This window comes from Sutterella megalosphaeroides (genome assembly GCF_003609995.1).
In the GTDB taxonomy this organism is placed as follows: Bacteria; Pseudomonadota; Gammaproteobacteria; order Burkholderiales; family Burkholderiaceae_F; genus Sutterella; species Sutterella megalosphaeroides.
Genome location: NZ_AP018786.1, coordinates 1,609,779 through 1,667,449 on the forward strand (window position 1 = coordinate 1,609,779; position 57,671 = coordinate 1,667,449).

The 57,671-nt window shown below is 62.5% G+C and carries 42 protein-coding genes (1 of these 42 only partly in view); 23 read left to right on the forward strand and 19 right to left on the reverse strand.

Features of this window, described 5'->3' with window-relative positions; all coding sequences use genetic code 11:
- Nucleotides 1–595: the end of a rubrerythrin gene (gene rbr, locus S6FBBBH3_RS06600; protein WP_120176994.1), read on the forward strand. 1,475 nt of this gene lie to the left of the window's left edge; 595 of the gene's 2,070 nt are visible here — the last part of the coding sequence; the start codon falls outside the window, past its left edge; it ends in the stop codon at nt 593–595.
- Nucleotides 596–959: 364 nt separating this feature from the next.
- On the opposite strand, the gene S6FBBBH3_RS06605 is transcribed toward rbr, so the two are convergent.
- Nucleotides 960–4,382 (reverse strand): autotransporter domain-containing protein, encoded by a 3,423-nt coding sequence (locus S6FBBBH3_RS06605; protein ID WP_120176995.1) that lies wholly within the window; start codon nt 4,380–4,382, stop codon nt 960–962.
- A 303-nt stretch (nt 4,383–4,685) separates the two neighbouring features.
- Between S6FBBBH3_RS06605 and S6FBBBH3_RS06610 the strand changes: the two genes are divergently transcribed.
- The 7 genes from S6FBBBH3_RS06610 (at nt 4,686) to S6FBBBH3_RS06640 (ending at nt 14,159) form a co-directional block, all read left to right on the forward strand.
- Nucleotides 4,686–6,434, forward strand: coding sequence for an ApeP family dehydratase (locus S6FBBBH3_RS06610; protein ID WP_120176996.1), 1,749 nt, complete (start codon nt 4,686–4,688; stop codon nt 6,432–6,434).
- 213 nt (nt 6,435–6,647) lie between these two features.
- Nucleotides 6,648–7,454, forward strand: coding sequence for a 3-oxoacyl-ACP reductase FabG (gene fabG / locus S6FBBBH3_RS06615; RefSeq protein ID WP_120176997.1), 807 nt, complete (start codon nt 6,648–6,650; stop codon nt 7,452–7,454).
- Nucleotides 7,455–7,529: 75 nt separating this feature from the next.
- Complete coding sequence (locus tag S6FBBBH3_RS06620) at nt 7,530–8,849, forward strand: beta-ketoacyl-ACP synthase (RefSeq protein ID WP_120176998.1); 1,320 nt, start codon at nt 7,530–7,532, stop codon at nt 8,847–8,849.
- Nucleotides 8,850–8,866: 17 nt separating this feature from the next.
- Nucleotides 8,867–9,910 carry a 4'-phosphopantetheinyl transferase family protein gene (locus S6FBBBH3_RS06625; RefSeq protein ID WP_120176999.1) on the forward strand — a complete coding sequence of 348 codons (1,044 nt, stop codon included), beginning with the start codon at nt 8,867–8,869 and terminating at the stop codon, nt 9,908–9,910.
- 74 nt (nt 9,911–9,984) lie between these two features.
- Nucleotides 9,985–11,112, forward strand: a complete 1,128-nt coding sequence (locus S6FBBBH3_RS06630; protein ID WP_120177000.1) for a methyltransferase — start codon at nt 9,985–9,987, stop codon at nt 11,110–11,112.
- 573 nt (nt 11,113–11,685) lie between these two features.
- Nucleotides 11,686–13,161 (forward strand): aldehyde dehydrogenase family protein, encoded by a 1,476-nt coding sequence (locus S6FBBBH3_RS06635; protein ID WP_120177001.1) that lies wholly within the window; start codon nt 11,686–11,688, stop codon nt 13,159–13,161.
- 353 nt (nt 13,162–13,514) lie between these two features.
- Nucleotides 13,515–14,159, forward strand: a complete 645-nt coding sequence (locus S6FBBBH3_RS06640; RefSeq protein ID WP_123957657.1) for a YczE/YyaS/YitT family protein — start codon at nt 13,515–13,517, stop codon at nt 14,157–14,159.
- Between the two features lie 131 nt (nt 14,160–14,290).
- Here the strand turns inward: S6FBBBH3_RS06640 and S6FBBBH3_RS06645 are convergent, their stop codons facing one another.
- Together S6FBBBH3_RS06645 and S6FBBBH3_RS06650 are read right to left on the reverse strand one after the other, a co-directional pair.
- Nucleotides 14,291–14,887: a flavin reductase family protein gene (locus tag S6FBBBH3_RS06645; RefSeq protein ID WP_120177003.1), complete on the reverse strand. Its 597-nt coding sequence runs from the start codon at nt 14,885–14,887 to the stop codon at nt 14,291–14,293.
- Between the two features lie 418 nt (nt 14,888–15,305).
- Complete coding sequence (locus S6FBBBH3_RS06650) at nt 15,306–16,268, reverse strand: LysR substrate-binding domain-containing protein (protein ID WP_232008746.1); 963 nt, start codon at nt 16,266–16,268, stop codon at nt 15,306–15,308.
- Nucleotides 16,269–16,593: 325 nt separating this feature from the next.
- Between S6FBBBH3_RS06650 and S6FBBBH3_RS06655 the strand changes: the two genes are divergently transcribed.
- Complete coding sequence (locus tag S6FBBBH3_RS06655) at nt 16,594–17,556, forward strand: TDT family transporter (protein ID WP_120177004.1); 963 nt, start codon at nt 16,594–16,596, stop codon at nt 17,554–17,556.
- 156 nt (nt 17,557–17,712) lie between these two features.
- Here S6FBBBH3_RS06655 and S6FBBBH3_RS06660 read toward each other — a convergent pair whose 3' ends face one another.
- The 7 genes from S6FBBBH3_RS06660 to S6FBBBH3_RS06690 form a co-directional block, all read right to left on the reverse strand.
- On the reverse strand, nt 17,713–19,881 hold the full coding sequence (locus S6FBBBH3_RS06660; RefSeq protein ID WP_170143856.1) for an FAD-dependent oxidoreductase: 2,169 nt from the start codon (nt 19,879–19,881) through the stop codon (nt 17,713–17,715).
- Between the two features lie 615 nt (nt 19,882–20,496).
- Entirely contained in the window at nt 20,497–22,038 is a 1,542-nt protein-coding gene (locus tag S6FBBBH3_RS06665) for an FAD-dependent oxidoreductase (protein ID WP_120177006.1), read from the reverse strand.
- 4 nt (nt 22,039–22,042) lie between these two features.
- Nucleotides 22,043–22,390, reverse strand: a complete 348-nt coding sequence (locus tag S6FBBBH3_RS06670; protein WP_232008747.1) for a cytochrome c3 family protein — start codon at nt 22,388–22,390, stop codon at nt 22,043–22,045.
- Nucleotides 22,391–22,492: 102 nt separating this feature from the next.
- A complete protein-coding gene (locus S6FBBBH3_RS06675) occupies nt 22,493–23,431 on the reverse strand; it encodes a sugar phosphate isomerase/epimerase family protein (RefSeq protein WP_120177007.1) in 939 nt (312 codons plus the stop codon).
- A gap of 348 nt (nt 23,432–23,779) precedes the next feature.
- Nucleotides 23,780–25,408 (reverse strand): FAD-dependent oxidoreductase, encoded by a 1,629-nt coding sequence (locus tag S6FBBBH3_RS06680; RefSeq protein WP_120177008.1) that lies wholly within the window; start codon nt 25,406–25,408, stop codon nt 23,780–23,782.
- Entirely contained in the window at nt 25,405–26,052 is a 648-nt protein-coding gene (locus S6FBBBH3_RS06685; protein ID WP_120177009.1) for a response regulator transcription factor, read from the reverse strand. Before S6FBBBH3_RS06685 ends, S6FBBBH3_RS06680 begins: the two co-directional genes overlap by 4 nt.
- Nucleotides 26,049–28,082, reverse strand: a complete 2,034-nt coding sequence (locus tag S6FBBBH3_RS06690) for a sensor histidine kinase (RefSeq protein WP_170143857.1) — start codon at nt 28,080–28,082, stop codon at nt 26,049–26,051. The genes S6FBBBH3_RS06685 and S6FBBBH3_RS06690 overlap by 4 nt, the downstream gene beginning before the upstream one ends.
- A gap of 640 nt (nt 28,083–28,722) precedes the next feature.
- Between S6FBBBH3_RS06690 and S6FBBBH3_RS06695 the strand changes: the two genes are divergently transcribed.
- The 7 genes from S6FBBBH3_RS06695 (at nt 28,723) to S6FBBBH3_RS06725 (ending at nt 37,750) form a co-directional block, all read left to right on the forward strand.
- A complete protein-coding gene (locus S6FBBBH3_RS06695; protein ID WP_232008748.1) occupies nt 28,723–29,706 on the forward strand; it encodes a porin in 984 nt (327 codons plus the stop codon).
- 353 nt (nt 29,707–30,059) lie between these two features.
- Complete coding sequence (locus S6FBBBH3_RS06700) at nt 30,060–30,329, forward strand: porin family protein (protein WP_120177011.1); 270 nt, start codon at nt 30,060–30,062, stop codon at nt 30,327–30,329.
- Nucleotides 30,330–30,631: 302 nt separating this feature from the next.
- A complete protein-coding gene (locus S6FBBBH3_RS06705; protein WP_120177012.1) occupies nt 30,632–31,786 on the forward strand; it encodes a porin in 1,155 nt (384 codons plus the stop codon).
- Between the two features lie 338 nt (nt 31,787–32,124).
- Nucleotides 32,125–33,261 carry a porin gene (locus S6FBBBH3_RS06710; protein ID WP_120177013.1) on the forward strand — a complete coding sequence of 379 codons (1,137 nt, stop codon included), beginning with the start codon at nt 32,125–32,127 and terminating at the stop codon, nt 33,259–33,261.
- A 220-nt stretch (nt 33,262–33,481) separates the two neighbouring features.
- Nucleotides 33,482–34,933 (forward strand): RNA-guided endonuclease InsQ/TnpB family protein, encoded by a 1,452-nt coding sequence (locus tag S6FBBBH3_RS06715; protein WP_120177014.1) that lies wholly within the window; start codon nt 33,482–33,484, stop codon nt 34,931–34,933.
- A 383-nt stretch (nt 34,934–35,316) separates the two neighbouring features.
- Nucleotides 35,317–36,522: a porin gene (locus S6FBBBH3_RS06720; RefSeq protein WP_120177015.1), complete on the forward strand. Its 1,206-nt coding sequence runs from the start codon at nt 35,317–35,319 to the stop codon at nt 36,520–36,522.
- A gap of 67 nt (nt 36,523–36,589) precedes the next feature.
- Entirely contained in the window at nt 36,590–37,750 is a 1,161-nt protein-coding gene (locus S6FBBBH3_RS06725; protein ID WP_120177016.1) for a porin, read from the forward strand.
- Nucleotides 37,751–37,917: 167 nt separating this feature from the next.
- Here the strand turns inward: S6FBBBH3_RS06725 and S6FBBBH3_RS06730 are convergent, their stop codons facing one another.
- The 5 genes from S6FBBBH3_RS06730 to S6FBBBH3_RS06750 all read right to left on the reverse strand — a co-directional run bounded on the left by S6FBBBH3_RS06730 (nt 37,918) and on the right by S6FBBBH3_RS06750 (nt 44,446).
- Complete coding sequence (locus S6FBBBH3_RS06730; protein ID WP_120177853.1) at nt 37,918–39,414, reverse strand: FAD-dependent oxidoreductase; 1,497 nt, start codon at nt 39,412–39,414, stop codon at nt 37,918–37,920.
- A 330-nt stretch (nt 39,415–39,744) separates the two neighbouring features.
- Complete coding sequence (gene trhA, locus S6FBBBH3_RS06735) at nt 39,745–40,506, reverse strand: PAQR family membrane homeostasis protein TrhA (RefSeq protein WP_120177017.1); 762 nt, start codon at nt 40,504–40,506, stop codon at nt 39,745–39,747.
- 205 nt (nt 40,507–40,711) lie between these two features.
- On the reverse strand, nt 40,712–41,431 hold the full coding sequence (locus S6FBBBH3_RS06740; protein ID WP_120177018.1) for a response regulator transcription factor: 720 nt from the start codon (nt 41,429–41,431) through the stop codon (nt 40,712–40,714).
- 121 nt (nt 41,432–41,552) lie between these two features.
- Nucleotides 41,553–43,625 (reverse strand): PhnD/SsuA/transferrin family substrate-binding protein, encoded by a 2,073-nt coding sequence (locus S6FBBBH3_RS06745; RefSeq protein WP_120177019.1) that lies wholly within the window; start codon nt 43,623–43,625, stop codon nt 41,553–41,555.
- Between the two features lie 29 nt (nt 43,626–43,654).
- Nucleotides 43,655–44,446, reverse strand: a complete 792-nt coding sequence (locus S6FBBBH3_RS06750) for a DUF4261 domain-containing protein (RefSeq protein WP_120177020.1) — start codon at nt 44,444–44,446, stop codon at nt 43,655–43,657.
- A 683-nt stretch (nt 44,447–45,129) separates the two neighbouring features.
- Between S6FBBBH3_RS06750 and S6FBBBH3_RS06755 the strand changes: the two genes are divergently transcribed.
- From S6FBBBH3_RS06755 to S6FBBBH3_RS06770, 4 genes are all read left to right on the forward strand, one after another.
- A complete protein-coding gene (locus tag S6FBBBH3_RS06755) occupies nt 45,130–45,804 on the forward strand; it encodes a response regulator (RefSeq protein ID WP_120177021.1) in 675 nt (224 codons plus the stop codon).
- A 22-nt stretch (nt 45,805–45,826) separates the two neighbouring features.
- Nucleotides 45,827–47,623 carry a sensor histidine kinase gene (locus tag S6FBBBH3_RS06760; protein ID WP_170143858.1) on the forward strand — a complete coding sequence of 599 codons (1,797 nt, stop codon included), beginning with the start codon at nt 45,827–45,829 and terminating at the stop codon, nt 47,621–47,623.
- 244 nt (nt 47,624–47,867) lie between these two features.
- Nucleotides 47,868–48,341 (forward strand): Hsp20/alpha crystallin family protein, encoded by a 474-nt coding sequence (locus S6FBBBH3_RS06765; protein WP_120177023.1) that lies wholly within the window; start codon nt 47,868–47,870, stop codon nt 48,339–48,341.
- 215 nt (nt 48,342–48,556) lie between these two features.
- A complete protein-coding gene (locus S6FBBBH3_RS06770) occupies nt 48,557–49,141 on the forward strand; it encodes an NAD(P)H-dependent oxidoreductase (protein WP_120177024.1) in 585 nt (194 codons plus the stop codon).
- A 150-nt stretch (nt 49,142–49,291) separates the two neighbouring features.
- Here S6FBBBH3_RS06770 and S6FBBBH3_RS06775 read toward each other — a convergent pair whose 3' ends face one another.
- Together S6FBBBH3_RS06775 and S6FBBBH3_RS06780 are read right to left on the reverse strand one after the other, a co-directional pair.
- Nucleotides 49,292–51,556, reverse strand: a complete 2,265-nt coding sequence (locus S6FBBBH3_RS06775) for an autotransporter family protein (RefSeq protein WP_120177025.1) — start codon at nt 51,554–51,556, stop codon at nt 49,292–49,294.
- Nucleotides 51,444–52,550: a hypothetical protein gene (locus S6FBBBH3_RS06780; protein ID WP_123957658.1), complete on the reverse strand. Its 1,107-nt coding sequence runs from the start codon at nt 52,548–52,550 to the stop codon at nt 51,444–51,446. Before S6FBBBH3_RS06780 ends, S6FBBBH3_RS06775 begins: the two co-directional genes overlap by 113 nt.
- A 455-nt stretch (nt 52,551–53,005) precedes the next feature.
- Here S6FBBBH3_RS06780 and S6FBBBH3_RS06790 point away from each other — a divergent pair, with 455 nt between their 5' ends.
- The 3 genes from S6FBBBH3_RS06790 (at nt 53,006) to queF (ending at nt 55,723) form a co-directional block, all read left to right on the forward strand.
- Complete coding sequence (locus tag S6FBBBH3_RS06790) at nt 53,006–53,458, forward strand: hypothetical protein (protein ID WP_120177028.1); 453 nt, start codon at nt 53,006–53,008, stop codon at nt 53,456–53,458.
- A gap of 543 nt (nt 53,459–54,001) precedes the next feature.
- On the forward strand, nt 54,002–54,733 hold the full coding sequence (locus tag S6FBBBH3_RS06795; protein ID WP_123957659.1) for a TetR/AcrR family transcriptional regulator: 732 nt from the start codon (nt 54,002–54,004) through the stop codon (nt 54,731–54,733).
- Nucleotides 54,734–54,883: 150 nt separating this feature from the next.
- The gene (gene queF, locus S6FBBBH3_RS06800; protein ID WP_232008749.1) at nt 54,884–55,723 is read left to right on the forward strand and encodes an NADPH-dependent 7-cyano-7-deazaguanine reductase QueF; all 840 of its coding nucleotides are present in this window, start codon (nt 54,884–54,886) and stop codon (nt 55,721–55,723) included.
- A gap of 120 nt (nt 55,724–55,843) precedes the next feature.
- Here queF and S6FBBBH3_RS06805 read toward each other — a convergent pair whose 3' ends face one another.
- Both S6FBBBH3_RS06805 and S6FBBBH3_RS06810 read right to left on the reverse strand, forming a co-directional pair.
- Nucleotides 55,844–56,551: an amino acid ABC transporter permease gene (locus S6FBBBH3_RS06805; protein WP_120177030.1), complete on the reverse strand. Its 708-nt coding sequence runs from the start codon at nt 56,549–56,551 to the stop codon at nt 55,844–55,846.
- 136 nt (nt 56,552–56,687) lie between these two features.
- Complete coding sequence (locus S6FBBBH3_RS06810) at nt 56,688–57,491, reverse strand: transporter substrate-binding domain-containing protein (RefSeq protein WP_120177031.1); 804 nt, start codon at nt 57,489–57,491, stop codon at nt 56,688–56,690.
- Between the last annotated feature and the right edge of the window lie 180 nt (nt 57,492–57,671).

Sequence of the window (57,671 nt, forward strand, 5' to 3'; positions counted from 1 at the left end):
CGAAAAGATCGAAGCCGCTCCCGCCGCCAAGCAGACCGCCCCGCAGTGCGCGGGCGGCAAGAAGAGCCTCGCCGGCACGAAGACCGAAGCGAACCTGAAGGCCGCCTTCGCGGGCGAATCCCAGGCTCGCAACAAGTACACGTACTTCGCCGAAGTGGCGAAGCGCGAAGGGTACGAGCAGCTCGCCGAAATCTTCCTGAAGACCGCCCGCAACGAACAGGAACACGCCCGCCTCTGGTTCGAGGCCTTGGGCGGCATCGGTGACACGGCCCAGAACCTCAAGGCCGCCGCCGAAGGCGAAAACTACGAATGGACCGACATGTACAAGACGTTCGCCGAAGAAGCGGAAGCCGAAGGCTTCCCCGAACTCGCCGCGCGTTTCCGTGCGGTCGGCGACATCGAACGCGCCCACGAAGAACGTTACCTCAAGCTCTTGAAGAACGTCGAAATGAACAAGGTCTTCGAAAAGGCCGGTCAGTACATGTGGGAATGCCGCGTTTGCGGTCACCTCGTGGTCGGCAACAAGGCCCCCGAAATCTGCCCCGTCTGCGGCTACAGCAAGGCCTACTTCGAAGTTCGCGCCGAAAACTACTGATCGGCGTGAGCGCTTGAACGGTTGAAGCGCTTCCGGGCGAAACGTCCTCGGGCATTGCACGGACCGAAGGATTTTTCCCCGGGTTGCACGAGGCGCTCCCAACCCGACAACGACAGAGAAACCCTTCCTTCTTCCTCGTTTGCACGGCGAGAGGACGGAAGGGTTTCGTCGTTTTCGGGGGTGCCCGCACGGACGCCCCAACGAAAAGGCGCTCCGTGGAACATGCCGCGAAGCGCCCGGGGGACCATACCCGGGGCCTCAAGACGAGGCCCGAAAAAGAATGAATCGTGCGATTTCAGCGTGAGCCCCTCGGATCAAACATTCGAAAGATCCGAGAGAGCTCATGCGTTGCGAACTCCTTCGATCAGAAGGCGTAGCGGACATTGACGCCGACCCCGTGCGAGGTCACGTCGCTACCGTAAGCGCCCGTGTAGGAGAGACCGAAGGTCGTGCTTTCGCCCATCTTCGCTTCGATACCGAGACCGACGCCGAAGAGGTTGTCAAGCTCTTCGCCCTTGAGGGCGGCCGGGGCCGCGTCACCGATACGCACCGTGCCTTCGGCGGCCGTGTCGCCGAAGAAGTGCATCCAGTTCACGTCACCCTTCACCTTCATGTCGACGGTCGCAAGCTTGAAGGGCATCGCTCCGCGAACACCGAGGGTCGTCACCTCGATGTTCTGATTGTCGAATTCGGAGGTGACGGCGGTCGTCCCCGCCGTTTCGGTGAAGCCGTCCGCCTTCGCGTGCACCCACGTGAAGCCGACATAGGGTTCGACCGAATACGCGTCGGTGTTGAGGCCCGTATAGGCCACTTCACCGAAGAGCTGCATCAGGTCGGCGTCCGCGCTCGTCGTGCCGTAACCGACGGAATCCATGAAGGAAATGCCGCGGGTGAGTTCGCGATCCTGCTGCGTCCAGGCAAAGCCGTAAGCCAAGGAGACCGGGCCCGTCGCCGTTTCGCCGTAAATACCAGCGTGGATGTCGTCGCTGTCGATCTTGCCGTCGACGCCGCCCTTGAAGTCGGTCGAGCCCGCACCGAAGAAGACGCCCAACTTCGTCGCGGAGCAAACCTGCATTTCAACGCCGACGAGACCCGCATAGAAGTCCGCGTCGAGGTCGGTCGAAGCGCCGCCCGCATCCGAATTGCTCCAAGCACCGATGCCGGTCGCCCAAACTTCGGCGCCGTTACCGAGCTTCGCCGTATTGGCCGTGCCGTAACCCGTCGACTGATCTTTCACCGCGCGCGAGAGCGTGAGGGAATTGACGATCGAGAGGTTCTGAGCCGTGAAGTTGATGTCGCTGCCGAGCGAATCGAACGTACGGGCCGCCTGATCCTTCGTCGCACCGAGGAACGCCGCGAAGGTTTCGCCCTCGGGGTTCGCCTCGATCGCGGCACCGATCGCACGACCGTTTTCGGTTGTCGCGGCCGCGGCCATGCCGCCGTCGCGCTTCTTGAGCGAGGCCTTCACGGTATTGGCGGTCGACGTGTCGATTTCGTTCGAGAAGAACGCATAGTCGGTACCGGCCGTCAGGTTCTCGGCACCGGTCAGCGACTTCGTCGTGAGCGTCACGTCGTAGGCTTTCGTCGGATCTTTCCAGAGATCGGTGAGCATCGTTTCGTCGATGCCGCCCACCTTGAAGATCGCTCCCTCTTCGACCGTGACGTTGCCGAGCGAAACGCCCGATTCGGCGACGGAGAGCGCGCCGCCCTTCTTCACGACGACGTTCGCGTCGTCGGTCGTCTCGGCACTGGCGGCGTAGTTGTCTTCCACCCAATCGTCTTTATCCGCCTTTTTAAGGCTGAACTGCGTGTGGAATTCGACCGTACCGCCCGCATTCACGACGACGTCACCCGAACCGAAGGAGTCCGAGAGGCCGGCCACCGTACCGCCGTTGACGATCGTGCCGCCCGAATAGGTGTTGTGACCCGTGAGCGTGAGCGTACCGTTGCCGTCCTTGATAAGGCGCCCGACGTAACCCTGCTTGGCACGCAGATCGCGCGCTTCGTCGCGGGCAGTCTTGTATTCGTACTCCCAGGTTTCTTCCTTCGTGAGGGGCCCCGCGGCCTTCTTTTCGTCGAGAACGGCCTTGCGTTTGACCCAGGCCGCATCTTCCTCTTCGTCCTCAACCTTGCGGGCCTTGATGGCGACATCCGAAATGTCGTTGCGCCACGTATCGTCAACGTCGTTCATCGTCACGGCGAAGTCGCCCAAGAACTGACCCGGACCGTAAATGGCCTTGCCGAGGTCGAGCACGCCCCAACCGTAATCGTTGTCGGGAACACCCGTCGCGGAATCCCACTCTTCAAGCAATCCCTCCTGACCGTCCGTGTTCGAAGCGGTCGTGAACATGACGTCGCGCACTTGCGTCGGAGTCAAGTAGGTGTAGCGGCCCATCAAGACGCCCATGGCGCCCGCGATGTGCGGAGCGGCATTGCTCGTGCCGCCTGCGGTGCCCCAGCCGTGGTTGTCTTTGGAATCTGTTGCCGCATTACCGTCGCCGTCGATCGCGCCCGTAGCGGGATCGATGCTCGCACCCCAAACGTTCGTCGGAGCCGTGATCGTCCACCATTTCGCAACGCCCGCGCGGTTGTAACCGCCTCCGCCGTGATCGTCATCCGTACCGGCATGCGTACCGTTTTCGTTCCCCATGATGACCATGCGGCCGTCCGCCGTAATGTCGACACCGCCAGCGGCGATCCAGTACTGTTCCGCGTCGGGCGTAAAGTACGGATACATCGCGCGATAGTACGGGTTCTGGAAGTTGCGGTTCCCGTTCGTGAAGATCTGAATGAGGCCGTGCTTCTTCGCGACCTCGTAGGCGGCGTCCATGAAGTTCTTGCCGCCCGCCTTATCGGCGTCTTCGCGGAAGAGGTAGTATTCTTTTTCGACCCCGTTCTGGCCCGTCGTGAAGTCGAATTCGGAGCCCACCTGGCCGACGTCGTAGTGCCACCCCGAATCAACGACGCCCTGGTCGTTTTCGACGCGGATGTTCGTGCCCCAAGAGTTGTTGATGACCTTCGCACCCGTGTTTCCGACCGCGTCCCAGACCGCGTAGAAGTAGTTGTAGTCCTGATACGGGCCGTAATTCATGTTGTCCGTGCCGCCCGTATTGCCGACCGCCACGTCGGATTCAAATGCAACGCCGTGCGAGCCGATACCGTTGCGGTTCCCCGCCGCGACCGACGTCACGTGCGTGCCGTGCGCGTCGTTGATGCCGAGGATCCAGTCGCCGTTCGTTTCGAACGCTTCGCCCTTCGAATATTCACCCGTCTTGTCGTCCGCCTGACCGCCCGCGAATTGGTCGAACGGATACCGGTCGCCGTCGTGGTAGTACGTGCCCGAAGCCGTCACGCCGAAAATGCGCCCGCCCGAGAGGTCGGTATGCGCAAGCTCTGCACCCGAGTCGACGACGCCGATGAGAACGCCCTTGCCGGTGTAGCCTTCGGCGTACGCCTGCGACGCGTTGATGAGCGTCAACGCGTGGGATTTCGTGTATTCGTCGGTTTCCCAGGATTTGGTGCTCCCAAGCTTGCCGGTTTCGACGTAGGCGGGATCTGCGGTCGTCCGAGCGGTCGCATCCGAGGCGGACGTACCCGAGAATTCGGGAGAGGCGGCGCCCGCGAGCGGCGTCACGTACGCGGCTTGAGCTACGCCGAGACCGAGCCCCGCCGCCGCAACGGCTGCCGCGACGAGCGTCTTCTTGCGATCGGTCGTGCGATGGTTTTCGTCGGTGACGACGTATTGACGACGAGCCTGACTCCACTTGGTTTTGAAGAAGCGATTCATGATCCAATCCTTGTCCTTTGAAACATGGGGATACTTCAGGAGGCGTTGCGCCCGATGAATCGTCGATTACGTTAGTGCATAACGAAAAACACCGACATTGGTGTTGGTACCAACCTACGAACTAGGCAGATAGTTCGTCCATAGGGTCGATGAAATCTTCTCGTTTATCGTTCGGAAGCGAACCGCCAGTAAAACCTCGGCGGTCAACACCGGGCCCCGTTCGTGTCGCCCGGTAGGCCCCCTCGGTATAATCGACTCTCCTCGAATTTTCCTTCGCGACGCCCTCTTTTCGGAGTTTTCGCCATGTCCGCCCCCATCACCGTCGAAGACCTTCTGCGCGATCCCGAACCCGCACTGTTGCCCGTCTATGTTCACGACGCTGCCGTTCTTTCGGCGTTGGGAAACGATCTGACGACGCTCCTTCGGCGCCTCGCGGACCCGACGCCTTTTTCGGACGCGGATGACGACGGCGCGGAAGTACCGCTCGGCGCCTTCCCTCTCGACCCCGAAGTCGAGGCCCGCAAGGACTTCGAAGCGTTCGCAGGGGACTGGTCCCACGAAGACCGCCTCATTGCTTCAACGCGCTCCTGGCGCTCGGCGTACGGGATGCTGAAACCCCTGGCGGCGCAATTGACGAAGAAGGAAAAGCTCGAAGCGGGGCTCGTTTTCGGGTGCTCGACCTCCGGGGTCGGTGAAACGATCGACCGACTCGGGGAATTCACCCCCTGGCCCGCCGTCGCGACTCTGGACCCGGGCCGCCCCGCGCGGCTCCTCGCTGACGCGCTCGGTCTCTCGGGCCCCGCCTACGTGGTCTCGACCGCCTGCACGTCGGGCGCCAAAGCCGTCGCTGAAGCGGCGCGCCTCCTTCAGATCGGTCGCACGACCGTGATGTTGGCCGGGGGGCTCGACACCCTCAACCCCCTCACCCGCGAAGGGTTCTCCGCGTTGGGGGCTCGGTCCGCAAAACGCGCCCGCCCCTTTGAAGCGGCCCGCGAAGGTCTTCATCTCGGCGAGGGCGGAGCCTTTTTCCTCATGTCCTCGAACCCGAAGCGATGCGTTGCGAGCTCCGGAGACGCCGCGCCGCCTGACGAGCAGTGGGCCTCCGTCCGTCTTTCGGGCTGGGGGGAGACTTCCGACGCGCACCATATTTCGGCGCCCCACCCCGAAGGCGAAGGCGCGAAGCGCGCGATGCTGCGAGCGCTCGAAACGGCGGGCGTCACGGCCGACGACATCGATTACATTCATCTACACGGCACCGCCACGCGTCAGAACGACTCCGCGGAAGCGAAGGCCGTGCGGGATGCGGGTCTTCAAAACGCTCCCGCTTCGAGCATCAAACGCGCGGTGGGGCATACGCTCGCGGGCGCCGGGGCGCTCGGGGCGGCGGTTGCCTACGGGCTCCTGCGCGACCCCGCGATGCCGCTCCCGCTTGCGTTTCGAGGCGACGAAGCGCCGGACCCCGACATCACGCAGCTCAACTGGGTGCGCGAACCCGTCGCTCGCGCGCGCCGGAACGTCCTTGTGAACGCGTTCGCCTTCGGCGGCAGCAACGCGTCCCTCCTTTTCTCGCACACGTATCTCACGGCCCCGTGCGACGCCCGGGGGCTTCTGCCGCAATCGGGCCCCATGCGTCTCATCGACGAAGGGGTGAGCTACTCGGAGGCCGGTGCCGAAAGTCTCATGACGGTGGAAAGCGACAATTTGCTTTTGGATCTCGACACGGGGCGCTTCCCGGCCTCGGGCCTCATGGAAGTGATGGCTCAGACGATCGGGATCTTTGCGGGAATCAACGCGCGGCGTGCGGGACTCGAGCCGAAGATCGGCCTTCTTTTGGGCTCGCGCAGGATCACGCTTCGGGCCTCCGACTACCCCGTCGAGACGAAGTTCAAGACGACGGCGGAAAAGTCCTTCGTCTCGGACGAGGGCTTGTGGCAGTTCGCGTGCCGCTCGGAAGCGCTTCTGCCGGGAGAAACCGAGTACCGCCCCGCTGCGGACGCGGTTCTGACGGTGTTCGACGCGCCCGAGGGGTATTTCGAAGGCTTTCGCCGCTGAGACGTGTCGAAAAAGGATCGTACGAACGCGAAACCCGAGCGTATCGCGCGTGAAATCCCGCCTTTCGGGCGGGTTTTCCGAACCCGATCGGCGCATAATTGGCGTCGGGCCCGGAACATTCGATCCGTTCGGCTCATATACAAAAACCTCCGCGACGAACCGGCTCTTTCCGACAACCATTCGACCCGAACACTCCCTCCCGAAGGTGCACCCATGACCGAAGCGACCACCTCCCGCGATACCGTTTCCGCTCCCTCCGATGCCGCCGCGGCCCTCTCCGTCAAAAGTACGGGACCGGGTGCCGGGCGGCGCGTTCTCGTCACCGGGGGCTCCCGCGGGATCGGCTTTGCCGTCGCGAAGCGCTTGGCCGAAGAGGGCTACGTCGTCGCCGTCAACGGCCGCAACGCCGAACGCGCGCGGGAGGCCGTCGAAAACCTGCGCGCGCTCGGGCACGAAGCCTATGCCCTTCCCTTCGACGTCACCGATCGAAAGACCGCGGCCGAGGTGCTCGCGGAGGATGTCGCCCTTCGCGGCCCCTTCTGGGGCGTGGTACTGAACGCCGGCATCAACCGCGACATGCCCCTGGCTGCCATGTCGGACGACGACTGGGACGACGTCGTCAACACCGACCTCGGGGGCTTTTACAACGTCCTGCGGCCGCTCGTCATGACGATGGCGCGCGCCCGGAAAGGGCGCATTGTCGTCGTGTCCTCCGTTTCGGGCATGGTGGGTACGCGCGGGCAGACGAATTACTCCGCGGCCAAGGCGGGTTTGATCGGCGCCGCGAAGGCCCTTGCCATGGAACTCGCGAGCCGATCGATCACGGTGAACGTCATCGCCCCGGGCCTTATCGAAACCGACATGGTGACGGAAGAAAACCGCGAACGGATTCTGCCGCTTATTCCGATGCGCCGTCTCGGGAATCCCGAAGAGGTCGCGCACGTCGCCGCGTTTCTGCTTTCGGACGGCGCCGCGTACGTCACGCGCGCCGTGATTCCGGTCGCGGGCGGTCTCGTATGAATTCGCACCGAAGCCGCAACGAGGCCCGGGAATGCCACCCTTGCAACGAACAAACTCTTTGACCCTCACCTGACTATGACCGACCACTCCTCTTCGCCCGCACCCGTCACCGATTCGCCGCGCCCCTGGCGCCGAGTCGTCGTGACCGGCATGGGCTGGATTTCGCCGATCGGCAACACCTGGGCGGACGTCAAAACGTCGCTCGAAACGAATACGAGCGGCGTCGTGCGCATGACCGACTGGGAGTCGATCGAAGACTTGAACACCCGAGTGGCCGCGCCCGCACGCCCTTTCGACATCGATCCCGTGAAGTTTTCCCGCAAGCGCGTGCGCGCGATGGGGCGCGTGGCTCTGATGGCCGTCAAAACCACGGCGGACGCGCTTGAAGACGCGGGCCTCTCGGAGAGTCCCGAAATCGCATCCAACGCAACAGGCGTGGCGTACGGGTCGTCCGCGGGGCAGCCTGCGGCCGTAGCCGAACTCGCGCACCTCATTCTCACGAACTCCTGCCGCGGTATTACGGCGACGACCTACGTGCGCATGATGGCCCACACGGCGCCCGTCAATATCGGGGTTTTCTTCGGTTGCAAGGGTCGGATTCTGACGACCTCGTCCGCGTGCACCTCGGGCTCCTGGGGTATCGGCGGCGCCTACGAAGCGATCGCGTCGGGGAAAAACGACATCATGATCGCGGGGGGCTCCGAGGAACTCCACGCGACGGACGCCGCGATCTTCGACACGCTTTTTGCGACGTCGACCCGCTACAACCATGCGCCCTCCGAAACGCCTCGCCCCTTTTCGTCCGACCGCGACGGTCTCGTGGTAGGCGAAGGCGCGGGAACGCTCATTCTGGAGTCGCTTGACCATGCGCTTGCGCGCGGCGCCCGCATTTATGCGGAAATCGTGGGGTTCGGGTCGAATTCCGACGGCGAGCACATCACCTCGCCCGCTTCGGCTCAGATGGCCGAAGCCATGCGCGAGGCCCTCAAGGACGCGGGCCTCACTGCGGATCGCATCGACTACGTGAACGGGCACGGCACCGCCACCGACCGCGGCGACGTCGCGGAAAGTCACGCAACGCACGCGGTCTTCGGCTCCCGCGTGCCGTTTTCGACCTACAAAGGCCACATGGGTCACACGCTCGGCGCCTGCGGGGCACTCGAAGCGATCTTTGCCGTTCGCGGGATGCGGGAAGGGTTCGTGCCTCCGACGCTGCATCTCGAAGCCGCCCGGATCGATCCCGACTGCGCCGAGCTCGACTACGTGACGGGCGGCATCCGCCCCCTCGAGCAGACCTACGTCATGACGAACAACTTCGCCTTCGGCGGGATCAATACGAGCCTCATCTTCCGCAAGTGGCGTGACGGGGACGAATTCCGTCCGAAGAACGCCTGATACCGAATCCACGCACCATGTCGACCCATTACACCTACGGCGTACCGCGCTATTTTCCCATCAGCTTCCGAACGATTCCCGACACGAAACGCGGGGTGAATGCCGAACGCTATCTCGATCGGGCGCTTCGGGAGCTCTTTCTTGACGAACGTCCGAGACGCCCCTGGGAAGAGCCCACCGATGAGGCACCGCGCCTCGTTCGCGCTTCCGTTGCGTTCATTCTGCCGCTCGAGGCCGTCGCCGACGCCGCCGACCTCACGGAAGCGCTCCTTCCCGAGGCCGCGCTCGAGCGCTTGAACGAAATCCGTCATCCCGAACGCCGGCGCCAGAGTCGTGCGGCTCGGATCGTCGTCGCGGCGCTCCTCGCGCGCTTGAAAGCGCTCTTTCCCGAGATGACCTTCGACTACGCGGAAGAACCTCCGTACGGACCGAAGATTCGGTACGCGTTACAGAGCGAATCGAACGCCGACTCGGAAGCGAATTCGGAGGCCTCGCTCGCGCACGTACTCTACTGCACGCTCTCCCATACGAAGGGTGCCGCTGCGGTCGTCCTTTCCCGCACGCCCGCGGGGATCGACATCGAAGCGGACCGCCCCGTCGAACGCCTTCAACGCGTCGCCGCACAAGCCTTCGGCGAAGACGCGGGTCGCGACGTCGTCGAGAACCTCGCGAAAACGGGCTCGCAGGACCTCTTCTTCGCCCTCTGGGGGTTGTCGGAATCCGTCATCAAGATGAACCGCGGGGCGCCGTCCGACGAGGAATTCGCGTCGCTGCGCTTTGAGAGGGGTGCTTCCGCGCATTCCGCGGGCACGGACGTCACCGTGACGGTCGTGAGCCGCACCCCCGGAACGAAGGATGCGAAACCCCGCCTGCACCCGGCGAACTTTGTGGTGATCCGTCGGCCCGGCGTCGGGCTTCTTCGCGCCACGATCGTCTCGGAAGACGAGAAGGCGCCCGTCGTTCTTGAGGCGGACGCCCAACTTCTGCGACAGATGTTCGGATTCGTGAAGAAAAAATCGCCGTCCGACGACCCCGAATCCGAATCCGAATCCGAATCCTGAGACCGATAACGAAGCCCGATACGGCAGAACGACAGCGTCTTCCCGTTTTCAACCGCTTTTCCCGAAACCGAGCCATGCCCACACCCGTCCGGAAAAACCGTCCCCGCATTCTTGAGAATCTCCTCGAAGCACAGAAGATCGCCTTTGCGCCCTTCATCTTCGAGGCGTGCGCTTCGGCCCTCTCGTCGGGCCTCATCGAAGCACTCGCGCGCAAGCCCGAAGGTCTCTCGGAAGAAGCGCTTCGGACGGAAACGAAGCTCTCTCCCTACGCCGTGCGCGTCCTTCTGGACCTCCTTGCGCCTGCGGGGGTCGTCGAGCGTGTCGAGCGCAATGACGAAGCCGACGCCCGATCGTCCGAAGCGCCGCTCCTCTGGCGCTCGACGCCCGTGGCGGACCTGCTTCTTTTCGATGACATGACCCGTGCGAACTTCTTCTTTACGAAGGACGTCAATTACGAAGCACTCGCAAAGCTCGACGCGAGCCTCACGGAAGGGCGCCCGGCAGGCTTGTCCGCATTCGACCCCTCCTGGAAGACCATCTACCCGCACCTTCCGGAGCTTCCCGAAGCGGCGCGCAAGGCGTGGTTCGGGTTCGACCACTTCCACAGCGACCGCGCCTATGAAGCGGCGCTCGGGGTCCTTGCGCTTGCGCGCGACTTCAAGCACTTGGTTGACATCGGAGGGAACACGGGCCGCTTCACGCACCGGTTCCTCATCAAGAACCCGCAGGCGCGCGCGACGGTGGTGGACCTCCCCGTCCAGACGGAAGCGATCCCTACGCGGGAAGAATTGCAGGACGTGGTCGATCGGATCGACACGTTCGCGATCGACTGGCTGACGGACACGGAACTTCACGTCTCACCCGACGCGGACCTCTTCTGGATGAGCCAGTTCCTCGACTGCTTCTCCGAAGACGAAGCCGTGTCGATTCTCGTCCGGACGAAGGCCGCCATGAAGGCTTCCGGCAAGAACCCCGTTCTCGCGGTCTTGGAGCCCGTCGTCGACGAGCAGCGCCATGCGGCGGCGGAACTCTCGCTTGCCGCCACGAGCCTTTACTTCACGGCGGTCGCGAACGGCAACAGCGCGTTCTTCCGCGGGAACATGCTCCGGAACATCTTCAAGCGCGCGGGCTTTGCGATCCGGTCCGAAGTTCCGAACCTCGGGATCAGCCACACGCTCTTCCTTCTTGAGCCCGCCGACTGACGGGCGTTGAGGGGGCCGCCGAGCTTCTCAGACCGCCGCCGACACCCAACGAACGCCCCTATGAGGCCGTGCGACGTCGTTCGCGCGGCCTCTCTGCTTTACGGTCGTTTTCCGACCTCTTTCCGGACTTCCCTGCCCGACGCTCGCCCGACGAAAGTTGTTTTCTATAGCATACGATCCTCGATAGTTTTTGCCCTCTTTCCGATTGAAATGAACATTCGGTAACGCGAACCGTCGGTTTACGACCTCGAAGTCTTCCTTTAAGCGTAGGACTACGTCCAACGACCGACGAAAAAACCGCCGAAGGGAGAATGTCGCCGATTCCGCTCCGTCCTATTCTCAATTCAACGCGAAACGAAACGGGGTGCGCACCGAAGCGCAAACCGCAAAACGGACCGCAACATCGACCGCGCCCCACCCTCGTTTCCCTCTTCATTTTGGACCGCCGTCCGGGCGCCGGCGCCCGCGGCCTCTCCCGCGATTTACGGGGATTTCGCGACCAACGGAATCTTCGACGACCTGCGGGGCGGCTCGGGGTGCCACCATGCGCACGGCGACGAAAGGAGTTGAAAAATGTTTGCAATACCGAAGGAACAGTACGGCCTCTTGATCGGCGGCGAATGGGTGGAAGCCGAATCGGGCGCGCTCTTTGAAACGTACAACCCCGCGACGGGCGAACTCATCACGCGTTGTGCCAATGCCTCGCCCGCCGACGTCGACCGCGCCGTCAAGGCGGCCGAAGCCGCCTTCGAAGGTTGGAGCCGCACGTCCGCGGCCGAACGGGCCGCGCTCCTTCTGAAGGCCGCAGACCTGATCGATCAAAACGCCGAAACGCTCGCCGCTTACGAAACGATGGACAACGGCAAGCCCCTTCGCGAAACGACGCTCGTTGACGTGCCGCTTTCGAGCGACCACTTCCGCTACTTCGCCGGGTGCCTGCGTGCGGACGAAGGCACCGCCGTCATGATCGATGAGAACACCCTCTCGATGAATCTGCGCGAACCCATCGGTGTCGTGGGGCAGATCATCCCCTGGAACTTCCCGCTTCTGATGGGTGCGTGGAAGATCGCCCCGGCGCTTGCCGCGGGGAACACGCTTGTGATCAAGTCGTCGTCGACCACCCCCTTGTCGCTCCTTCTCTTGGGCGAACTCTTGAATTCGATCCTCCCTGCGGGGGTCGTCAACATCATCACGGGTAAGGGCGCTACGACGGGTCAGGCCATGCTCGACCACCCGGGCTTTGCGAAGCTTGCCTTTACGGGTTCGACCGAGGTCGGGTACTCCGTTGCCGAAGCGGCCGCCAAGCGCCTCATCCCCGCGACCCTCGAATTGGGCGGGAAGAGCGCCAACATCGTCTTCGACGACGCGCAGATGGATAAGGCCATCGAAGGCGCCCAGATCGGGATCCTCTTCAACCAGGGTCAGGTCTGCTGCGCGGGCTCGCGCATTTTCGTCCAGGAAGGGATTTACGACGAGTTCGTGGCGAAACTCACCGAAGCCTTCCGGAAGGTGAAGGTCGGCAACCCCATGGACATGTCGACCCAGATGGGGTCCCAAATCAACGAACGACAGCTTGAAAAGATCCTCAAGTACGTCGAAATCGGGAAGGAAGAAGGGGCCGTCGTTTTGACGGGCGGCAAGCGCGCCGTCGTCCCCGGCCTCGAAAAGGGCGCCTTCATGGAGCCGACGCTCCTTGCGAACGTCACGAATGACATGCGCGTCGCTCAGGAAGAAATCTTCGGGCCGGTTGCTGTCGTGATCAAGTTCAAGACCGAAGACGAGGTCGTGCGCTTGGCGAACGAATCCGAATACGGCTTGGGCGGCGCCGTGTGGACCCGCGACATCAACCGCGCGATGCGCGTCGCGCGCGGCGTTCGCACCGGTCGCATGTGGATCAACACTTACAACGAACTTCCCGCGCACGCCCCCTTCGGCGGCTACAAGAAGTCCGGCATCGGTCGTGAAACCCACAAGATGATGCTCGCCCACTACAGCCAGACGAAGAACATCTACATGTCGCTTTCCGAAACGACGCGCGGGTTCTTCTGACGGGCAATCGTCGTCAACCTCGTACCGATCGCTTCGTCCCCACCCCCGGACCGGGCCCCGGGGGCTCACCGAGGACCGAAGCGATCACCCCGAAAAGCCGGCGGCTCAGCTTCCGGCTTTTTTCTTTGTTGATCCGAGCCGTACGTGAGAAAACGCGAATTCGAGGGACGCACCCGCTCGGCTGCGCCCCCTCGATCGACTTAGCCGAACATTGTCTACGTCAAAATTTCAGTCCTCCGAACGCCGATGCCGCTCCAAAATCGGTTAGGATCGGGTTTTCCCCCATTTTGTCGGAAAAGACCGTAAGGTCGGTCTTTTTCGACCTCCGAAAAACCCGACGAAAGGAACCCCTCTTGCTCAAGCGCATTTTCATCTTCGCACTCGGTCTCACGAGTCTCTCCCTCGGCATCGCCCTCATCACCAACGCCCACCTCGGTACGAGCTCCATTTCGTCCTTCGCCTACGTCCTCTCGATGGGGACGGGCCTCACGATGGGCCTCTTCGTCTTTCTCACAAACGTCTTTTTCTTCTGCGTGCAGACGGCGATCGACCCGACGCAGGTTCTGCTCAAAGCCGTGAAGCAGCTGCCGATCTGCGCCCTCTTCGGCCTTGTGATCGACGTCGCGATGAAGCTCACGACGGGACTCTCGGCGATGGCGGCGGGCTCCTGGTTTGCCAGGGCCGCGATGGTGCTTTGCGGATGCGTTTTCGTGGGCTTCGGCATTTCGGGGATGGTCTTTTCGCGCTTGGCCTACCTCCCGCCCGAAGGGGCGGTGCTTGCCGTCATGAAGCGCTGGGGCGGCTCCTTCGGGACGTTGCGCCTCGGCGTTGACGTCTTCATCGTGCTTTCCGCCGTTATCGCATCGCTGCTCTTTTTCGGCGAGATCCGCGGGCTTCGCGAAGGGACCGTCGCGGCCGCCCTCATTTCGGGCCCCACGGCGAAATTCTTCCTCCACGGGTGGGGGCGCTGGATGCCGCATCACGGCGTGATCGACTGAACGATCGAGCGCAGAAGCAGAGCTCGCCGACCTGCGGTTCTCGGCCTCCGTTCGAGAGCCGAAATTAAAAAAGGGACCCCGCAAGGTCCCTTTTTTCTATTCCGGAGCAAGAGAAGCGGCCCCGCAACCGGTTATCCGTCGTACCCCGGCACGTCGAGCGCTTCGCCCAACACGCGGAAGTGACCCGCACCGAGGTAGTGAATCGTGCGCAGTTCCTTCGGGGCCTTGTCGTAGTCGACCCGCCCTTCGGACATCACGCGCTCGTCCGCCCAGACGCCGAGGCATTCGCCGAGGATGAGGTCATAGGGTTCCGAAACGGACGGCGCGGGCAGAACCTTGAAGAAGGCGTACGCAGCGCACCCGTCGACGAGCGGGACGGATTCGAACCCCGGAATCGTGAAGATCTCGGCACCGCTCTTTTCGAGCTTCTGCGGCTCGTCCGCCATCGAAACGGTCCCGAGCTTCATGACAACGTCCGCCAACTGGACCGTCGGTACGGAGAGCGCGAAGACGCCGCTCTTTTCAATGAGTTCGCGCGTGAAGTGCGGACCGTCCACGACGGCCGTCATGCGAAAGGGCGCGATGTTGAGCGGGCACACCCAGCTCGCGGGCATGACGTCCCCCTTACCTTCGTGGGCGGACGAAACGAAGGCCGTGCCCCCGAGGTTGAAGATGACATAACCCTTTTCGTCGGGGAGCTTTTTGAGGTTCGCTTCCGTCGAAATCATGTTTTTTCCTCCACTCTGCAAGGTGCGCTCTTCGACGCGTCGAAATGCGCGTTCGTCGCACCCGCCGCCCGAGGAAGCGCGATTCGGTGCGAACACGCACGATCGGAATCCGCTCTCGGGCACGTATTTTCAGATGGCTTCAAGGATACGACCAAAGTTTCCCGCCGTGAGCCCCTCTTTTTGTCACGATGTTACCGTTCTTTTGCTCGAATCCGCCGTTTCGCTCCAAAATCCCCGAAAAGGAGCGCTTTTGGAGTGAAAACACTTCCGGGGCACAACGCTGCGGGTTTGAGGACTCCGGTTGAGAGTATTTCTCAATAGGCTTCATAGCTCGCCAAACGCAAAAACCCGGGCAACTCCCCCGCGTTCGACACGCGGACGGGCTCCCCGGGTTTCAAGCGTCTCACGAGGACGACGCTCAGTACATCGCACGCGACGCGCGGTTTGCGTACGCGCGGCAGTGGTCCATCCAGAGGCGCACTTCTTCGCAGAGGTACTTGTCGCGGTGGTGGCAGAAGGTGAGCTGACGCATGAAGCGGTCGGGCAATTCGAGGCGCGTGACGTACCGCCCGTAATAGGGGTCGGAAAGGACGCGGCTCGAAATGTAGGTGAGGCCGAGCCCCATCAGCACAGAGCGAAGGATAGCGTCAAAACTGTCAAGCTCCGTACTCACGCGCACCGAGGTGAGCTTCTGGCGAAGCTGCGTATCGAAGAAATTCCGCGAGGACGACCCCTCTTCGCGCAGAATCCAGCGCGCGTTCGAGAGTTCTTCGTAGGAGACGGGGCGGCCGGAAAGGGGATGCTCCTTCGGGGCGATCACGACCATTTCGTCTTCCATCCAGGATTCGGTCACGAGCTCGGAATGGCGAACGGGCCCTTCGACAAGCGCCGTATCGAGCTCAAAGCGCACGAGCTTTTCGGCAATGCGCTGCGTGTTGGCGATTTCGACGCTCGGAATCCAGCCGAGGCGGTCTTCGAAGCCGCGCAGGAGTTCCGCAATCATGAAGGTTCCGACCGTGCGGGTGCAGCCCACGCGGAACGAGGTCAAGCGTTTGCGATTCGAGAAGAGCGACGAGATGTCCTTCGCGCGCGCCACCATTTCGTCCGCCTGGGGCATGAGACGCCGCCCTTCGGCCGTGAGGAAGATGCGGCCGCGGTTGCGGTCGAAAAGGTGCACGCCCAGGCGCGCTTCCAATTCGCCGAGCGCCTGAGAGACGGCGCTCTTGCTCATGCTGAGGTCGCGCGAGGCGTTGCCGATGTTTTCCGCCTTGGCAATCGCAAGGAAGACCTGAAGTTGCCGAAGGGTGACGGAGAGTTGCGTGTCGTCGGCGCCGAGTGTGGTCATGGTGGTTCCGGGGTCGTTGTGTTGAGGGTCGAACATGGGTTTCCTTTTTTCCGAGCCCGCTCGTCGGAGCGTCGCACGTCGAACGCCGTACGCGGCCGTCGCGGGCCCGTCCCTTGGAAAACATGATACCCGTTTGGTTTTCACGGATAGGGAGGAATTTCCCGAGTAGCTTTCCCGAACGTGCCGCCATTTCGTCCGTTCGAATCGTCGGACGTGCACGGTGTGTTCGGTTTTTCAGGACGAGTATTTTAGACTCAATCGACCTATTCGAACACAAACTCGGTAAAAACGATTAGAATCGCCCCTTCGTTTCGTTCAATACGGTGGTGCCCCGCCCGAGGCCCGCCTCTTCGAGGAACCCATGCTTCGTACGTTTCATCATCGTTTCCGCGGTCTTCCCACCCCGATGGGCGGGCTCGCGCTCGGCATCGGCAGTCTCGGCTGGTGTATGGAAAACGCTCTGCCTTTGCACGGTTGGGGCCAGTTGACGGGGGCCTTCCTCGCGACCTTCCTCCTCGTACTTCTCGCCGGGCGCTTTCTTCTGCACGTCGACACGCTCTGGCGCGACCTGCAGCATCCCGTCGCGGGCTCCATCGTCCCGACCTTCGCAATGGCCTTGATGGTGATTTCGCGCGCGACCTTGGACGCCTTCCCCGTGTTTGCGGAAACGCTCTGGTGCGTCGCGGTGGTGCTTCATCTCGCGGCCCTCGTCTTCTTCCTCTGGTTCCGCTCGCAGGAAAACATCATGGGGAACATGGTCCCCTCGTGGTTCATTCCGCCCGTGGGGATCATCGTGGCGGACGTGACGTTCCCGGGAGTGCCCGAGCTCCGGGGCATGGCGACCGTGCTCCTGACGATCGGCATGGCGAGCTACGCCGTGATGCTCCCCGTCATGATGTACCGCCTCATTTTCCACCCCGAGGTCCCCAACGCCGCGAAGCCCACGATCGCGATCATGGCGGCTCCGGCGTCCCTTTCGTTGGCGGGCTACCTCACGGTCGTGAAAGAGCCCAATCTCCTGCTTGTTGCAGTTCTCCTCGGGATTGCGATTCTCATGACGGTGGCGATCTACTTCGCGTTCTGGCGGCTCTTGCGCCTTCAGTTTTCGCCGGGGTATGCGGCCTTCACCTTCCCGATGGCCATCGGTGCGACGGCGCTTTACAAAACCGCAAACCTCGTCGCGACCTACCCCGGGACGGAAAACTACGTCACGCAACTCCGTTTTCTCGCACACGTGGAGCTTGCGGTGGCGACCGTCGTGATCCTTTACGTCTTCGTTCTCTACATGAAGAACCTCAAGGCCTTCATGGCGCCTCCGGCGTAAGAAGTACGACCTCCGACTTCCGGAAAAGGCTTCCCCGCATTGCGGGGAAAGTCATGAAGCAGGAAAGGCCGACGGGTGACCGTCGGCCTTTTCACTCATTGAGCTGTACGACCTCGGAAGATCCGCGCTTCGCCGTACGACCTCGGCGGAAGTCCTTCAGCGCGAGCCGTCCAAAGCCGCATCCCGCGCGCTCGGCCCTTCGGCAGGGTTTGCGTCGTGCCGATCGAGCGCGCTCGCGGGGGTCGGCCCCGTCACGGGCAGCGGTTCCGATTCGGGGAGCTTCACGGAATTCGCAGGTGCGGAAGGAGCTTCCGTATCGGCCGTATCGGCGCCCGAGGCCGCATTCGCACCGCCCGTCGTTACGGCCGCCGTGTTCTTCGCCGCTTCGCGCTTCAAGGTATCCGCAATCACGGCTCCCGCCGTGAGACCGCTCGTCGCGGCCCAGCCGAGGTTCGTGCCCGGCACGGCCGCCTGCCCCAACGCACCGCGCGCGACTTCACCCGCAACCCACAAGCCTTCGATCGGGGCCCCTTCGGGCGTGATGGCTTGCAGTCGCCCGTTCGCGATGAGCCCCCCTTGCGTCGTGGCGTAGCGGGGCTTTTCTTCGAGAATGTAGACCAAACCCGACAAACTCAAGGGGCTCGTCATGGCGGACGCGGGCCGACCGAAGTCATCGTCCTTTCCGTTCAGAACAAAGCCGTTGTAACGCGCGGCCGTTTCGGCGAGCGTCTCCGGGTCGACACCCGCACGGCGGGCGGCCTCTTCGAGCGTCGTGCCGCGCACGATGAGGGGCGCAAAGGCGGACTCGGAGACCGCGGGAGCGGCTTCGGTCGCCGTCGGAGCAGTAGCAGTTGCAACAGAACCGGCAACGCCATTCGAAGCTCCCTCTTCCGAAATCGTCGACTCGGCGTTCGATGGCGCGGTTTTGGCTTCGTTCGCGCGAATCCAGCCGTCGAGCGTCTCGCGCGTAAGACCTCGACCCTTCAGAGCCGCCGCAAACGACCCGAACGCCCCTTCGTCCATCACGAGAAAGAGCGACCCGCCCGCACGGTGCTGCGCGGCAAGGATCGCATCGTCGGGCCCCGCTTCGTTCACGACACGCTCGCCCTCGCGGTTGACGAGAATCGACCCGAGGGGGAGCACCGCTTGGTTCGCGCGCTTAAGCGACGCCCCCGTACCCGGAAGCACCTCAAGACCGTCCCAACGAACCGTCGCGGCGTTTCCCAAATCCCGCGCGGCACCCGCTTCGGCGCCGAGCACGAGACCGTCCCCGTCCGCCGAAACGACACCGCCGTAAAGCGCCGCAGAGAGCAATTCCTCGTTGGGATGCTTTCCGTTCTTGTCAATCGAGGCCGCAACCGCTTCTTCAATTGTCGCCCGATTCGCACCGTACCCGCCCGTCGCGAGCAGCACGGCTCGGGCGGAAACTTCGTACTCGACCCCGCGGCGGCCGTTCTTCGCCGTAACGCCCGCGACACGCCCGTTCTCGATCCGAAGGCCCTCGACCTTGGTGCCCGTCAAAATCTCCGCACCGCTCTCTCCCGTCAGCGTTCTCAGCCGCTGCGCGTACTCGGGACAACCTCCGCGAAGTGTCAGTTCTCGAGGTGTTTCGCTTCCCTGCGGGCGCACGAGGCCCGACTGAGTATCGAATCGCACGCCGTGCGCGATCAGCCAGTCGACGGCAAGCCCCGCATTTTCCGAGTAGAGCTTGACGGTGACGGGATCCGTCGATGCTCCGCCCCAGGTCAAGAGATCGCGCTCGAACTTTTCGGGCGTATCGTCGAGAATCCCGAGTTCGCGCTGCACGTGGGAGTCCGGCACCAGAAAGGCCCCCGTACACACGCCCGAAGCGCCCCCTGAAAAGTCCGCCTTTTCAAGGACCAGGACGGAAAGCCCCGCTTCGCGCGCCGCGACGGCTGCAATCATGCCGGCACTTCCCGCACCCACGACAACGAGGTCGACCGTTCGGGTTTCCTTGCGAATCTCAGTCGGAATCGGTACGGTCCTGCGCCACGCCTTGGGGTCCTCGCCCGCAGCCGTGAGGGCTTTTTCCACGGCCGCTACGACGGCGCGGGACGTCAGCGTTGCGCCCGAAACGAGGTCCACGGCGGTCGACTGCTCTTCCACCATGCGCGAAGCCGTCATCGGCGCCGCTACGGCGCCCACCCCCGGGGTTTCGCGGTTGGGACCGACCGAAATCATCGTGATTTCGCGGTCGGTAACGGTGACCGTCACGGGGACGGGTCCCATCATGCCTTGAGCTTCGGCCGTGTAGGTGCCGGGAACCAGGGCCTCGACACGCCCCGTAAGAAGCGCCAGACTCATAGCAATGCTCACCGCGAGCGTTGAGAGCGCGTGGGCACTCCCTCGGTCGGATACGCTCGCCCTCGGGCGCTTGAAGCGATTGAAACGTGTGAGGGGATCGAGATCGGGAGCGGTATCGGTATCGGGCAAGGGGCGGGAAACGGCGGAAACGGAGCGCTTCCGTTCGGGTTGTCGGCTGAACATGGTCGATGATGAGGTCTTGGGTCGCATGCGGGTGCCCGCCCTCAAGCGCCGATACGTGTCAAGCCGTATGTCGGGCACCGAGAGCGGTCCGAGCAACCCGTCGAAATTGTTGCTGTGTCGACCTATTCTGCGCCGCGCTCCCTTAAAAGTCCATTATTGCGAAAACGACCGCACGCAGACCTCTCGACGACCGTCCGACGACCGGCCGGAAAGGTTGCCTCCGACGATTCCTCCGAAGGGTCGCCCGACAACGACGAAGCCCCGCCCGACCGCAGAACTTGTCGGACGAGGCTTCGCGACCCCAAGGAATTCAGGTTGATTTCGGGCGCTGTTTCGGGCCTTGACGCGCGACTTCGTTCGAGATTCACCCGCCGTGTCGATCGGCCGATCGGGCGGTCGACGAACGGAGTCGTGCGCTTCAACCCTCTGCGATCAGGCTTCCTTGTAACCCGTCGCGTACTTGCCGGCCATGAAGCCCGAGGTGTGCGCAAAGCCGCAGGCGTTGCCGCCGCAGTAGAAGGCGCCGTGAACGCCCGCCACCGTTTCGCCCGCCGCGTAGAAGCCCCCGACGGGCTTCAGATCCCAGCCGAGCACTTCGAACTTTTCCGTGACGCGCACGCCGCCGCAGGAGAGGTTGTTCCACGGGAACATGCGGATCATGTACCAGGGGCCTTCGGTGAGCTTCCACTGCTGGTCCTTGCGACCGAACTGGAGGTCGTTCTTCGTGTCGACCGCTTCGTTCCAGACGGCGATCTGCTTTTTGAGTCCGTTCAAATCGACGCCGCTCTTTTCGCAGAGTTCTTCAAGCGTGTCGCATTTCCAGAGGTTTTCGCCCTTCGCGAATTCGGCTTCGACGCGCTCGGCCGTCCAGGAGGGAAGACCCACGAGGGCGCCCAGCTGAATCTTCTGCAACGTACGGTCCCAGGTCGCCTTGTCGGCCAAGACGTAGTGGCAGCCGTCGGGATTGGCGGCAAGCTTGGGCGTCACATGGCAGATCCCTTCGAGTTCGGTGACGAAGCGTTCGCCCTTCTTGTTGACGAGGATGCCGCCCTGACCGGTGATGAACCACCAACGGCAGTAGGGGCCGTTGCGACCGTTGACGACGATCCCGCAGGGATAGCTCGCAATGTACTGCATGTGCGAGAGCGGCACGCCCGCGTCGCGCACGGCAATCCGGAGCGCTTCGCCGTCGTTCGAAGGGCCGCCGATCGCGACCCCCTTCCCTGCGACGCTCGGAACCCAGAAGTCGAGCGATTCGGGGGTTCCGGTGATGCCGCCCGTCGCGAGAATGACGGCCTTCTTCGCACGGCACGTGACCACCTTGTCGCCCTTGCCGCAAGCGACACCGACGATGCGATTCGCCTTTTCGTCGTAGTAGATCTTCGAGAGACCCATGCCGTGATGAATTTTGAGACCGCGCTTTTCAAGAGCGGCGACGAGCACTTCGATGTAGTCGCGCCCCTTGAAGGACTCCTGTCGGTGGGCGCGCAGCTGACTGTGACCCGCGTACTTTTCGAGGTGATGGGGCTTCAAGCCGTTGTCTTCGAGCCAGTCAAAGGCTTCGCCCGAATGCTTCGCGAAGGCGTAGACGGGTTCCTTCAAAGACATGTGTTCGCCGTAAGCGATGATGTCGTTCGCAAAGGTTTCCCAGGTGTCCTTGCTGCCTTCCGGGTCGGCCTTCTGCATGCGGGAGCCCCAGGCGGTGAAAAGGCCGCCGCAGAGGTTCGTGGCGGTATGGAAGGGACTCATGCCTTTGTCGAAGATTTCAACCTTCGCACCCGCGTCGTGCGCCTGGCAGGCGGCCATCATACCGGCGCCCCCGCAGCCCAAAACGACAACATCCGTTTCCATGTCCCACTTTGCGGGAAGTTCCGCCGAAGAGGACGCCGCACGCGCCGCGGGAACCGTCAGAGCGGCCGCGCCCGTCACCGCGGCCCCGAGGAAATGACGACGGGAAAGTTCGGTCTTGCTCATTTTGTTATTCCCCCTTCATCTTGATGTCGAACGTGTGGCAGTCGTTGCATTCGAAGCGAGGCTTCGCGTGCATGCTGTGACAGTCGGAGCAGTCGGGTTCGCCGCGGTGCGAGAAGTGAGGATTCGGATTCATCTTTTCGGTGCGCTTCGCGACCGCCGCATAGGATTCGTGGCAGGTAAGGCACGTTTCCTTCGCCGGAGCCTTCATTTCACCGCCCTTGTGGCACGTGTCGCACGGAAGGCTCGCGTGGGGGCCGGCGGCCTTCATTTCCGCGGCCGACGCAGGAGCCGTCGCACCGACGGCAAGGAGTGCCGAAAGCGCCAGAGCGCCGAGAATGGACTTTTTCATCATGGCTGGATTCCTGGGATGGGTTGAGGGGCCCGGAGTCGGGGTACGACGGGGTACGTTGAGGTACAGAGAGGTACGGTCTCCGAGCCCTTGGGGAAAAAGGGGTCAGTGTTCGCCCGCGGCGTTCAAGACGGCCACCATGTCTTCGAGGTACATGCGGGCGCGGTCGAGCGGGCTCATCGTGAGCGCGAGGTCGGCGTTGCAGGCTTCGATCGAAATCGGGAGTCCCGGGAGGTGCTTCAAAAGACCCGTCAGGTCCGCGGCGCCCGTGCCGGGCGAGAGGCGGTAGTTGCGGGCCTGGTAGAGGATCCCGTCCATGTCCTTCGGCACTTCTTTGGTGATGTCGCACATCTGGCAGTACTTGAGACATTCCTTCGGAAGGTTGTCGATGTCTTCGAACGAATTCTTCGCGCGGAAGAAGTGGATCGGATCGACGAGAACGCCCGCGTTCGGACGGTTGACGCTCTTCATGATTTCGCCCGCACCCTTCACGGTGCTCACGTCGCACCAGGGCATCGGTTCGATCGAAAGCGAAAGCCCGTAGGGGTGTGCGATTTCGCAGAGTTCCGCGAAGTTGTCGGTCAAACGGTTGATGTCGGGGTCGTTGCCCGCGCAAAGGACGTCCGTCGCGCCGAGTCGGGCACCCGTTTCGAAGAAGGCCTTCCAGTTGACGGCGCGCGTGTCGGGCTTGATGCGGAGAATTTCAATGTCGAGCACCTTGACGCCCGTCGCCTTGAGGTTCGCTTCGACTTCGCGGATCATGGGCGTGTCGCCGATCATGTCCCACTGCGTTTCGGTGGGCGTTGCGGGAACGAGGCGAATCCCGACGTGACTGTAGCCCGCCTTGGCGGCGCAGAGAACTTGGTTCGCGGGCGAGACGTCGAGCACCGTGAGGGCCGCGAGCGAAATCGGACGCGGGAGTTTCAGGGGCTCGAACGAGCGCGACTTGAGGTCGACGGGAACGACCTTGGCGTTGGCGGCGGAGGAAAGGCCGAGGGCGGCGGCGCCGAGCGCGGCGGAGCCGAGGAAATGACGACGATTCATTGTCTTCTCCTTTGACATCGTGTCGGGGACGATCGGTGGTCGATCGCGGGTCGGTGGTCTTGGGTCGGGCGTTCGCGGCACGTTCAATTTTTTCGAACGCGCGTTTGCTCCGAACACTTTGCATGCTACCGACCCGCCTCTCGAACCCAATACCTACCGCGGTAGGTATCCGAAGGATGTGGCGGGAATCGCGGAGTTCCTTATCTTCTTCGTAATTCAGGTCTTTTTGTATGTTTTTCTTGAACTTCCCGTGTACGACGACGGGCGGGAAGACGGGCACCCGCAAGCACCCTCTTCCCGCCCGTTACGCGGATACGCATGTTCTTCGTGCGGTCTTCGCCGGTTTCTTTATCCCGCCTCCTTCAGTGAAGCCTTCACCGAAGCAGTCTCCGCCGCACTCGTCCCCGCAATCCGCCCGAAGACGAAGGTTTCCGTGAGGCCGTTTCCGCCCAGGCGGTCGCGACCGTGCAGGCCCCCGGTCGTTTCTCCCGCGGCGTAGAGCCCGAGGATCGGGCGCCCGCGCGTTGAAAGCACCCTCGCCTTCCCGTCGATCGCGATCCCGCCGCACGTAAAGTGCACGGACCACGTCTCCCGCCCGTAGAAAAACGGGGGCGACGTGAGAGGAACGCCTGAAAGCGGCCGCTCGAACGTGGAATCCCATCCCTTTCGGGCGTCCCAGTTCCAGCGTTCGATGGTGGCGGAAAGGTTCGAAAGCGGCACGCCGATGGCGGCCGCCAGAGCTTCGATGCTCTGGGCTTCCCGAACGATCCCTTCCGCGAGCTTCACGCCCAAGGTGGCGCTCTTTTGGGTGCTCGCGTCCGAAATCGCCCAGAAGCTCCGACCTTCCGTCACGTGCAGCGCGTCGGCGAGCTCCCCGAAGGGAACGCCCTCGGAAACAAAGCGCTTCCCTTCGTCGTTCACCCAGATTTCGCCCCCGACGAAGTCGAGCAGTCGCCCGCCCGAATAGGGAATCACCTGGATGTGCCGCATGCCGACTTCTTTCGCTCCGACCGCGCGCGCCATGCGAATGCCGTCGCCGGTCGCGCCGTCAAAGAGAAACCCTCGGGGGTTGGCGGTCGTGGGATAGCGCGCGTCGAGCCTCGCGTCGTAGGTCATGCGCATGGCGACGTTCGCGGAAAAGCCGCCCGTCGCGAGCACCACGGCGGGAGCGACGAAGTCGACCGTCCGGGCGCCCTCTTTCGCGCTCTTCCTACGGGCGCGAACGCCCGTGACCTTGATGTCGGACGACGCCTTTTCCCCGCTGCGTGTGAGGAGTTCCAGGGCTTCGGTCGAATGAAAGAACCGCACGCCCAGGGTTTTGGCGCGCCCCGCAAGCGCCGTCACATAGTCGTAGCCCGCCGCGGGCGTACCCGTCGAAATGTTGCGGCTCGTCACCGCACCCACGGCGCGGTATAGGAGCGGCCTCCACTCGACCCCCATGCCCGCAAGCCACCGCACGGCCGATTCGCTCTCCTCCGCGAGAATCCGCGCGAGTTCGGGGTTCGATTCGCCCGCGCCCGCTTCGAGAATCTCCCGCACCATACGTTCGACGTCGGCATCGCGCTCGGCCGGGTTCGTTGCTTCGGGCTTCCTTCGCGCAATGGAAACCGAGCCCGACGAGTAAATCCCGTGCCCGCCCGTGATCGCGCCTTTTTCAAGGAGCACCACGCGTCGGGCGCCCGCTTCTCGGGCCGCGACCGCAGCCGAAAGCCCTGCGGTGCCCGAACCCACCACGACGACGTCGGCTTCGATCCTTTCCGTCGATTCGGCCGGATGGGATGCTTCGGTGACGGGTGTGCTCTCGGATCCTTCAGCACTTGCCGCATTCGCGCTCGCACCCCAAAGCCCGGGGAACGCAGGCAGTGCCAGCCCAACGCCAAGCTTCGCCGTCCGTTCGCAGAAGGCGCGACGGGTCGTGCGGAGGTCGTTTGCGTCCGATTCGTGAGTTGCGTGGGTATTGTGGATTTCGTCCGTCACGCCCGTACCTCGTGCGTATCAAGGAGCTCCTCGGGGTCCGCGACGCCCGACTCGAGCACGAGCCGAAGGAGCTCCCGCTGCGAATGAACGCCGAACTTCGCGAAGGCGTTCGAGCGGTGCATCTTGATGGTGCTCACCTCAAGCCCGAGCGCTCGGGCGGTTTCTTTGATTTGTTCCCCCTTCAGGACGGAGCGCACCACGTCGCGTTCGCGCGGCGTCAGGTCCGCAAACGTTCGCTTCAGGGCGTCGACCGGGGCGCTCTCCAAAGCGGCCTGCATCGAAAGCGTCACGGCGCTCGAGACCTTCTGAACGAACTCCAAGGGCTCAACGGGCTTTTCGAGAAAATCCACGGCTCCGTGCCGCACGGCGTGAACGGCCGTCGAAATCGTGCCGTGCGCGGAAAGGAAGAGTACGGGCAGCGTCGCCCCGCGCCGCTCCATCTCGGCCTGCACTTCAAGGCCCGTCATCCCGGGCATGCGCATGTCAAGCACCACGCACCCCGGGCCCGAGAGCGTATCGGTCTCAAGAAAGGTGCGGCCGTCGGGGTAATAACGAACATCCCAGCCCATGGTGGTGAGCAGAAGCTCGAACGAATCGGCGAGGGCCGCATCGTCGTCGACGATGCGAACGAGGGGTTTGGTCATGAGGGGTCTCCGGTTTTTTGATTGTCGCGGGTTGTGGTGTTCGAATCGAAACTCTTGAAGCTCTCGCTGTTCTCGAAGCGCTCGACCCTGTCGAAGGTCACGGCCGCTTCGAGGCCGCATTCGGGGAGGCGCCGCAAGGCAAGCCGCGCTCCGTGCTCGTCGACGATGTTCCGTACGATGGCAAGCCCCAAGCCGAGGCCGTCCGCTTTGACGCTTTCGCTCACGCGTTTCAAGCGCTCGAACGCCTCGTCCGGGAGCCTCGGGCCGTTGTCGACGACGCGAACGCGCACGTCGCCTTCCGCGAGCTCCGGTGCTTGCGGGCCCGTTTCGAGCATCACCCGCACGCGCGGACCCGCGGGGTCCGTCGTCTGGGCGGAAGCTTCGAGCGCGTTTTTGATGAGGTTCAGGAAAAGAAGTTCGAGTTCGAGCGGATCGCCTTCGACGAGAATCGGGTGCCCCGCCGCGTCCGCGGGCGCATAGTCGGTTTCGATCCGCCCTTTTCGGCTCCGACGGGCGCCGGCCACAGCCGCTTCGAGCCGCTCGTAGAGGTCGACGGGTCGGGGCGAACGCTTTTCGCGCTTGGCGTAGGCGCGCACCCGATCGACGATCTCGGCGATGCGGCGCGCTTCCTTTTCGGCGCCCGAGGCCGCACGGGAAAGAACCAGGTCGACGGCGTCGGTCGCATCCGCCGCGGGAGGAACGGCAATGGGATTCGGAGTCTTACCCTTCCCCGTCGAGCTTCCCGCAGCCAACTGCGCAAGCCGCATGCGAAGGACCGCCATGTAGTTGATGACGGACCCCACGGGCTGCTTCAATTCGTGCGCGATCATGGCGCAAAGCTGACTGATGGCGCCCATGCGTTCGAGCTCTCCGAGGCGAAGGCGCGCGGCGCGCTCCGCTTCTTCAAGACGAGCGCGTTCCGCCAACGCTTCGCGAAGCTCCCGCGTACGGACGTCGACCAGGCGCCGAAGCCGCCACTCGTGAAAGAGAATGAGCCCGAGCGCGATGACAATCGCAACCACGTACCACTTGAAGCGCCGCCAGAGCGCTTCGGGGGTCCAACTCTCCAAATAGGCCCATTCGCCGAGGTGAAGGCTCCGCTCCAATTCGCGCACCGCATGAAAGTCGCTCGTCACCTGCCAGACGTACCGCCCGCCCGTCAAGGCGTCGGCGGGCTTCACGGGCGTCAAGAGCGCAATCGTCATGAGCCGGGCGAGCTCGGGATCGGTCCCGGGTAAGGCCCCTGCCACCCAGTCGGGGTAAAGCTTCGTCGAATGCCGACAGGCAAGAAGCTCGTCCGTGACGGGCGCGACCACTTTCAAAGCTCCCGGCTCCACGAGCCCGCGGGCTTCCGCGCGCTCCAGAGCGCAGGCAGGCAAAATCCCCACGTCGAAATTCCCGGCCAAGACGCTCGATACGACGTTCGGGACGCCGTACGTCATGAAGTGGACGTCCCCGAAGAAATCTTTCGAGTCGTAGCCCGCTTCCTGCACTTCCAGGCGGGCGGCGAGCCACCCGTCCAAGGCCGTGGGGAGCGTTGCGGCCGTGCGCTTACCCTTCAAGTCCGTCAACGTCGTGATGTCGGAGCGGTCGCTTCGCACAACGAAAGCCGCCCCGACGGACTGCGCGGGGTTGACGGCGGCGGTAGATAGGCGCGTTGCAATCGGATGTGCGCCCGTCGCGTCGAGCACGCGACGAAAGTCGGCCGAGGGCGCAATGAAAAGGTCGGGCCGAACGCGGTCGATGTCGGAAAGAAGCGTGATGCTTGAAAGGCGCACCACGGAGACGCGCGCTCCCGGCACATGACGCTCGATCGCTTCGATCGTGGGGCGGAGCGTCGTCGAGGGAAAATCCGTTTCGCTCGACTCCACGACGCCGATCAGAACGGTGCGCGTAGGCGTCCGCTCGGGTGGGGCGTCGGCAGCCGTATGGGTAGGTGTGGCGAGTACGCAGGCGACCCCCAGGAGTCCCACGACTCCCGTCAGCAGGGAACGTTTGCCCGGAACCTTCAAGCCGCTCGTTTTGCGCATCGTCCAATCGTCACTTCGTAGAGGGGGTTGGTCGCCTCGAAGCTCGACACCGGAACGGGTACGCCCCATGAGGCTCGTTCATCCAACTATACCGAAGGCGGCACGTGGTCGAACTCGACCTAGGACGAGAGGCCGAGCTTTGTTCGACCTTTCTCGCCCCGAATTTTCGGATGCGGACGGTCGGTCGTCCTGTTGCTTCTTGTACGTCGAAAATACAACAACGAAAACAGGTGCTCCATCTTACTTTACTCTACTGTAAATGGCCTATTTTTAAGAAATATCCAAAATGTGTTGCGTTTATACAACACACTGAAAACATATACGCAAAATAGCCCATTCATGTTTATCAATGAGTTCCTGATTTGTCACCTTGTTGTAATAAAAACTTCTTGACGCATTTGCTATCGTGAATTCACTCGCTGCAACAGAAGCGAGGCACTTCAACTTTTCGGATAGGAAAATCCATCATGAAGAAGACTCTTGCCGCTCTCGCCGTTCTCGGCGCTTTTGCCGGTACCGCTGCCGCCGCCGACGTGCACCTCTACGGTGTCGTCGACACGGGCCTTGCGTACACTACAAGAACACCGAACTCGCCACGTCCGAAGCCGCCCTCACGCACGGCAGCGAAAGCCAGTTCGCGATGCAGTCGGGCTACAACTCCGGCTCCCCCTTCGGCCTCCGCGGCACGGAAGACCTCGGTAACGGCCTCAAGGTCGGCTTCAAGCTCGAAAACGGCTTCTCCTCCGACGACGGCAACTTCAAGTACGAAGACCGCCTCTTCGGCCGTGAAGCCAGCCTCTCGCTCATCAGCGAATTCGGCACGTTCTCCTTCGGTCGCATGGGCGCCCTCGGCGCCGCTGCCGGTACGTACGACGTGGTCTACGCGATCGGCGACGCCTTCGACGGCGGCGACAACGACGTCTTCGGCATGCACTCGTCCTCCCGCTACGACAACATGGTGACCTACCAGTCGCCGAAGTTCGCCGGCGTCCAGGCCACGGCCCAGTACTCCTTCAAGCAGAACTCGGTTTCGGGCTCCGGTGATGAAGGCACCTCCAAGGTCGACCGCTACGCCGGTCTCGCCGTGACGGGCGAATTCGGTCCCCTCCAGACCGTCGCCGCTTACGAACTTACGAAGTACGCCAACACGAAGGACGCTCACGACGAAACGCACGCCTTCTACCTCGGCGGCAACTATGACCTCCAGGTGATGAAGCTCTTCGCCATGGCCCAGTACACGAAGGCCGACAAAAACTTCGGCACCTTCGAAAACCCGCTCTCCGGCGCTCAGTTCGCCGGTACTGAAGGCATCGAAAAGGGCATCGACTCCTACGGCCTCCACCTCGGTACGATCGTCCCCGTTGCCGGCGGCGACTTCACGGCTGCCGTCTACTACGTCGACGGTGAAACCGACACGCTCCGCAATGCTGATGGCCAAGGTTCCGCCGAAGCCACCTACCTCGGTCTCTCCGCCCGCTACGTCTACCCGCTCAGTAAGCGCACCTCCGTCTACGTGGGCGCGGGCTATGCTGAAGAAAAGGCCGACCTGAAGGATGAAGCCGGCAAGGAATCCTACACGAACAAGATCGGCCAGGCTTACGCTGGTATCACCCACACGTTCTAATTCGAATAGCGCGTTGGGACACGTCGGATAGCGTGCAAGATTCGACAAACAAAGCAACGCGCGTTTGACATCGAACGTTGAAACCCCGCAGGAGCGATCGGCCTGCGGGGTTTTGTTTTTCGCTCTCCATTCGATCTCCCCTCTTCCGTCCGACCGACGTTGCGAAGACGCAACATCCTCTATCTCGGCGGCAACTACGACCTCCACGTTATGAAGCTCTTCGCTCTCGCCCAGTACATTAAGGCAGGAAGGACCTGGGGTCGCTCGAAGACGCTTTCTCCGATCCCGATTTCGAGGGCACTCAAGGCATCGAAAAAGGCGTCGACTCGTACGGCTTTCATCTCGGGACAATCGTGCCCCTGGCTGCGGGCGACCTGACGGTCGGCGTCTACTACGCCGAGGGCGACACCTCCACGCTCCATAGCGCTTGGGGCCGCGGCTGGGCCGAAACCTCCTACGTCGGTCTTTCCGCCCGCTACGCTTATCCCTTGAGCAAGCGCACCTCGCTCTACGCGGGCGCGGGCTATGCCGAAGAAAAGATCGACCTCAAGAACGACGCCGGCACGAACCGCAACACGAACACGGTCGGTCAGGCGTACGCCGGCATCACCCACACGTTCTGATTCGGTCCGCGCATCGGACAGGCCCGGAGGGGCCTTCCAAACCAACCCCCGCAGGAGCGATCGGCCTGCGGGGGTTTTCGCGTCTGTAAACTCTATCTGCGATTCCTGCCCGGGGGTGCCGTTGCGAAAACACAACATTAGGCTTAACCCTAAAATCCATGGAAACTTTCCCGTTTATCCAGAGTCTTGATTTTTATGTACAGCTACTTCGTCGAAAAATACGAAGCCTTTTGCTAATTTTCAAAAAGCCGCTTGACTTCTCAATGCGGAGTTCGACTTCCACATTTTTCGGAAAACAGATCATGAAAAAGACTCTTGCCGCTCTCGCCGTTCTCGGCGCTTTTGCCGGCTCCGCCGCTGCTGCCGATGTTACCGTCTATGGCGTCGTTGACACCGGCCTTGCCTACACCTACGAAAACTCCGAACTCGGCGTGTCCGATACCGGCTTCACCGAAGGCACGAACGGCAGCGAAAACCAGTTCGGCATGCAGTCGGGCTACAACTCGTCCTCGCGCTTCGGCATCAAGGGCACGGAAGACCTCGGCAACGGCCTTAAGGTCGGTTTCAAGCTCGAAAACGGCTTCAGCTCCGACGACGGCACGCTCGGCCAGAGCGGCCGCCTCTTCGGTCGTGAATCGAGCCTCTCCTTGATGAGCGAATTCGGCACGATCTCCTTCGGTCGCATGGGCGGTGTGGCTTCGTCCGCCGGCACCTACGACATCGTCTACTCGATCGCCGACTCCTTCGACGGCGGCGACAACGACGTCCTCGGTCTCAACATCTCCGACCGCTACGACAACATGGTGACCTACCAGTCGCCGAAGTTCGCGGGCGTCCAGGGCACGGTTCAGTACTCCTTCAAGCAGGACAACAAGTCTGATACCGACACGGGCGACGAAGGCACCTCCAAGGTCAACCGCTACGCCTCGTTCGCTCTGACGGGCGACTTCGGCCCCCTCCAGATGGTCGGCGCCTACGAACTCACGAAGTACGCCAACACCGACAACCACGACGAAACGCATGCCTTCTACCTCGGCGGCAACTACGACTTCCAGGTTCTGAAGCTCTTCGCCATGGCCCAGTACACGAAGGCCGCCAAGGACTTCGGTACCCTTGAAGATCCGCTTTCCGTTATCGGCAACCTCGCCGGCACCGAAAAGGGCATCGACTCTTACGGTCTCCATCTCGGCACGATCGTCCCCGCCTTCGGCGGCGACTTCACGGCTGCGGTCTACTACGTTGACGGCGAAACCGACACCATTGCGGACGTGCTTTCCGCCGACGCCACCTACCTCGGCGTCTCCGCCCGCTACGTCTACCCGCTCAGCAAGCGCACTTCCATCTACGCCGGTGCCGGCTATGCTGAAGAAAAGATCGACTCCAACGTCGGCCCCGTCAGCGCTACCGACAAGAACAAGCTCGGTCAGGCTTACGCCGGTATCACGCACACGTTCTAATTCGGACTGCGCGTCGGCACTCGTCGGATAGCGTGCAAGATCCGATGCGAACGCCGACACTCGTCTGAAAGCGAATATCGAACCCCCGCAGGAGCGATCGGCCTGCGGGGTTTTGTTTTGCCTATAAACCCGAATTCGACCCGTTCACTCTATTGCTGTTGCGTAAATGCAACACCGAGCTCACTCTTCTTCATCCGAAACATTTTCCTGTTTATCCGTGACTTGTTATTGCATAGGCAGGAAACCCAACGAAATTGTCACTTCCTCTTGCTAATTTGGGAAAACCCGCTTGACTTCTGACGGCGGGCTTCGACTCCCCTAAATTTCGGATGCTTATCATGAAAAAGACTCTTGCCGCCCTCGCCGTCCTCGGCGCTTTTGCCGGTACCGCCGCTGCGGCCGACGTTAACCTCTACGGCATTATCGATACGGGCCTCGCCTACACCTACGACAAGGTGACCGACGGTGCGAAGGAAGACACCTTCGGGATGCAGTCGGGTTACAACTCGGCTTCCCGCTTCGGCCTTAAGGGCACCGAAGAGCTCGGAAACGGCCTTAAGGTGGGCTTCAAGCTCGAAAACGGCTTCACCTCCGACGACGGCAACTTCAAGTACGAAGACCGCCTCTTCGGCCGTGAAGCGAGCCTCTCGCTCATGAGCGAATTCGGCACGATCTCCTTCGGCCGCATGGGCGGCGTCGCTTCGTCCGCGGGTACGTACGACCTCGTCTACTCGATCGCCGACTCCTTCGACGGCGGCGACAACGACGTCCTCGGCCTCCAGATTTCCGACCGCTACGACAACATGGTGACCTACCAGTCGCCGAAGTTCGCGGGCGTTCAGGGGACGGCCCAGTACTCCTTCAAGCAGAATTCGGTCTCCGGCGAAGGCACGGAAGGCACCTCCAAGGTCGACCGCTACGCGTCGCTCGCTCTGACGGGCGACTTCGGGCCGCTGCAGCTGGTGGGCGCCTACGAACTCTCGAAGTACGCCAACACGGCCGACGAGCACGACGAAACGCACGCTTTCTACGTGGGCGGCAACTACGACCTCCAGGTCCTGAAGCTCTTCGCCCTCGCCCAGTACACGAAGGCGGGCAAGAACTTCGGTTCCTACTCCGACCTCCTCGGCGCCCTCGCTCCGACGGCCGAAGGCGACGAAAAGGGGATCGACAGCTACGGTCTCCACCTCGGTACGATCGTCCCGGTTCTCGGCGGCGACCTCACGGCCGGCGTCTACTATGTCGACGGCGAAACCGACACCCTCACGAACGGCTCCGTCCAGGGCTCGGCCGACATGACCTATCTCGGCTTCTCCGCCCGCTACGCCTATCCCTTGAGCAAGCGCACGTCCGTCTACTTCGGTGCGGGCTACGCCGAAGAAAAGATCGATCCGTCGGCTTCCATCACGACCTTCGAGGACGAATACACGCACAAGATCGGTCAGGCTTACGCCGGCATCACGCACAAGTTCTAATTCGGGCCGTGCGTCGGCACTCGTCGGATAGCGTGCAAGATCCGACGCGAACGCCGACCCTCGTCTGAAAACGGACATCAAAACCCCGCAGGAGCGATCGGCCTGCGGGGTTTTGTTTTACGCCGAATTCGCAACGTCCGAATCCGACCCCACGACCTCAAGTGAGAGCGAAATGCGGGGACCCCCGAGCCTTTGAAATACCTTCGGTACAATTTCACCCATGACCCAAGGACGCAAATTTTCCGCACGCTTCTCGAATGACGCCTCCAGGTACGGCTACCTAACGTGGTCGGCCGCCCAGTCGTTCATTTACAACGAGAAGGTGCGCGAACAACGCTACTTCGACAGCCTCTACAGGCTGATCGACGAGACGAAGCGGCACTGCCAGCCGATTCGTCCGGAGTGTTGCGTGGATCGTCCGCAGCCGGATCAGAAATACGCTCACCTTGTCGACTTCGAGGAGATGCCGTGGCTCCGCGAGGTGCCCTCGATGATCTACGGCATCGGCGCCTATCGGTTTTGTCAAGCGTCCCGGCGAATGCTCAGCGGGCTCGCCGGCCGTCCGAAGGTGCATCCGATCAAGGAGTCGGATCGCGTCTTGCAACTGACTCGAAAGTATTTCGCGATCGAGCCGCACACGCGCAAGGGGTGGTTCGTCCTGCAGTTCGGCTCCAAACAGAAGCCCGGCGGCAGCATCCTCTTCAAGGCGCATCGTGAATTCTTGATGCCCGCGATGGTCTTCGTGAAGCTCTCGGCTCGCGGGCTGTCGGTCTCCTTCTGTTATGAAGACCCCAAAGATCTCGAGTGCTTTCCCGAAACGGAAGAAGAGATCTCGGCACGTCTGATGCAATACACGAAGGACGAGTTGCAGAAGAAGACGATCGGGGTGGACCGCGGCGTCGCGCGTCCCGTGCAGTCGAGCCACCGCGAGGCCCCCTACGGCCTTACGAAAAAGCAGCTCCAAAAAATTGCGAGTCGGGAACGCCATCGCAAGCGTCTGCAGCGCCGGCTTGCCAAGGCCAAAAAGGGGAGCAATAACCGTCGCAAAGTGAAGCGTCGTCTGGGGCGAACCTATCAGTACCAACGCAACGTCCTGGAGGACTTCGCTCATCAGACGAGCCATGCGCTCGTGTCGCTCGAAGACACCTGGCTTATCGTGCTCGAAGCGCTGAAGATCGACAATATGGTCAAACGTCCTGCTCCGGAGTACGACGAAGAAACCGGGCGACCGCTCAAGAACGGTGCTTCGGCGCATGCGGGCCTGGCAGAGTCCATTTTGAAGAGCGGCTGGGGGAAAGTCAGAACCTATTTGAGATACAAGGCCCTCAAGGCCGGAAAGCTTGTCCTTGAGGTCGACCCTAAGAACACCTCGCGTCGATGCCCCGTTTGCGGGCTTATAGATCCAAAGAACCGTCCCTCGCAGGCGGTCTTCCATTGTGTGCGATGCGGCTTTGAAGACAACGCGGACCACGCCGCCGCGATCAACATTCGTGATCGCGGGATCGACATGCTTCTGTCGGGGCTCTACAAGCCGAAAACGAGGAAAAAGCTTCTTCGCACGAAGAAGGCGAAGCCGTCTTCGGTGAAGCTAGGCCCGGATCGGGCCGATGTAATGCCTGTGGAGCTGACGGCCCCCGACAAGACCGAGGTCTTGTCGGCATGTCGGCGTTGAATCAGGAAGCCCCCGCATTCATGCGGGGGTGGATCACGCACAAGATCGGCAGGCGTACTACGGCATCACCCACGCGTCTGAATAGAGCCGCCTGTCGGACAATCCTCAAATTAAACCCCGAAGGAGAAATCGGCCTGCGGGGTTTTTGTTGTCGCCTCGCCTTCGGGATTCCGGCCATCGACCACGATTCCTCAACCGAGTTGACGGCCCCGTTGCAAACCCGCAACAGCCGAGCAGTCCTGAAGGACAACCGCCCTCCCCTGTTTATCCGCGTATTCGCCTCGCAAAGACACATCCCGCTGGCCGTAGCCGCACGCCTTTGGTACCGTTCTTCTAAAGTCCGCCCTGCGGACGCTTCCCTCACTCGTTTCTCCTTCCTCATCATGAAAAAGACTTCCGCCGCTCTCGCGGTTTTCACCGCCCTCACCGCCCTCACCTCTCTCTCGGGCGCTGCGTCCGCCGCCGACGTCTCGGTCTACGGCGTCGTCGACACCGGGCTTCTCTACACGTCCCGCAACGTCATCCTCGCCGCCGAAACGAATCCGGACGCGTTCACGGGCGGGCGCGTGCACGGTTTTGAAATGCAGTCGGGCTACAACGCGAGCTCCCGCATCGGTCTCAAGGGCTCGGAAGACCTCGGCAACGGCCTCAAGGCGAGCTTCGTCCTTGAAAACGGGCTCTTCACGGACGACGGTTCGATGAAGTACGACCGGCTCTTCGGACGCGAAGCCCTGCTCGGCCTTTCGGGCGAATTCGGAACGGTTGCGTTCGGGCGCACCGGGGGCGTTGCGTCCGCCGCGGGATCGTTCGACCTCGTCTACCTGACCGCGGACGCCTTCGACGGCGGCGACAACCTCGTTTTCGGCATGCAGGCCTCGGACCGCTACGACAATACGGCTACCTACCAAACGCCGAAGTTCGCGGGCCTCCGGGGTACGGTGCAGTATTCCTTTAAGACGGATTCTCTCGATGGCGAAGGCACCGAAGGCACCTCCAAGGCCGACCGCTACGCCTCGATCGCCGTGACGGGCGACTTCGGTCCGCTTCAGTGGGTCGGCGCCTACGAACTCACGAAGTACGCCAACACCGACCGCGCCGACGACACGAACGCCGTCTACCTCGGCGGCAACTACGATGCGGGCTTTGCCAAAGTCTTCCTGCTCGCCCAGTACACGGATGCGGGGAAGAGCTTTGCGAGCTTCGTGAACGCTCTGGAACCCGACGCGGCCGCGGGCTTTGCGGGCGCCGAGCACGGGTTCGACAGTTGGGGGTTGCACGTCGGCGCGATCGTTCCCGTGGCAGGCGGCGACCTGACGGCGGGCGTCTACTATGTCGACGGTGAAACGGCCGCGGTCGACTACATCGACTACACGAACAAACAGGATCTCACCTATCTCGGTCTTTCGGCGCGCTACGTCTATCCCCTGAGCAAGCGCACGTCCCTCTACGCGGGCGCAGGTTGGGCGCGTGAAGAAGTCACGTCGACCTTCAGTCTCACCCCCGGGGGGCGCCCCACGCCTTCTTACCGGCTTCCGACTGACAAAAACACCTACACTCAAGCGTACGCGGGCGTAACCCACACGTTCTGAGACGTCGCACTCTCTTTGAACCTCGAACCCGGGCCCAAATCTACCCTCCGGTCAGGATATCCTCACCATGCAAAAGCATCTTCTCCAACTCGCAATTCTCGGCGCCTTCTCGGTTGCCGGGGCGGCCTCCGCGGCCGACATTTCGGTTTACAGCATTGTCGATACGGGTATCGCCTACACGTCGAAAGACATTCGTTTCGGCTCGTCCGAAGCCGTACTCACGCACGGCAACGAAAAAAGCTTTTCAATGCAATCGGGCTACAACGAAGCGTCGCGCTTCGGTCTCAAGGGCTCGGAAACGCTCGGCAACGGCCTCACCGCAGGCTTCAAGCTTGAAAACGGCTTTTCGTCCGACGACGGCGCGATGCGGTACGACGATCGGCTCTTCGGACGCGAGGCGGCCCTTTTCCTCTCGGGCGACTTCGGTACCGTCGCATTCGGCCGCATGGGCGGGGTCGCCTCCTCCGCGGGCACGTACGACCTCGTCTACGCGATTGCGGACGCCTTTGACGGCGGCGACAACGACGTCTTCGGTCTTCAGGCTTCGGACCGTTACGACAACACGGCGACCTACCAAACGCCGAAGTTCTCGGGGCTGCAGGCCACGCTTCAATACGCCTTCAAAACGGACGGAGTGAAGGGCGAGGGTACCGAAGGTACCTCGAAAGCAGACCGTTACGCCTCGGCCGCCCTGACGGGCGACTTCGGTCCCCTGCAGTGGGTCGGCGCCTACGAACTCACGAAGTACGCCAACACCGACCGCCACGAGGATACCCACATTTTCTATGCGGGCGGCAACTACGACTTCGGGGTTGCTCGTGTTTTTGCACTCGCGCAGTACGCGAAGGCGTCGAAGAGCTTCGCCACCTTCGAAAACGCCTTTGCCGACGAAGTCGCGAGCGGAGTTCCCGGGGCCGAGAAAGGCATCGACGGCTTCGGGGCGCACCTCGGCACGATCGTTCCCCTCTTCGGAGGCGACCTGACGGCTGCGGCCTACTATGCCGAGGGCGAAAGCGAAACGCTCGGGTACGATTTCTACGCGGTTCAAGGCGACTTCTCGTACCTCGGGTTTTCGGCCCGCTACGTCTATCCTTTGAGCAAGCGCACGTCGCTTTACGCCGGGGCGGGCCTCGCGCGTGAAAAGTCGACCGCCAACACGGATTACGGCGCCTACTCGGATACGAACCGCTACACCCAGGCGTACGCGGGTCTCACGCACCGCTTCTGAGCAACGCGTTACCCTCGTCGTCATTCTTTCGCCCCGCCGCTCGGACCCGAGCCGCGGGGTTTTTCGTCGCACCGAAGGGCGGCCCACGGGAGGACAACAACGAAAAAAGGGCCGACACCCGAGAGGAATCGGCCCCAAAGGAGGAGAAATTATGATTTCGAAGGAGCTCAGGCCTTCACGGCTTCCTTCGCGGCGTTTTCACCGGCGATCTGGCCGAAGACGAAGCAGTCGAGCACGGCATTGCCACCCACGCGATTCGTGCCGTGGATGCCGCCCGTGATTTCGCCCGCGGCGTAGAGACGCGGAATCACGGCGCCCGTCCAATCGAGGCACTGAGCCTTCGTGTTGGTGTTGAGACCGCCCATCGTGTGGTGCACGGTCATGCCGGTGTAGCAGGCCCAGAAGGGACCCTTTTCGATCTTCTTCGTGAGGTTGACGGCGGTCTTGTTGAAGTCCTCGTCCTTCTTCGCGTCGACGAAGCCGTTGTAGCGCTTGATCGTCGCTTCGAGACCGTCGGGGTCGACGCCCATCTTCTCGGCGAGTTCGCGAATGGTCGGAGCGGACCAGGCTTCGTTGATCTTTTCGCCTTCGTGAATCGCCTTGCGGTTCACTTCGTCGTAGCTCATGAAGTTTTCGTTGTCGCAAACCGTGTAGGCATAGCGTTCGGGCGTGCCCAAAACGGCGTCGCGAATGACGTCGCGGCGTTCGCCTTCGTTCACGATACGGTTGCCGCGCTTGTCGACGTAGATCGAGCCGTTCACGTTGAAGTTGAGAAGAAGCTTCATCTTCTTGCCGGCGGGAGCGCCCGGGGTGGACTGAATGAAGTCCATGCCGACCAAGTAGCCGCCCACGCGCACGGCCGCCATTGCGACCTGACCCGACATGGAGGGAAGGTTGTCGGTGCCGAGGCCCTTCACACGCGGATCGTGGAGTTCGCGCAGATAGGTGTTCGCACCGAACCCGCCCGCGGCGAGCACCACGGCGCGCGTCGCACGGATGTAGCGCGTTTCGCCCTTCGAATTCTTCACCTGCACGCCGAGGACATCGCCTTCGAAGCCCCCTTCGCGGATGATTTCGACGACGTCCATGCCGGTCTTCACTTCAACGCCCAAGTCCTTCGCGGCCTTGGCGAGCACCGTGCCGTAACCCTGGCCCTTCGGAAGAGCCGGAACGTGGGAGCGCGGATAAAGAGCGCCGAAAATCTGGATGACGTTGTCCTTGAACTTCATGCCGAGGCTTTCGAGCCACGTGATCGCGCCGTAGGCGTTTTCGCAGAGCACGCGAACGCGTTCGGGATCGCCGCGGAAGTCGCCCGCAGCGAGCGTCTGCTTCATGTGGTTTTCGGGCGAATCCTTGATGCCCTGCTTGGGCTGACGCACGGGGTCGGCGGCGTTGATGAAGCCCTGAGAAAGGAGCGTGTTGCCGCCCGCAAAGGCGAGCTTTTCAAGGACGACGATCTTCTTGGCACCCGTCTGCGCGGCCTTGACGGCGGCGGCCATGCCCGCACCGCCCGCACCGACCACCACCACTTCGTAGGTATCGGTCCACTTGACGCCGTCGGCGGACTTGGCGGAAGCGACGCTCGAGGCGCCCATCGCGGCGAGGGCGGCGCCGCCGAGACCGACGCTCTTCAAAAGACTGCGGCGGGAAAGTTCCTTGCTCATGAAAATCTCCTTTGGATTGGTCGTGCGAAGCGTTGCGTTCGTACCGTTCGCTTCGCTCGCGTTTCGTTCAGGATTCATTTTCCGCAGAGGCTTACGCGCGTAAGAGTCTTTTTTCTCCGTTCGTGGTCGAAAAAGGGATCGGTGAAAACCCGCCCCCTACCCGCTCCGGACGCTTCCCGGATGCGAGGTGCCGTCGGCCGCCCGTCCGGAGCTGCACGGTTTGCGCTCGTGTTGTTCGCCCGTTGCTCGCCCGTTGCGTAAGCCGTGCGTCCCGTTCCCGGGACTTGCGCTCCGCTACGCCGTACGTTGCTCGGTGCGTCGCTTCGTCTGTCAGGCCCCGATCGGGCTCGGGATCACGTAAAAGAGCACCGCAAAGAATTGGAGCGCCGTGCCCGCAAGGACGAACACGTGCCAGATGGCATGGTTGAAGGGGAGCTTCTCCCAGAGGTAAAAGACCACCCCTGCGCTGTAGGCTACGCCCCCGCCCGCAAGGAGCGCGAGCCCGCCCCAGGGGAGAGCCTCCACGAGGGGCTTCAGAACGAAAATCACGCACCAGCCGAGCCCGAGGTAGAGGAGACAATTGATCCAGTCGGCGGCCTTCATGAGGAAGGGTTGGAAGATCGCTCCCGCAAGCGCGATCCCCCAGACGACGAAAAAGAGCGCCCAGCCGGTGACGCCCCCGAGCGTGATGAGGCAAAAAGGCGTGTAGGAGCCCGCGATGAGAAGGTAGATCGCGCTGTGGTCGAAAATCTGCAGAATGCGCTTTGCGCGTCGATTCGGAATCGCGTGGTAGAGGGTCGAGACGAGGTAGAGAATCACCATGGTCGCGCCGAACAAGGCGGAACTCGCAATGACGACCGCGCTCTTTCCCGTCGCGACCGCCTCGACGACCATAACGACCAAGCCCGCAATCGAAAGGAGCGCCGCCAAACCGTGCGTCACGGCATTCGCGGTCTCTTCGCCGCGACTGTAGACGGGAAGGTGCACGCCGCGGCGCTGCTTGGCGGATCGGCTCGAAGGAGCGTATTCCGCCCGCGGGGTCTCGCTATTCCCGTTCCCTGCTTTCGTTTCTCTTCGGGCAACATCCGTCATGCTTCTCGCTCCGTCGTGTTTCGTTCTTCGGTGTATCCGAAGGAAGTGTGACGCACGGATTAGCCGCAAAACGGCAGTAGGATTACGGGTTAACCCCTATTTTCGTTTCCGACGAGGCAAAAGACGCAACGGAATGTTGCCTGGGGCGCGGATTTTGCAGGCGCCTCGCGCAGGCGCGGCGTGCGACCCGACGACCCCAAGCGGATCACGCCTCGGGAAAGCGCTTCCGGAGCGCGTCGCGAATGTCGGGAAGAATTGCTTCGAGGGCTTCCCCCGAATGGACGTTGAATTTGCGGTAGAGCTTTGCGCGATGCCCTTCGACCGTTCGGACGGATACGCCCGTACGCTCCGAAATCTGGGCGTCGGTGAGCGCCTTGTGGATGTAGACGAGGATTCGGACCTCGTGTTCGGAGAGACTATCCGCTCCCTCGACGATCCGTTCTTCGCGGGTGCCGAGCCGACGAAGGCGGTCGCGATGGAGTCCCCGATCGATCGCGGCGATGAGTTCGTCTTCGTCGACGGGTTTCATCAGAAAGTCGAGCGCTCCCGCCTTGAGACTCGAAACCGCCACGTGCACGTCCGCGTAACCCGTAAGGAAAATGACAGGGAGACCGCGCCCGAGTTCGGCGAGGCGGTTTTGCAGTTCGAGCCCGCTCATCCCCGGCATCCGCACGTCGAGCACGAGACACCCCGGGCGTTCTTCGCGGGCTTCTTCGGGGTCCGCGAGGAAGGCGTCGGCGCTCGGCCAGTCGGCGACCTGAAAACCTTCGATTTCGAGCATCGTCTTCAAGGAGCGCCGTACGGCCTCGTCGTCGTCAACGATGCGAACGAGCGATGCGGCGCGTTCCTGCTCGCGTCGGTCGGAAAAGTCCGCGTCGAAAAGCGGTTTCAAAAGCTCGGGCGTGAGCGGTGCGGAAGCGGGCATGGGGGGTCGGTCCTCCGGGCTTGATGTCGTCGGAAGGGGAAGTGTAACGATTCGGGGGGCGTTTGGAAAAGGACGGACGGTCACGAACGGTCACGTCCGTTTGCTTTCCCGAGCTTTCCTTTCATCGGGCCCCGCCCTCGAAGGCCGGAAAGTCGATCGTCACCCGCACGCCGCCCTCCTTCGGTGCTTCGAACCGAATCGACGCACGGTGCACTTCGGCAATCGACTTGCAAAGGAGGAGCCCCAGACCGAGACCGCGCTCCTTGGTGGTCGCAAGGGGCTCGGAAAGTTCCGCGAGTTGAGCCTCCGTCAGACGCGCACCGCCGTTTCGAACGACGAGGCGAAGAACGGCGCCTTCGGGCGCGTTCGCCTCGCTCGTTTCCGTCGTTTCTTTCGCTTCCTGCCCTTCGTTCGTTTCGTTCGGCTCTCGGACGTCTTCCCCCTCCGGGCGCCCGATCGAGACCTCAATCGGTTCGGAAAGGCCCGCGGCCGACAACGCCTCTTCGGCGTTTTTGAAGAGATTCATGAGAAGAACGCGCAGCTCCACCCCGTCCCCCGCAACGAGAAGGCGTTGCCCCGGAGGCGTTGCGCCCGCGACGACCACGTCGCGCTTCAAGCGGCGCGACTCCGTCATCTCGCGTCGCACGTCCTCGACGAGCGCCGCGAGGTCGACGGGCTTCGACCGGTCGGCACCTTCTTTGGCGTAGCTTCTCACCCGCTCGATGATGCTCGTCGCGAGTTTCAGTTGCTCCGTCAATTCTTTGAGGCACCGGTCCGCCAACGGTTTGTCGACCGTCTCGCGCGCCATGAGTTTCCCGAGCGATCGGGCGCTGTAGCGCATCGCGGACAGGGGTTGCACGAATTCGTGCGCGAAGACGGAGGACAACTTCCCGATCATCCCGACCCGCTCCAAGCGCGTGAGTTTTTCGCTCGTCGTGCGGGCGAGTTCGCTCGCCTCCTTTTCGCGCCGCAAAGCGCGCGCCAAGGCCGCCGTGCGCTTCGCGACGAGCCGCTCCAGGCGCCACGCATGGAGCGCCCAAAGAAGGAGCCCCGCGAGAAAGAGCATCATGACGGGCCAATAGGTCGCCACGACCCGCTCGACCGTCCAGTCCCGCAGATACGCGTACGGCCCGATACGAAGGCGCTTGAAGACGTCGTTCACGCGCTCGAAGTCGGTGGCAAAGGAAATCGTGTAACCCCCTTGCGTGTCCTCGGGCGCGAGCGCCAAAAGGGCCGTGGCCATGTGGCGCGTGATGACGGCGGGGGTGTGGTTTGAAACCGCGAAAGTCCACCCCGGGTAGAGATCCGTCGAAAAGGCGCAGCCGAGGCGCTTTCCCGCGGGCGTTTCCTGTTGGTTCACGACCTTGAATTTCCCCTTCCACGCGGGGTTTTTCGCAACGAGCGCTTCGGGCATGCAGGCGCGCAACAAACCCACGTCGCCCGTACCGTCCAAAACGGCCTCCAAAACGGCCTTCGGGCGATTGTGCGTAAAGACCACGGACGAGAAGAACGTGTCGGGATCGAACCCCGCCGCGGCAATCGCCCCGAGGTTCGACTGATAGGTCATGAAATTCGCCGCGTCCGTTGAAAAAGCGCGCTTTCCTTTGAGGCTCGCGAGGTCGGTGATGTCCGAACGGTCGGCACGCGCGACCATGACGCCCGCAACGCACTGATTGGGGTCGGGCATCTGCGCGAGAACGAGCGTGCCGATGTCGCGAACACCGTAGCGCTGCAGTTCGACGTAAAGCCCCGAGCTCGCGAGGAAAAACTCCACCTCGTGACGCGCCACCGCGGCCTTGAGGCGCGCGGAGGAGTCGTAGGGGACCGCCACGATGTCAAGCCCCGTCGTCGCGCGCTTGAGGTAGTTGATGAGGTCCTCCTGAATGTTGTCGAGCGTCGGCCCGTAGGAGGATTCCTGCTCGAACTGCAACACGCCCACCCGAACCCGCGTTCCCGGAGGCGGATCGGGCGGGAGCTCCTTGTCGATGACGGGGGAAAGGACGGAGGATTCGGCTGCGGCAACGGGCACCGAGCCCGCAGCCGCCTCGAGGCCGAGGACGAGAGCGATGGCAACGCCGAGAGCGGACCTTTCGAAAGGCTTGAAGCGCCGGAAGAGAAAGCCCGCTCCGTCCGCTCGGGAACCGTACGCGTTGTTGTTCGTGCGGTTCGTGTGTTTCTCCGTGCGCTTCATCATCCGCCCTCGTATTCGTTTTCGGGAAGAGATCAGCCGAAAGCGATCTTGAGCGTTTGAATCTCTTCGGGGAAGGCGACACCCGGAGAGAGCGTCACGTCGAACGCTTCGTCGGCGCTCACGCGCAGGCTCGTGTTCGGGCGAACGGGGTTCCCCGTTTCGAGGATGTAGCCCGAGAGGTTCCGGAGAAACTCGCGCACTTCGTAGGCGCCGCGCTTCGAGTCGATGATTTCGAGTTCCGGAAGCCCGAAGCGGTTGAAGCCCGCCGTGTAGCCGTTCGTGCCCCCCGCTTCGCTTTGGCGCCAGACGCCCGTGAAGATCACGTTGTGAACGGGAAAGCTTCGCCCGTCCGTCATCACCTGCGCACCGTTTCGGTAACCTTCGGGGGTAAGGAGCGTATTCGTCGTGTCGATCGCCGCCACGCCTTCCTGCAAAGCGAGGCTCGCCACCACCCGCACGAAGTCGCGGGCACTCTGAAGAACGAACGCTTCCGGGGAAAGGAGCGACGTCACTTCGAGGTGCGCAAGGTGGTTTGCGGCGGCGTCCGCAGCCCCCGTCCATTCGCGATTGTTCTTCGCAACGACTTCGGCGTCGGGGTCCTTCCCTTCCACGAAGCGCAGAATGAAGTGGGCTTTGTTGAGGGCCACCACGATCCCCCGGTCGCTTTTCAAAACGACCTCGGGCGCCTCGCCCCAGTCCGCCTCGAAGTCGGCGAGAAAAGCGACGGGATTCCAGGTCGCAAAGCTCAAAAGGACGCGGCCTTCGAGACCCACTTTGCCGTTTTCGCTCGTTTCGGGGGTTGCGGTGCGGGCGGTTTCGGTCATGATTTCCTCTTTTTCATTTCGGCTGGACGACCGCACGCCGAAAAGCCTTCGTATCCCCGACACCCGGTCGGGGCATCAGAGGGGTGTCGAAAGGATCGGGCGGTCGCTCTCGGACCGGACATTATAGGGAATTCGGCTTAGACGCGATTCCGAGGGAGCGCTTCCGGGGGTGAGAAGCGACGCGGATCCGACTTTTTTCGGAGTTTTTTTCAGCGTCGCTCTTACGCATCCTCACTCGAGCTCGCTGACCGTCCGATACCGCAACCGGCGCACCCCGCCCGCTTCCGCCTTCGCCTGAGCCGAAGGCGATCCGATCGAACACCTCGTCCGCAATCTCGCCCTCGGGCGTACTCATACAATCCCCGGAAATTTTCCGTCCAAAAACGTCAACATGTGGCAGAAAACAAACGGTCAATCCGACGGCATGGCGGTTCCTCCGCAATGCTTGGATGGGCTGATGGTTTGAAGGTCCGAAAATGAGGTTCTTCGTCGAGCGCTGTACGCACCGCGGGCGGCGAACGCAGCAAAAGCAACGAACGCGGCGGGCCCGATCCCTGCCGATTCGTACCGTCGGATGCTACGAAGTTCTCACGCGGCTGAGGCACGCCTTAGTCCCTGTGCGCTTTTCGCCCGTCCGTCTCGTACAATTGAACGCAGACTCATTCCTGCAGCGAGCACACACCATGCGCATTCTCCTCGTTGAAGACGACGCAATGATCGGCGACGCGGCCGAGGCCGCCCTTCGCGACTTGACCCACGTCGTCGACCGTGCGACGGACGGCCTTACGGCGCTCACGCTCGCCGCCACGACCGAGTACCAGCTCGTACTCCTTGACTTGGGACTCCCGAAGCTCGACGGCATGGAGGTGCTCTCGAAACTGCGCGCCCGAAGCGACGTTCCCGTCATCATTCTCACCGCCCGCGACGCGCTCGAAGACCGTCTGCGAGGGCTCGACGCCGGGGCGGACGATTACCTCGTGAAACCCTTTCACATGTCGGAACTCATGGCCCGCGTGCGCGCCCTGATGCGTCGCCGAAACGGAACGGTCATGCAGGGCCCCGGCAACGGCGTCGTGACGCTTGACGAAGAAACGAAGACCGCCCGCACGAAGGACGGTAAAACCGTGACGCTCTCGCGCCGCGAGTACGCTCTGCTTTCGGCCCTCCTCGCGCGCCCGGGCGCCATTCTCTCCCGCAGGACCCTTGAGGAACGGATCTACACCTCGGGCGAAGAGCCCGAAAGCAACGCGATCGAATTCCTGATCCACAGCCTCCGAAAGAAATTGGGCACGGATACCGTGAAAAACGTCCGAGGTCTCGGCTGGCGCGTGGCGCCTCGCGACGCGGATGCGTCCTGATTTTCCCGATCGTGAGGGATTTATGAGTAAGGACCTTCAGCACGGCGCCAACGCCCGCCGCACCGGAGGGTTGCGCCGGTGCTTCGCGCGGCTTTTGGAGAAGTCGTCCGGAGCGCTCGCAGGGCTCGCTCGATTCGTCCGTGCAACGCCCGGCCGGCAGAGCGTTGAAGCCTGTGACCGAAAGCAGCCGACGGACTTCCTGCCTCGACGCCCGGTGGGCAATCCGTCTTTCAGAACGCGCGTCTTCCGTGCGAGCGCCGCGGCGACTCTGGCCTTCACGGTCGTGACGGGCGCCGTGCTCTTTTACTACGCATACGAAGAGGCGGCCGAGCATCAGGACGACACCCTTGAAGAGGTTTCCGGGGTGCTCGCGCGCTTCGTGATTTCGGGAAACGGCGCGAAGGCCGCGAAGTGGCCTTTGGATGCCGCGTTCGTCTTCTCGATGGACGACGACGATCTGGAGGACGTTTATGAAATCGAACGGAACGACCCCGCGTCGCGGATCCCCGCGGGGACGCCCGTACTCGTTCATACGTTGCACCACGGCGGGGCGGGCGTCCCCGTCGTCTTTCGCGTCGACATTCGGCCGGGGCTCCAGACCCTTCCGATCGACGGGGTCGACTACCGCATGCACGTGAGGACCCTTCGCGGCGGCACCCACATCGCGGTCGCCCAACGCACGAACGAACTTCTTGAGAACGCCGCGATCGCCGCGCTCTGGGTGGTGCTTCCGATCGTCACGTCGGGCGTGGTGATCGCGCTTCTGACGGGGCTTCTCTTTTATCGACTCCTTCTTCCCGTCGAGGCCGCGGCGCGCACCTTGAATGCACGCCGAGCAGACGATCTGTCGCCGCTTGTAACGGAAGGGCTTCCCGCGGAAGTGCTCCCGATGGCCCGAAGCTTCAACGGGTTGCTTGCGCGCGTGACGGAACTGCGCGAGCGCGAAGCGCGATTCGTCGCGGATGCCGCGCACGAATTGCGTACGCCCCTGGCGGCGCTTCTCCTTCGTATCGAGCGGCTCGCGGAATCCGAAACCATTCGGACGCTCTCGCCCGAAACCCGAGCTGAGGTCGATCGCCTTACGGCCGCAACCGAACGGCTCGTGCGGATGGTGAATCAGTTGTTGGCGCTCAAACGCGCGGAAGTCGAAGCCGCGCAAAGCCGACAGGCGCCGCAAGCAACGAACACTTCAAACACGTCGACCGCTTCGGCCGCTTCGAACGATTCCGGTTCCGCCCAATCTCTACGCGCACCGCTTGACGAAACCGTGGGCCCGGTCGTCGAAGCCCTCTGGGATGAGGTGGAAAAGAAACGAATCGACCTCGAAGTGACGGGCCTCGACGATCTCGAGATCGACGGCCGTTTCCCCGCCGCCGCGATGCCCGCGGACGCGCTCCACGGAATGCTGAGAAATCTCTTGGAAAACGCCGTACGCTACACGCCCGAGGGCGGGCGGATCACGATCGACCTCGCGCTTGGGAACGATGCAAACCCGAACGACGACACTCACGCCCTCCTTCGCGTCTCCGACACGGGCCCGGGGATCCCCGAAGCGGAGCGCTCGCGCGTGTTCGATCCCTTCTATCGCGTGCTCGGAACGGGGGTCGACGGAACGGGCCTGGGCCTTGCGATCGTGAAGACGATCGCCGGGAAATACGGCGTGAAGGTGACGCTCTCGGACGCAGCCGTTTCCACCGGCTCGACCGACGGTACCGACAAGGCCGCCGACGGCGCCGCATCCTCTCCCGTCCGCTCGGGGCCGGGGCTCTGCGTCACGCTCCTTCTGCCGCTTGCGTCGAATCCAACTGAATCCGCCTGAGACAAAACCCAAGCGATACACACGGTTACATTCTCCGCCTTGAACCGAGGCTTTTAAGCTCCATATAGGAAGTAAGGAAAGAGAGAAACGCCGAGTACCGCAGGCTTGCGGCACTGCGCTTTTCCCGGTTATTCCCGCGGGCGCTTCGAGCGCGGCACCGGTACTTCGTGCCGGCAGCTCGTGCCGGACGTGAGCCGTCCGGACGCTCGAAGGCGCCTCCCGGGGAATTTCGGAGGAATGTGTTATGTTGTTCCCGACTCTCTATCGCGAAAATCTCTTTGACGGTCTCGATCCTTTCGATCGGATGATGAACGGCACGAACGGCTGGGGGCTCGAATTCCCGACCGAAAAGCGCGATCCGCTTTTCGGCAAGCACGCCGCGCGCGTGATGCGCACCGACATCCGCGAAACGAAGACGGGGTACGAGCTTGACATCGATCTGCCGGGCTTCAAGAAGGAGGACGTCACGGCAGAACTCAAGGACGGCTACCTCACGATCTCCGCCTCGAAGTCGCTCGAACGCAAGGGTGACGAAAAAGAACACGGTCATTACCTGCGCCGCGAACGCTACGAGGGCTCCTGCTCGCGGAGTTTCTACGTGGGCGAGGCCGTCACGGAAGACGACGTGAAAGCGAAGTTCGAGGACGGGATCCTCAAGATCTCGCTCCCGAAGAAGGAAGCCGTTCAAGCTCAAAAGCGCACGATCGCAATTGAATAACGGGGCGAGACGCCTGCACAAGCGGGCGTCCCTTCCACCGCCGCCCGCTCGGGGATTCGCTTGCCCGGGCGGGCTTTTTCGTTTTCGAATTCGGGCGGTAGAATACCCGTTCGTCGCCGCAAGCGATCCCAGAAGCGTCGGAAGAAAAGCTGAACGCGTCCGACGCCCCAACGCACCGGGGCACGCTGCCCCGGGCTCTCCTACGGAGGAATTTCATGACTCGACACGCTCTCTTCATCGACGCGGGCTGCACCTTCGGGCACTCGCAGGGCGGGCTCTCGCACGCTTTCGTCGACCTCGGTCGTCGTACGCTCGAATCGCTCGGTTGGACGACCGACGTCACCCGCATCGACGACGGCTGGGTCGTCGAAGACGAGGTCCGCAAAATTCTCGCCGCCCGCCTGATCGTGATCCAGACCCCGGGCTGGTGGATGAGCACGCCCTGGAAGCTCAAAAAGTACCAGGACGAAGTCTTCGTCATGCCCGAACTCTGCGGCGGCGACGGTCGCAGCCGCCACGATCCCTCGAAGCTCTACGGCTCGGGCGGTTTCCTCACCGACAAGCACTACCTCCTTTCCTCGACCTGGAACGCGCCCCTCGAAGCGTTCGAGGACCCGAAGCAGTTCTTCGGCGGCGTCAGCATCGACGGCGTTTTCCTGCCGCTCCATCGCACGATGGCCTTCCTCGGCTTGAAGGCGTTGCCCTCCTTCATGGCGAACGACGTCATCAAGAACCCGCAGATCGACGCCGACATGAAGCGCTTCGTCGCGCACCTCGAAGGGGCGGTGAAGGACCTCTGATCGGGTTTTGATCGAACTCGGGTTCATACGCGAAACGCCCCCGGAAGCCTTCGGGCCGCCGGGGGCGTTTGTTCGTTTCCCGCCTCCTGCGTTTTTGCGCCGACCGTATCCCGGCCGGCACGCAAAGCAACACGCAGAGAGCTCGGAGCCTTAGAAGTTCCAGCGAATCCCTACGTTCCCCGCATATTCGCGGGTGTAGTCGTCGCCTTCTTCGCGGGAGAGTTGAGCCCAGAAGACCGTGTTCGTCCCCAGGGCCTTCGTGACGCCGAGCCCGTAGTAGAAGCGCGTTCCGAGAATGTCGGCCTCATAGTGCGCGTCGTTGACGTTGATCGTCTCTTCGCCCAAGAACTCGTGGTTGACGCCGAACTTCCCGTAGAACTCGAGGTCGCGCTTTCCGTCGAGCATCGACGTGTACCCGAACGTCACCCCCACACGGCCGGTAAGGCTGTCGGTATTCGACTGCTCGAGCACCATGCCGTTGTCAAGCACGAAGCGTTCGCCCCGAATCGCGTAATAGGAGAGCTGTGCGGAAGGTTCCGCAAACCAGCTGCCTTTGTCACCCCAACGCCAGGCGAAACCCGTTTCGGCGGAGGCACCCCACGCCGTGGTCGAATAACTCCCCTTGTAGGCGGTCGCACCGTCGGCCATCACGCCGTCGAGGTCCTGATCGTACCAGTCGAAGGAGGCCGTCAGGTCAAGGTACGCACCGAGCTCTCCCGGGTTCGTGTGCGTTGCGTAGAACGTCACGCCCGCCCCCTGCCCGTCGGTATCGACGTCCGTACGGCCCTTGCCTTCGCCGTTCGAATCCAGGAACCGCACGAGCGCACCCGCGGTCCAATCGGAGGCACCGAGCTTCGTGTCCGCCCCGAACATCAAGGTCGAGGTTTCCGCATCGTAGGCCGACCCCCCGACGCCCGTGAGCCGATCCCTCGTCGCGGTCACGCGCGCCCAAACCCCGTGCTCGCCGCCGTAACGAATGTCGCCGAGACGTTCGCGCAACGTATCGAGGTGCGCGAGATACTGAGCGATCTGCAAGCCGAAACTCGCCACCGAGGCCGTGTCGTCGGCCGTCGGGGAGGTCTCGTCGGTCTTGCGGAGGTAGTAGTACACATCGTTCGCTTCAGCGAAGTAGGCGTCGCCGTACTCGTTTTCGGGGTCGCTCAGGAAGTACTCCGAGAGCGCCTCGCTCAGATTCCCCGTCGTGTCCTCGTACGCGGCGAGTTCGTAGAGAAACGCCCCGGCCTCGGCGCGTCGCCCGACGATCGGGTTCTCCGAGAGCTCGAGCCGGAGATTGTGTTCGGGCGTCGAATCAAGAACCAGGATCTTCGAGCGCTCGGCAAGTTGCACTCCGGTCGATGCGACTTCGAGCATCGCGTAGGGCTTGTTCGCATCCACCGACCCGAACACCGTGATGAAGCCGCCTTCGTTGGCGACGTCATCCGTTTCGCCGAGATTCACGTCCAAGCGGAAAATACCCGCGTGTTCCTTATCCTCAAGCGAAACGCCCGAGAAATGACGGATGTCGAGTACGTGGCTCCCGAAGCCCGGCAACACACCGCTTCCCGGCGGAACGACGGTTTCGTCGTGATTCGCGAGGATGATGCGCGCCCCGTCCGAGAGGTTGAGATGCGTGACCTTCGAATTTCCCGTGACGTCCCAGAAGGATCCTTGCCCGAAAGAGAGATTCATGTCCTCCATCCAGAGACCGGCGTACTGGGAGAAAAGTGCGTCGATCTCCTCCTGCGTCATGTCTTCGTAGAGGTCGACGTGCGTCGCCCCGCGCAGAAAGCTGCCCTCGTTGAAGTTTGCTCGAAGCGCGGCGTTGTTGGCGGTAACCCACAGATCGCCCGTGAGCCGAAGGTGTTTTCCCGTCTCGGGCGTGAGGTCCACCTCCGAATCCCACATGCCGTTGTCGACCACCACCGCATAGGCGGGCGAAGCCGACGCGTCGTTCGTATCGAGCCGCACGGCGCTCACGACGGTGTTGCCCGTGAGCGCGATCGAATGGTCGCGCCAGTAAAATCCGTAGATCGTCTCGGCGTTCGCTTTGAGGTCGACCGTCACGTCACCGAGATTCATTTCCTCACCGTAGTTGTTGACACCGTAGATACCGTAGACCGTATCGATGTCCTTCGACGGCAGCGAAGCGGTGACGCTTACCCGGCCGGCGTGCAAAGAACCGTGGTTGCGAATGTCGATGCCGCCCGCATAGAAAGCGCTCCCGACGTTCGTCACATTCGCGGTCACGGCGGGCGCGGCAAAGCTCGATCCGTCGAGAAGCAACGCTTCGGCGTTGCCGAGTTCAAGCATCTTCGTTCCGTCGTACGCACGATCGTCGGAAGACCAAACGGGTTGAATCGTCGCATTGCCGCCGTCTATGGAAATCACGACGTCCTTCGCCACGTTGAAGCTCATCCCGATCCGGTCGTCGTTGCTGCCCGAAGCCTGCAGACCGACGCCGAAGAGCCCGAAGGCCTCGGCGCTTTCTATTGGGTGCCATGATCCAACCGCCGAGCACGCCGTTGCGGCCGCTCACGGTAATGTCAACGTTGCCGGCCACGCTCGCCGCGGCGATCCCGGTGACGACACCGCCCTGCAGCAGGTACGAGGTGTTGATACGCTTGAGGCTGCTTTCGCTGCCGCCGCCGCGGCGGTCGTCGAAAACGGTCCAGCCATAGCGTTGCTGCCACGTCGGGTACGAGCCGTCGTCGGGAACCGGTCGGCGCTCTTGGGCCGACTGACTGTCCATGTTGATGAGGTTGATGTCAAGATCGCCCCCGATGTGAATCTCGCCGAGCCCGATGGCGATACCGGCGGTGAAATCCCCGACGTCCGTGGCTTTCCGGTGGTTGACGTCGCCCGAAATGTCAAGGCCGGCATTGACGGTAAGCGAAGGATGACCTGTCCAGGCCCCGGTACGGTCGGTCGAAGTTCTGGCAACGAGAATCCCGGCATGGGGATTGTTCGTCATGTCGATGGCGAGGGTTTTCGCCTCTTTCAAATCGATCGTCACGTCGCCGGGATATTCGCCGTAGGCACTGCTTGAATAATTGACGAGCCCGATCGTCGCGTCGCGGAAGTCGCCGTGCGCGAGCGGACTCCTGAGCACGGCGTTTTCGAGCGTGATCGAGGTCGAACCCGAGTGATCGGCACCTTCGACCCACACGTGGAAGTTCTCCCAGGATCCCGGAAGGTCAATCCATTCCTCGTCGGTGAGTGCGAAAGCCGGCGACGAGAGAGCGACAACCATCGCAAGGACCAGTGGCCGAATGCAGTCGTTCGTTCGATTGAGTGCGGTCATACCAAATCCTCCGTTGATAACGAGACGTTTTGGTTTTTTAAGGATCCTCCGAAGGCTGTGAAATTCCGGATCACATAGTCTCCCGCAGGGACCCACCGTCTTCATCATCGCTCCCCATGCGTTCGGTCGCCAACCTTTCTACCTACATGGTTTTCCCTTGGTGCCCCTCCGACGCCCCGACTTCGCCTTCTCCTCCCGGCCTTGCAAAGCTCACACCGAAAGCCCCTCCCGGAAAACCTGCGGGCCTTCCGGGGACATACGATGCCGACGGTACGGGTGGTAGAACTCGATTACGGGAGCTTGTAGTTGTAGGTGACGCCCGCGTCAACGAGCACGTCGTTCCGGTTGTCGCTCTTGCGAAGATCCGGAAAGGAGGAGCACAGGATGCCGGAAAAAGACGCGCGCTCGCAGGCGCCCCGCGCGCTTGTCCGGAAAATCCCGCCCCTGCCCGACGTCCTATAATCGCGCAAATCTACGACTGCGTTTTGCTCCCGACGACTTCTCCGGGAAGACGTCGCCTTCATACCGCATTTCTCGTTCATCCCATACTTGGAGACCCTCCCGTGAGCCGCCTCTACACGATCCTCCTTCTTTTTGCCACACTCGTTCTTTGGGGGACGGGCCTCTCGCGCCTTGCGCCCTACCTCGAGTCGTCCGCGCTTCTCAAAGACGCTCTCCCCGCCTTCGCGGGCCTTGCCGCGCTCGCGGGGCTCGTCGCGAAGGGCGTTCTCACGAGCCGCGTGCCGCTCGAAGAACGGCACCCGCTCAATTCGGCCCTGGCGCTTACGATGCTCTTTTCGATCGTCGTTGCCTATGCGGACCTCTTCTTTCTCGAAGGGCGCGTCTTTGACGTGCTCCTTGACGCGCTCGGGCTCGCGTTTTACGCCTCGGGCGATTCGAAATTCGACGTCACGATCGGAACCGCCTTCGGGATTTTGCACCCCGTCCTCTTTACGATTGCCGCCGTCGCGGCACTCCTCGGTTTTTTCGCGAAGACGAGTACCCGCAAGCACTGACGGGGCCGAACCCCGAGCGACTCGACCGCCCGCCCCCCCGACGGCTCGAAAGTCACCGAAAACCGATCCTGCTCGGCTCGTCGGTCGGCGAGCGCGGGATCGTTTTTCGTTTGGACTTTACGTTTCCCCTCGTCCCCGGCCTTTTCCCCGCGCGACCTCGCATGGTCCTCGCCTGGTCCTCGGACGATCGCCCGCCCGAAAGACCGTTCGGTTTACCCGACCGATTTTTCGTTCCCACGGGGTCCCGTTCGCTCCGAAAAGTTCGAATTCACACCCAGTCCCCGGATACGGGCGTCCCGCGATGATGTAATTTTTTTGACATCGCCGAGACTGTATTTTTTATAAAGATCCGCAGACTCGCGCAAAGAAATGTATCCGTGTGCAACAACCCCGTCGATGCCGCGTCGAGCCTTTTCTAAGATTCGCGTATGACAGCCGCGTTCGGCGCAAGCGAACGATTTTTGACGGAATGCCCGCCCCGAACGCTCGATCTAGAAGAACTCTCCTGCAAACGACGTGAAGTCGCTTTCGCAAAACAACATCATGATCGACTCTTCCAGCGATACCTTACCGAAGCCCATCACGGGGGTGCGTCGCCGCATGACACCCGCCGAACGTCGCGATCAGCTTCTGGCGTGCGCGCGCAAACTCGTTGAGAAAAACGGCTTTCAAGCCTTGTCCTTGAACGACGTCGCCCGAGCGGCGGGCGTGGCGCGAGCGCTTGCCTACCACTACTTTCCGAACCGGCGCGAACTGATCGACGCGCTCCTCATGCTTGAGTACAAGACGTTTATGGAGCGCCTGACGCCGCCCGAGGGTCTCTCGATGGAGGAGCAGTTCGAATACCTGCAACATCGGCTCTCGGAAACGTTCTTTTCCGAAAAGCCCCGTCTCACGTTGCAGATCTTCGACGTGCAGGACTTTCAGGACATTTCGACGGGGGCCTTCGAAAAGCACCTCAATTCCGCGGTCGCTCTTTACACCCGCGTTCTGAAGCTTGACTCGGAGCCTATGGTGCGCATCGTTATCGGCGCCTATTTCAAGTTTGCGCGTGCCTACTTGCACGGAATCGTTGTGAAACAAGCAACGACGGCTCTGCGAAAGGAACGGCTCGAACGCGTGCAGGTCTACCTGCGCGACCGACTCCTTTGCGCGGTTACGGGAATTTCCGACGACGACCTGAAGCCCGAATCGCTTGAAGTGATCTGCTTCTGGCGCGCATACGCAAAGCGCGTCTGCGGCAAGACCGTCACCGTGCCCGAGTGCGCCGACTGACCGTTCCGACGGAGCGTTTGAGATTCGCACGGCCGCGCACGTGTGCATTGACCGCGCGTTTCCGTCTACAATTCCGCACGATTCCTCGTCGAGCCGGTTCCGACCCGCGCGTCGGACCGGCTCGATTTTCTTCATACGCATTGCTTAGTCATGACTCACACCCCCGTTCTCATGCCCGAACCCGAGGGTACGCTCCTCGGCAAGTCGACCGTCTATTCGAGCAGCTACGATCCCGCCCTTTTGCAGCCGATTCCCCGCGCGCTCGGGCGCAATGCCGTCGGGAAGTCCGACTTCCGCGGCACGGACGTCTGGGGCCTTTACGAAGTGACATGGTTGAACGAACACGGGATGCCGCAGGTGGCGGTGGGCGAACTTCTCGTTCCCGCGACCACGCCTTGCATCGTCGAGTCGAAGTCCCTGAAGCTCTACGTCGGAAGCTTCACGCAGACGCGTTTTTCTTCGATCGAGGCCGTGGCGGAAACGATGTCGAAGGACATCTCGGCGGCCGCGGGCGGCCCCTGCGTCATGACGCTTCGGGACCTCGCCGATTGGGAGGGCGCGGTCGAACGGATGCCGGGGCTGCTGCTTGAGGCCGAAATTCTCGACCTCGCCCCCGTCGACTACGAAGTGAATCCGACGTTGCTCGAGGTCGTTGAAGGCGAAGTCGCAGAAGAGACGCTTTCGTCGAACCTCTTGCGCTCGCTTTGTCCCGTGACGGGCCAGCCCGACCACGCCTCCCTCACGATCCGCTACAAGGGCCCGAAGATCGCGCACCGGTCGCTTCTCGCCTACATCGTCTCCTACCGCGAACACCGGGGCTTTCACGAGCAGTGCGTCGAGCAGATCTACACGGACCTCTCGCGCCTTGCGGACTTCGAATTCCTGGAGGTATATGCGTGCTTCACGCGCCGCGGCGGGATCGACATTTCGCCCTTCCGCTCCTCGCGCGACGACCATCCCGCGCACGTGATCCGAGCGCAGCGCCAGTAAGAAACGCGAGGCACGGAAGAACGCTCTTCCGCGTCAGCCCGCGCCTCCGATAAAACGGGGCCCCGGCACGTTCGTCGTGCCGAGGCCCCGTTTTTTTTGAGGCCCTGAAGTCCGTCGCGCTCAGCGCCCCGGCACCCGCAGACGCTTCTCGAGCACCATCTGTACGCCCGTAAGCACCGTGCAGATCGCGAGATACAAAACCGCCGCTTCCGCGTAGAGCCAGAAGGGTTCGTACGTACGCGCCGCAATCTGCTGCGCCGTCATGAACATTTCCGTCACCGTGATGGAAGAGGCGAGCGACGTATCCTTCACGAGCGAGACGAGCGTATTCATGAGGGCGGGCGTCGCCGAGCGCATCGCCTGCGGGAGCACGATCAATCGCAGGATCTTCGCTTCCGTGAGCCCCAAGGAACGCCCCGCCGCCCACTGCCCGCGCGGCACCCCTTCGATCGCACCGCGCAGGATTTCCGAGGCGTAGGCGCCGACGTTGAGCGCGAAGACCGCAATCGCCGCGGGGACGGGGTCGATGAGAATGTCAAGGCTAGGTAGCCCGAAGAACACCACGAAGAGCTGCACCAACAGGGGCGTCCCGCGAACAAGCCACACGTAGACGCTTGCAACGGTCGAGAGGACCGGCACCGCCTTGAAGCGCACGATCGCCGCGGCAAGCGCGATCGCAAGCCCCAGCACGAAACTCGCCGCCGTAATGGGGATCGTGAGTTCGACGATCGGGGGGAGCAACTCCCAAAAGGAATTCGCAAGGAGCTCCGCGAGCGCCGGAGCGCGCTCGGGGAGAAGGTGGGCGTAGGTTTGAAGGAGTTCGTTCATGGCGGAGCTCTTCGAAGATGGAACAAGGGACGGGCGGGAAAGAGGAAAGTGGACAACGAATCGAACCGGACGGAGCGGACGCCGGGGATCAGGATCCTCGGCGTTCGCTCACACTCGACTCCATCGCGATTCGCCGTCAGATGCCGGGCGTCGCGTCGACGCCGAGGAACTTGACGGAGAGCTTCGCGAGCGTGCCGTCCGCCTTGAGTTCCTCGATCGCGCGGGAGAAGGCGGCGGCGAGTTCCGCGTCCTTCTTGCGAAAGAGCCCGGCGGCTTCCGAGCCTTCCGTCGTGCGGGCAACGGCCTTCAAGGGGGCCTTGCCGTGAGTCTTCATGTAGTCGACGAAGGCGATTTCGGAGTTGACCGTCGCATCCGCGCGACGGGAGGCGACGAGCTGGAAAGCAAGGCTCCCCTCCTTCACGGGCACGAGCGTCGCGCCCTTCTCGCGAACGAGGTCCGTCCAGTTGGCGGTCAAAACGCCCGCGGCGCGTTTGCCGGAAAGGTTGTCGAAGGAGACGATCCCCACGTTGTCCGTGCGAACGACAAGTACGCCGCGCTCGACCATGTAGCTTTTCGTCAACGCGTACTTCGCGCGCCGGGGTTCCGTCGGAACCACCTGGTTGAAGACCGCGTCGAAGCGCCCCGCATCGAGCCCCGCAATGAGCGAATCCCAAGGAGCGGTCGTGAATTCGATCGCGATCCCGAGCTTCGCGGCCGCGGCGCGCGCCACTTCGACGTCAAAGCCCGTGAGCTTGCCGCCTGCGATGTAGGAGAAAGGCGCGTAGAGGCCTTCCGTGCCGACCCGGATACTCTCGGGAAGGTTCGCGGCACGGGCTTCCCCCGTGGCCCCAAAAAAGAGTGCGGGGACGGCGGCGACGGCCAAGAGAGCGGCGGCAGCGCGACCGAAGGTGCGGCGGGAGAGGGTGTTGGAAGTCGTCATGGCAAGGGTCCTCGTGGAATATGAAGGGTGTCGAGGCTCGCAGAAGTCCGGAAAACCGAAAAACAAAAAAAGCACCGAACTCCTGCGAGCGGTGCTTTCATTTCGGTTTCAAGAGCTCGTCGAGCGTGCGGATCCCCGTGGGGGACCCTCGACTCGGGAGCTCCGAACTCGGTCTTACGT

Coding starts and splice junctions, on each gene's coding strand:
- S6FBBBH3_RS06605 (WP_120176995.1), bottom strand. CDS start 4,382: ATGAATCGCTTCTTCAAAACCAAGTGGAGTCAGGCTCGTCGTCAATAC.
- S6FBBBH3_RS06610 (WP_120176996.1), top strand. CDS start 4,686: ATGTCCGCCCCCATCACCGTCGAAGACCTTCTGCGCGATCCCGAACCC.
- fabG (WP_120176997.1), top strand. CDS start 6,648: ATGACCGAAGCGACCACCTCCCGCGATACCGTTTCCGCTCCCTCCGAT.
- S6FBBBH3_RS06620 (WP_120176998.1), top strand. CDS start 7,530: ATGACCGACCACTCCTCTTCGCCCGCACCCGTCACCGATTCGCCGCGC.
- S6FBBBH3_RS06625 (WP_120176999.1), top strand. CDS start 8,867: ATGTCGACCCATTACACCTACGGCGTACCGCGCTATTTTCCCATCAGC.
- S6FBBBH3_RS06630 (WP_120177000.1), top strand. CDS start 9,985: ATGCCCACACCCGTCCGGAAAAACCGTCCCCGCATTCTTGAGAATCTC.
- S6FBBBH3_RS06635 (WP_120177001.1), top strand. CDS start 11,686: ATGTTTGCAATACCGAAGGAACAGTACGGCCTCTTGATCGGCGGCGAA.
- S6FBBBH3_RS06645 (WP_120177003.1), bottom strand. CDS start 14,887: ATGATTTCGACGGAAGCGAACCTCAAAAAGCTCCCCGACGAAAAGGGT.
- S6FBBBH3_RS06650 (WP_232008746.1), bottom strand. CDS start 16,268: ATGTTCGACCCTCAACACAACGACCCCGGAACCACCATGACCACACTC.
- S6FBBBH3_RS06655 (WP_120177004.1), top strand. CDS start 16,594: ATGCTTCGTACGTTTCATCATCGTTTCCGCGGTCTTCCCACCCCGATG.
- S6FBBBH3_RS06660 (WP_170143856.1), bottom strand. CDS start 19,881: ATGAGTCTGGCGCTTCTTACGGGGCGTGTCGAGGCCCTGGTTCCCGGC.
- S6FBBBH3_RS06665 (WP_120177006.1), bottom strand. CDS start 22,038: ATGAGCAAGACCGAACTTTCCCGTCGTCATTTCCTCGGGGCCGCGGTG.
- S6FBBBH3_RS06670 (WP_232008747.1), bottom strand. CDS start 22,390: ATGATGAAAAAGTCCATTCTCGGCGCTCTGGCGCTTTCGGCACTCCTT.
- S6FBBBH3_RS06675 (WP_120177007.1), bottom strand. CDS start 23,431: ATGAATCGTCGTCATTTCCTCGGCTCCGCCGCGCTCGGCGCCGCCGCC.
- S6FBBBH3_RS06685 (WP_120177009.1), bottom strand. CDS start 26,052: ATGACCAAACCCCTCGTTCGCATCGTCGACGACGATGCGGCCCTCGCC.
- S6FBBBH3_RS06690 (WP_170143857.1), bottom strand. CDS start 28,082: ATGCGCAAAACGAGCGGCTTGAAGGTTCCGGGCAAACGTTCCCTGCTG.
- S6FBBBH3_RS06695 (WP_232008748.1), top strand. CDS start 28,723: ATGCAGTCGGGCTACAACTCCGGCTCCCCCTTCGGCCTCCGCGGCACG.
- S6FBBBH3_RS06705 (WP_120177012.1), top strand. CDS start 30,632: ATGAAAAAGACTCTTGCCGCTCTCGCCGTTCTCGGCGCTTTTGCCGGC.
- S6FBBBH3_RS06710 (WP_120177013.1), top strand. CDS start 32,125: ATGAAAAAGACTCTTGCCGCCCTCGCCGTCCTCGGCGCTTTTGCCGGT.
- S6FBBBH3_RS06715 (WP_120177014.1), top strand. CDS start 33,482: ATGACCCAAGGACGCAAATTTTCCGCACGCTTCTCGAATGACGCCTCC.
- S6FBBBH3_RS06720 (WP_120177015.1), top strand. CDS start 35,317: ATGAAAAAGACTTCCGCCGCTCTCGCGGTTTTCACCGCCCTCACCGCC.
- S6FBBBH3_RS06725 (WP_120177016.1), top strand. CDS start 36,590: ATGCAAAAGCATCTTCTCCAACTCGCAATTCTCGGCGCCTTCTCGGTT.
- S6FBBBH3_RS06730 (WP_120177853.1), bottom strand. CDS start 39,414: ATGAGCAAGGAACTTTCCCGCCGCAGTCTTTTGAAGAGCGTCGGTCTC.
- trhA (WP_120177017.1), bottom strand. CDS start 40,506: ATGACGGATGTTGCCCGAAGAGAAACGAAAGCAGGGAACGGGAATAGC.
- S6FBBBH3_RS06740 (WP_120177018.1), bottom strand. CDS start 41,431: ATGCCCGCTTCCGCACCGCTCACGCCCGAGCTTTTGAAACCGCTTTTC.
- S6FBBBH3_RS06745 (WP_120177019.1), bottom strand. CDS start 43,625: ATGATGAAGCGCACGGAGAAACACACGAACCGCACGAACAACAACGCG.
- S6FBBBH3_RS06750 (WP_120177020.1), bottom strand. CDS start 44,446: ATGACCGAAACCGCCCGCACCGCAACCCCCGAAACGAGCGAAAACGGC.
- S6FBBBH3_RS06755 (WP_120177021.1), top strand. CDS start 45,130: ATGCGCATTCTCCTCGTTGAAGACGACGCAATGATCGGCGACGCGGCC.
- S6FBBBH3_RS06760 (WP_170143858.1), top strand. CDS start 45,827: ATGAGTAAGGACCTTCAGCACGGCGCCAACGCCCGCCGCACCGGAGGG.
- S6FBBBH3_RS06765 (WP_120177023.1), top strand. CDS start 47,868: ATGTTGTTCCCGACTCTCTATCGCGAAAATCTCTTTGACGGTCTCGAT.
- S6FBBBH3_RS06770 (WP_120177024.1), top strand. CDS start 48,557: ATGACTCGACACGCTCTCTTCATCGACGCGGGCTGCACCTTCGGGCAC.
- S6FBBBH3_RS06775 (WP_120177025.1), bottom strand. CDS start 51,556: ATGAGCTTCAACGTGGCGAAGGACGTCGTGATTTCCATAGACGGCGGC.
- S6FBBBH3_RS06780 (WP_123957658.1), bottom strand. CDS start 52,550: ATGATGAAGACGGTGGGTCCCTGCGGGAGACTATGTGATCCGGAATTT.
- S6FBBBH3_RS06795 (WP_123957659.1), top strand. CDS start 54,002: ATGATCGACTCTTCCAGCGATACCTTACCGAAGCCCATCACGGGGGTG.
- queF (WP_232008749.1), top strand. CDS start 54,884: ATGACTCACACCCCCGTTCTCATGCCCGAACCCGAGGGTACGCTCCTC.
- S6FBBBH3_RS06805 (WP_120177030.1), bottom strand. CDS start 56,551: ATGAACGAACTCCTTCAAACCTACGCCCACCTTCTCCCCGAGCGCGCT.
- S6FBBBH3_RS06810 (WP_120177031.1), bottom strand. CDS start 57,491: ATGACGACTTCCAACACCCTCTCCCGCCGCACCTTCGGTCGCGCTGCC.